Genomic DNA, 57,671 nt, shown 5'->3' on the forward strand with positions numbered 1-57,671 from the left:
CTTCATGGATGAGGACATCGGCTTTTTCGGCAAGCTTCTTCACATTCTCGCATGGCCTCGTATCTCCGGAAAAAGCGACAATCCGCCCTTTTTTCGGCGGTCCGATAAAGTCTGCACCGCGAATCTTCCGGCCGTCTTCCAATGTGACCGTCTCCCCGTTTTTCAGCTTTTGATAAACAGGGCCAGGCGAGACTCCGGTCTCTTTCAGCGCTTCGGCGTCAAGTGCGCCTGGAACATCTTTTTCCTGCACGCGGTATCCAAAAGCGGGGATGCCGTGAGATACGCTTCTCGCCGTCACGATAAACTGGTCATCTTCAAAGACTGTCCCTTCTTCAATCTCCTTAATCACAAGCGGGTATGTGACATGCGTCCCCGATACGTCAAGCGCCGTTTCAAGAAACGTTTTGATTCCTTGCGGTCCGTATACGGTCAGCGGACCTTCCCCTCCCTGGAAAGAGCGGCTGCTGACAAGACCCGGAAGCCCGTATACATGATCGCCGTGAAGATGGGTAATAAAAATCTTTTCAATTTTTCTGGGCTTGATCGATGTATGTAAAATTTGATGCTGTGTGGCCTCCCCGCAGTCAAACAGCCAAACAGACCGCCTTTCTTCTAAAAGCTTCAATGCGACGGATGTGACATTCCTCGTTTTTGCGGGGATGCCTGCTCCCGTTCCTAAAAATAATAACTCCAATATCCTTTCCTCCTGCTAAAAACTTCATCTATCACAAGCATACAGGAAGTCTGAGAAAAAAGAAACGCCGGCTTCACGCCAGGCTATGCAACTAAATACCCTGCCCGTTTTCAGTAAACTTTTCATACGATTCGATCTCAAATGTTTGCTTTAAGGGATTATTAGCTTTAAAATGAAGAAAATAAACTTAGCTTCGAATAAAGTGAGGTACGTTTAATTGAAAAAAGATCAAATGGAACCAAAAGCAGTTATCGTAATATTTGGCGCAACAGGGGATTTGGCAAAACGAAAACTATATCCTTCTATCCACAGGCTCTACGAAAACGGACAAATCGGGAATGAATTCGCGGTTGTCGGAGTCGGCAGACGCCCTTGGACAAATGAAGACTTTCGCAGTACCGTACAGCAATCGGTTTCGAAGTTTCCGTTAAACGAAAAGGATGTGGACGAGTTTACATCTCACTTCTACTACCATCCTTTTGATGTTACAAATTCCGGCTCATACCGGGAATTGAACGAACTTTTAGAGAAGCTGGAAAGTACATATGATATTCCGAATAACCGGATGTTTTACTTGGCGATGGCTCCTGAATTCTTCGGAACGATTGCAAAGTTCCTAAAATCAGAGGGTGTCACTTCAACAAAAGGCTGGTCAAGGCTTGTTATCGAGAAGCCTTTCGGGCATGATCTGCCGAGCGCAAAAGCCTTGAATCAGGAAATCCGTGAAGCCTTTACAGAAGATCAAATCTATCGGATTGACCATTATCTAGGAAAGCAAATGGTGCAGAACATCGAAGTCATCCGCTTTGCCAACGCGATTTTTGAGCCGCTTTGGACAAACAGATACATCTCGAACATTCAAATCACGTCAAGTGAAGATTTGGGTGTGGAAGACAGAGCGAGATATTATGAAAAATCTGGTGCGCTTCGAGACATGGTTCAAAACCACATTCTTCAAATGGTGGCGCTGCTTGCGATGGAACCGCCGATCAAGCTGAACACGGAAGAGATCCGCAGCGAAAAAGTGAAGGTGCTCAGAGCCCTTCGTCCGATTCGAAAAGACGAAGTCGATCAATTTTTTGTGCGCGGCCAGTATGACGCGGGCGTCGTTGACGAAAAACAGGTTCCGGCTTATCGCGATGAGCAAAATGTAGCAAAAGAGTCGAATACGGAAACGTTCGTTGCCGGCAAACTGCTGATTGACAACTTCAGATGGGCCGGTGTGCCGTTCTACATCCGGACAGGCAAACGGATGCAGAAAAAATCAACGCAGATTGTCGTCCAATTTAAAGACATTCCGATGAACCTTTATTACGGAAACGGCAACACGATGCATCCTAACCTGCTGGTGATCCATATTCAGCCGGATGAAGGCATCACCCTTCATTTAAACGCAAGGAAGCTTGGAGGCGGCACTTTTGCCCAGCCGATCAAGCTCGACTACTGCCATAACTGCGGGGACGGCATCAACACGCCTGAAGCTTATGAAAAGCTGATTTTGGACTGTTTGCACGGAGACGCGACAAACTTTGCTCACTGGGATGAAGTTGCGCTTTCCTGGAGTTTTGTTGATGCGATATCTCAAAACTGGGAGGAAAACAAAACCCTTTCCCCTAACTATGAAGCGGGCTCTATGGGGCCGAAAGCTGCTGATGACCTGCTCGCAAAAGACGGCTTTCATTGGTGGCCGCTTTAATAAAAAACAGCCTTCACATTGAAGGCTGTTTTTTATTTATGCTTTTAAGGCCTGTATTTCTTTCGGATGGCTTTTGTCCCGCTTCCACATCAGCTGAAGGACGAACAACAGAAGGAATATGCCGAGACCGATTATGTCGGAATAGCCCTCCGGATAAATCAGCAGGAGACCGCTCGCAGCCGCCAGTATTCTTTCAAACCAGAACACTTTTCTCATCCAGAATCCGACCATGCCCGCACCGATGGCGATCATTCCGGACAATGCGGTAAAGATCACCCAGAGAATTTCATACCAATGCGCGTCAATCATGAGAAGCTCCGGAGACAGGACGAATACATACGGGATGATAAAAGCGGCAATCGCAAGCTTTGCTGAATTGATCCCCGTTCTGATCGGCTCTCCTCCCGCAACACCAGCGGCGGCAAAGGCTGCCAAAGCAACGGGCGGTGTAATGTCAGCTACGATGCCGAAATAAAACACGAACAAGTGGGCCGACAGATCAGGAACATTCAGCAAAATCAAGGCTGGCGCGGCAATCGTCGACGTAATCACATAGTTTGCCGTCGTCGGCGACCCCATTCCGAGAACAAGAGCGGCGATCATTGTCAAAAAGAGTGAAGGCAGCAATGCGCCTCCTGCCAAATCGAGCAGACCGTTTGCAAGTTTAAGGCCGAGGCCCGTCTTTGTGACGACTCCGACGATGATGCCGGCGGCAGCTGTTGCCGCCGCAACGGAAAGCGCCATTCTCGCTCCTTCCGCGAGAGCCAGCACAATCCCTTTAAGGCCCATTCGCGTTTCCCTGTTGAACAAACCGACCAGGATCGCCAGAACGATCGAATACAATGCGGCATGCATGACCGTAATGCCCGACATTAACAAAAAGACGACCGAAACGATCGGAAGCAGCAAATAAATCTTTTTGAATACTTCCTTGCGGTTCGGCATTTCTTCTTTCGTCAATCCGCGCAGGCCGAGGCGCTTCGCTTCAAAGTGCGTCATAATCCAGATGCCTGTAAAGTACAAAACAGCCGGGATCATCGCGGCTTTCGCGATATCCCAGTACGTAATCCCTCCGCCGATGAACTCAACCATTAAAAAGGCGGCGGCTCCCATAATCGGAGGCATCAGCTGTCCGCCGGTAGATGCGGAAGCTTCGACTGCACCGGCAAATTCTTTTTTATAGCCCAGTTTTTTCATCATCGGAATCGTAAACGATCCGGAAGTGACGACATTGGCGACAGAGCTTCCGCTGATCGTTCCCTGAAGCGCGCTTGAAAAAATCGCGACTTTTGCCGGTCCGCCCGTGCTTCGCCCGGCGATCGCCACAGCAAGGTCATTAAAATACTGCCCCACACCGGTCCTGACAAGAAATGAACCGAACAAGATGAACAGGAAGATGAATGTCGAGGACACAGCGAGCGGCGTGCCCAAAATTCCTTCCGTCGTAAAATACATCGTCTGAACGAGCCTTTCCAGCGTCAGGCCGTTGTGAGACAAAAAGCCCGGCAGATACGAGCCGTAAAGGCCGTACAAAAGAAACAGGGCGGCGATGATCGTAATCGGCAGTCCGACAGCACGTCTCGTCGCTTCCAATACGAGCAGGACGGCCAACAGCCCGACATAAAAGTCAGTTTCCGTGATCAATCCGATCCCGCCTACAATCGTTTCATAATTGGCAACCCAATAAGCGCCGACGCCCGCTCCTAATACGGCTAAGATTGCGTCATACCAGGCGACTTTGAATTTGCCGGTCTTCCGTAAACCTTTTGTCGCCGGAAACAATAAAAAAATCAGACCGAGCGCAAACCCTAAATGAACCGACCTTTGAATTTGAGCCGGAAAAACGCCAAAAATGGCTGTGTATAATTGAAACAAAGAAAAAGCGAGAAGGCCGGCAAATGCAATGACCCCCGTCAACCCTTTGAGCTTTCTCGTTCCCGCTTCAGGATCGTATTTCTCCAGCAGTTCCTGCTGATCTTTTTCCGAAAGCTGCTCAGTCATTGATCTTCACTCCCCTCAGTTGTTGCAAGACATTTAGTTTTCGGACACTCATCCTTGTCCATGTGCCGGGGCGGATGTACCGCTTTAACTCATGTTCAGCGCCTGAATACTTGATCCTGTGATTCGCCCTCACCCTTCCGATCCGCATATCAATGAACGGAAAGGTCCTCTTCATGTCCGAAATGGTGTAGACACCGTTATTGATGACGAGCCTTTCACCTTGCTCCGCGTTTGCGGGCATTCCGACGGCCGGATCATGATAGGTCAGAGCGGTCTGCCGAATCATTCCTTTTTCCCACACATACGATTCGATCACTTCTGTCCGATGGATGGAATGCGTATAGATCACATCAAAGCTTTTCTTCTTTTGGAGGGGAAGAAAAGCGATGATCTCGCCGCTGTCCTCTTTCTCGAACACGACAGCGGTCTGATAAGGAATCAGGCATGCCGCTGCAAAAGCGGCAATGATCAGCGCCGGCACAAGCCGTTTTACAATTTTGAATTTCCTCATTTTCCCAAATCCCCTGCCGAATAGAAAAACGATAGACCGATGTTTCATTGCAACGGTCTATCGAGTGTCCTGACTTGTTCATCGTTTATCTGCCTGCGGCTTTACGATTTTTCTATCCCTTTTTCTTTGAAATATTTAGCCGCTCCCGGATGAATTTCAATATCGCCCAATCCTTCAAGCGCGGTTTCAGGCTTGATAAATTCGCCTTTGGCATGATTGATTTTATCGGCTTCAAACAGCGCTTTCGTCATTTTATAGACGGTGTCCTCATCCATCTTGTCGGATGCGACGAGCATCGCTTTGACAGCGACCGTGTTCACATCGCTCCCGATGCCGTACGTGCCTTTTTTAATCGTATCCTCAGCATAGAACGGATACTTTTCCATCAGCTTTTCCTGCTTATCCTTTTCAATATTTAAAATTTTGATTTTATTTTGTGCAGAAAGCCCTTCGACAGCGCCGGTAGGCGTTCCAGCCGTGATGAAGGCGGCATCGATCGCGCCTGACTGAATGCCGTCGGTCGACTCTTCAAAAGACAAGTTTTGCGGTTTGATGTTGTCAAAAGACATCCCGTGAACCTCCAAAATCTGCTTGGCATTAATATTGACCCCTGCACCAGCAGCACCCACGGAAACCGTTTTGCCGTTTAAATCTTCAATCGAATTGATTCCGCTTTTTTCTGTTGTCACAATCTGTACAGTTTCAGGATACAGGGCGGCAATCGCCTTGATTCCGTCAATTTTTTCTTTAAACATTTCTTTGCCTTCTATGGCATAAGTGGCAATGTCCGTCTGAGAAAAAGCGACCTCAGCTTCCCCTTTTTGCAGAGTTGCCATGTTTTCAGCAGAAGCCCCTGTAGTCTGCGTCGTAAATTTGTCTCCTGTTGCATCCTCCCAAAGGTTTGCAAATTGACCGCCGAGCGGATAATATGTACCGCCGGTTCCCCCTGTCAGCAGACTGTAGCTTTCTGAGCCTTTTGACGCAGATCCGCCGTCCTTATTTCCTGATGCATTGCCGCTTCCGCACGCTGCCAATCCCATGACAAGCGTCAGCAGCAATACAATCCATGATAAGCTTTTCCACTTTTTCATTCATTCTCCCCCTTTGCTTGTTGGACAAATAACAATCCTATCGTACCACGAAAAATGTATTAGTTGTCAATATATTGTTTTATTTCTAATTATTTAGTTAATTTTATGAGCAGCTGGTTCTAAATATGCGTACGGCCCCGGAAATTCCCGTCCGCTAAAGCGATGGTAGCCCACGATCCCCTCGGAGGACAAGCGTGCTGGAAGATTGCATGACAAAACAAAAAACCCGCGGTTATGCAGGTTTTTCATTTCCGAACATGGACGCTGGAAAACACAAACTTGTCGTAGCGATGCCTTGCAAAAGAATATTCAAACGGTTCACCTGTATTTAAAAAAGCGACCTGTTCAACTTCAAGAACCGGATCGTCAGGGGCGCATTCCAAGTGCTCTCGGTCGAGCGCATTCGACTTATCCGCCCTGATCTTCCGGTGCGAGCCGGCGATTGTCAGTTTCAGCGTCTCGGTGATGTGCCGGTAAACGGAGCCGTGAAGGACGTCTTCATTTAATTCAGAGATGACATTCGAAGGCATATACGTTTCTTCAATGACATACGGTTCACCTTCAACCTTTCTGAGCCTGATGATATGATACACCGGAACGGTCTTTTCGATTGACAATTGCTTAGCCACTTCATCTGAAGGGAATTCGACATCAAATTGAATGATGCGGCTTTCGATTTGTTTATTGGCGAGAAGCTTGGTCAGCCCGAGGTTTTCGCGGTCTGTCACACTGACGGGAAGCTGCTGAATCGATGATTTCACAATGAAGGTGCCGTGTCCGCGCTTGCGGTACAGCATGCCTTCTGACACGAGAATATCGAGGGCTCTTTTCATCGTCATTCTGCTGCAGGAAAATTCTTTGGCAAGAGAAAGCTCATCAGGTATGGGCTGATCAATCGGATAGTATTCTTCCTGAATCCGCCTCCTCATTTCGTTTGAAATATATTCGTATTTTCTCATGTTTTAACCACCATTACTAAGGATTCTGTATGCTTGTAACACCTTCCTTATCATTATATCGGTTTTGAAGCGGAAATAAAAAGATGGCCCAACAGACCATCTTTTAGCCCGAGTCCTTTTTAAAAACCGTTGTTCTCGGCAAGTTTCTTAAACCAGTATCCGCTTTTTTTAATCGTTCGTTCTCCGTTTTTGTCAAGGTTGACAGATACAAATCCGTAGCGGTTTTTATAGGCGTTTGTCCATGACCAGTTGTCCATGAATGTCCAAAGGTGATAGCCTTTGACATTCGCTCCTTCCCGAATCGCTCTGTGCAACCATTTTAAGTGTTCTTCGATAAACGCAATTCGGTAGTCATCGCGGATTATGCCGTCTTCGCCGCGGAAACGCTCTTCTCCTTCAACACCCATTCCGTTCTCAGAAATAAAGCATTCAATATTTCCATAGTTTTCTTTGACATTCATTAAAATATCATAGATTCCTTTTTCGTATATTTCCCAGCCGCGGTGGCGGTTCATTTTTCGTCCGGGCATTTCATAATGGTCAAAAAAACGCTCCGGCATAAAAGGCGCGTCCGGATGAGGCAGGTGCTCCTTCGCTTTCACCCGTCTCGGCTGATAATAATTGATGCCGAGCAGATCGACAGTGTGATTTTTGATCAGCTCCAAGTCTCCTTCTTCCATGACAGGCAAATAGCCTTTTTCTTTTAAAATAGCTGTTAAAAGCTGCGGAAACTCACCCTTAACGGCAGGATCAAGAAACGACTGGTTAAAGAAAGCGTCAGCTATTTCAGAAGCTCTTACATCTGCCGGGTGCTGGCTTCTCGGATAGGATGGCGTTAAATTTAAAATGATGCCGATTTTGCCGTCGCCTCCGTGTCTGCGGTAGGCTTCGACCGCTTTGGCGTTTGAAAGAATTTCATGGTATGCGACCTGGACGGCCTTTTGAAAGTCGACGATGTTCGGATAGTGAAAATCGTATAAATAGCCGCCTTCAGCAGGAACGATCGGCTCATTGTGGGTAAACCATTTTTTCACACGATCCCCGTACAGCCGAAAGCACGTTTCCGCGTATGAAACAAAGTGATCGACGACTTGCCTGTTTTCCCACCCGCCGATATGCTGGAGCGCAAGCGGCATATCAAAATGATAAAGGTTGACAAAAGGCTCGATCCCAGCTGCCAGCAGTTCATCGATGACTTGGTTATAAAAGGAAGCTCCTTCCTCGTTCAGCCTGCCTTTTCCTTCAGGAAACAGACGGGCCCACGAAATGGAGAAACGAAAAGAGTTGTGGCCGAGCTCCTTCATCAGCTGAATATCTTCTCTGTAAGTCTCGTAAAAACGCGAAGTCTTCTCAGGGCCTACTCCGTCAAAAAATCGGTTTGGCTCTTTTTCGTACCAGTGATCCCAAATGTTCTTTCCTTTGCCTCCTTCAGCCGCCGCTCCTTCAGTCTGGGTCGCGGACGCCGCCGACCCCCACCAGAAACCTTTTGGAAAACGGTATTGAATTTGTTCTAGCTGCAGTTCTGTTTTTGACATGTCATCAATCTCCTTTTAAAGTCCTAGCGTTGTCTGATCTTGTTCCGCTGCATTGATTTCCTGCTCTTTTTTCATATTCATCCGGTCGATGAATTTCAAAAACGGGAACCAGATCATAAAGACAACGGCTAAATTCACAATCTGAAGAATGCCGCCGGCAAGCGAATTGGTCGCCATCATTCCGCTGATAAAAATCGGCACAGTCCAAGGAATCGTGACCCCGGTCGGCGGCGGCACAAGCCCGGACGCCATCGCGAAATACGTAATTAAAGTGACGATCATCGGCGAGATGACCCACGGAATAAAAATGAGCGGGTTCATGACGATCGGCAGGCCGAAAATGATCGGTTCATTTACGTTGAAAATCCCCGGCGCCGCTCCGAGTTTTGCGACCTGCTTCATCTGCTTACTCTTCATAAACAGCAGGATGGCAATAATCACGGCCAGTGTCATGCCGGTTCCGCCCATTCCGACGGTGTACACTTCCATAAACTGCTTATTGATAATATGCGGAACTTCCCCTGTTGCGGTATAGCTATTCAAATTTTCGATCGAAAGCGTATTCCAGATCGGATCCATTACAGAGTTGATGATAATTTGCCCGTGGAGTCCGAAGAACCAGAGAAGCTGAGTAAAAAATATAGCAATCAAGGTCGGAATGATACCGCTTCCAAGACCGACAAGCGGAGCCTGTACCAGATTGTAAATTAAATCGTGCATATTCGTATTGAACGCTTGGGTCACAAGGATATTGATGACCAAGTAGACGGACAAGGTCATCACCGCCGGAATCAGCGCGGCAAAAGATTTTGCTACAGCAGGCGGAACGCCGGCGGGCATTTTGATCGTATAGTTTTTCTGGACAAAAAATCTGAAAATCTCCGCGGATGTAAAGGCGGTAATCATTCCGAGGAACATCCCTTTCGCACCGAGCCTGTCAATCGGGATGACGTTCGGAATCACTTCCCCTCCTTCGCCGTTTAATACAAACGGCGTCAGCAGAAGGAACGATGCCAAAGCGACGACTCCTCCAAAAACCGCTTCGACTTCATAAGTTTTGGATAAATAATACCCGATCCCGAACACGACGAAAACGGACATAATACTGATCGTTGCGCTCGGCGCTATGCTTAAAGCCGACTGGAACGTTTCAAGCGCCGATTTGCTCATCATTTTATTGAGAAACGGCAAATTGGTTAAAACGACAATGATCGATCCGAAAATGGTGAGCGGAAAAGCCAGCATAAACGCATCCCTCAGCACGCCTAAATACCGGTTGTTATTCAGCTTCCCGGCAATCGGCACCAAGAGGTTGCTCAATTTTTCAAACATGGTCTCTTATCCCCCTTCGATTTTGCCATGCAGTGCGAATCATAGATTTTTCTCTTTGAATAATTCCAATAATTCGGACACAAGTTCCTTCATCGTGAGCGTCGACATCAAATGGTCCTCCGCGTGCAAGAGCAGCAAAGAGAACTCACTTTTTTTCCCGCCCGCTTCTTTTTGGATCATTTGAAAATGAATATCATGGGACTGCTGCAAATCGTCTTCAGCCTGGTGCAGCATCTCCTCTGCTTTCTGAACGCTGCCGGCACGGTATGCCCTGATGGACTGAATGACTTTGCTGCGGGCGTTTCCGCTGTGAAGAATGAGCTGAAAGCAAATTTGTTCGCCTGTTAATTCATCGAGTTTTAATTTTTCCATCATCATCAATCTCCGATCAAGCTGAGCGCCTGTTCATAAGCTTTCTTTCCGTCTGCCATTCCGTAAGCCATCATATCAATCACATCAACCTTAGTACCGTACTGTTCTGCTTCCTTCTGCAGCTCGCCTTTTAAAAAGCTCATTTGCGGGCCGATGAGAACGACGTTTGCCTCTGCCATCTCTTTTTTCGCCTGGTCCTGTCCGACCGCCCAAATTTTTGCCTCGTCACCGATTGAATGCGCGTATTCCTCCATCTTGGTGACAAGGAGACTTGTCGACATACCCGAACTGCATGCAAGTAAAATCTTCTTCATCGTCATCTCCTCCTTTATTAAAACGCTTTCACACAACTATTATTATATCTTTTTATTTTTAAATGTCTAGACAATTAAAAATAAATGTATGTATTTATTTTGAATAATAATAAACCCCTCTTCTTTCAAGAGGGGTTTTTCAACAAATTATCGGGCGTATTTTTTGAACAGCTGAACTGCTTCTTTAGGCACGTAGAAGGATCCATTGCTTTCAACAATCACGCTGTCTAATTCATATTCCTTTCCGTTGATTCTGATGAGGTTTTTGTTCACCGGCATTTCGGCTTTCGCTTTTTTGCGCGATGCGACAAGAACTGGATTAGCCGGATCTTTCTGGTCAATCGTTACGCTGGCTCCGGCTTTTTTAAATGCCTGTTTTGCTTCGATAAATAATTCGTTTGTTAATTTGTCTAAGTTGAAGCCCATTGCTTTTGCCATCGTTTTGGCGATGCCGGTGTTATCGACGAGCCCCTGCGGCTTTTCGGGACCGTACGAATACAGGAAGACGTCTTCACCCGTATGACCGCCTGTTGTGAATCCGATGTTGGCTCGGTTGCTGAGCAGCTTGGTGAATAATGAAGCCGCTTCTTTTTTGTTTTTCACGCTTTTCAGCTGTTCCTTCTCTGCCGGCGTTAAATTAGAAAGTCCGTAAAGCTTTGCCGCTTCTTCGATATTCGATAAGTCGTCTTTTAATTTGCCGGTAGCGCCTTCTACCGTCATTTTAGCCTTTTTCAGCGGATCGATATAAGCTGATACCGGTGTTGTGTCATAGCCTTTCGTCGTGTTGCTGTTGCCGATGGAGATCCCGCTGTTGCCGTGGTCTGAGACGGCAATAACCATTGTATGTTTGTCTTTTTTAGCGAATTCAAGCGCTTCTTTCACCGCGTTATCAAACGCCAATACATCGCTGATCATGCCGATCGGATCGTTTTGGTGCGCTGCCCAGTCAGGCTTGCTTCCTTCCACGAATAAAAAGAAACCGTCCTTGTCTTTCGAAAGCGTCTGAATCGATTTTTTCGTCATCTCTGCAATCGTCGGCTGCTCTGGATGCGTTGTGCGGCGATCCATGTCATACGCGAGATCGCGCTGTGAGAATGCGCCCCAAATTTTTTTCGATTTTGACTTGAGGAGCTGATCTTTCGTTTCAACGAAATCGTACTTTTTATCTTTGAGCACTTTGACAAGATCTTCACCGTCTTTGCGGCTTTTATCCTCTGTACCCGGTTGAAGCGATTCTTTTCCTCCGCCAAGGACAACGTCCATGTTTTGATAAACCTGCTGTTCACCGAGCACTTCAAAATTATTGCGGTCCTTATGATGGCCGGAATAGCCGGCAGGCGTGGCATGCTGAATTTCAGAGGTTGCAATGATGCCAGTTGCTTTTCCCTTCTGTTTGGCGCCTTCCAGCACGTTTGCCACAGGCCGGTATTGATCTTTTTTACCGACCTTCTCGACACCTGGTGTATTCACCTTTGAAGGCAGCACTCCGATATAGGCAGAATTTGATTTTCGTCCCGTTGCCATTGCAGTTGCTGCAGGTGCAGAATCAGTGATCGCCGATTCTGCCGAATGCGTCCGGACACCGCCGCTGACAATCTGGTCCATTGCGAGCGGTTCGCCTTTATACCAGCGTGCCAACGTTGTTGCAGAAGAGCTTGTTCCATCCATGACCATCATGATGACGTTTTTGACCTTCGGTTCTTCCTTTTTTTTCGCTGTTTCCATTGCCGCACTGCCTGTTCCCGCCGATCCTAAAGCGACTGCGCCTGCCAGTGTAATGCCGACGATTCTGTTGCGTAAGAAACCCATTCTTATGTACTCCCTCCATAACCGCTTTTTGTTGACAAACCTACACTATCATTGCTATGTAAACAGCACTTTTGCTTTCTATTAATCTTATGTAAATTTTTTGGGACTTATGATGAAAAGAAGGCATCCCGCCTTCTTTTCATCCTTTTCCCGCTTGGAATCCCGGGTATTTCGTCATCCCGCCGTCCACATACAGCGTCAGGCCCGTCACATAGCTCGCTTCTTCGGATGCAAGCCAGGCCGCGCAAGCTGCAACTTCCTCCGGCTTTCCGATATACCCGATCGGAATCAATTCAACAACGCCTTTTTTTAATTCGGGATCAGCGAATTTTTCGGCATTAATCGGCGTATCGATCGCACCGGGTCCGATCGCGTTTACCCGAATTCCTTTTGGGGCATATTCAAGGGCAAGGGTTTCTGTCAGCAGTTTTGCCCCGCCTTTGCTTGCCGCATAATGGACAAAATGCGGCCACGGGATTTGCTGATGGACGCTCGACATATTGATGACCGAGCCTTTAATATTATGGTCGAGCATATAGGCGATCGCTTCCCGGCATCCTAAAAACATTCCCGTCAAATTGGTTGATATGACACGGTTCCAGTCTTCCAGAGACAAATCCTCGGAAGGTACTTCATTTTCCACCCCGGCGTTGTTCACCATCACATCAACGGAACCGAATGAATCAACAGCCTGACTGATCAGCGCTTTTACATTGTCTTCTTTTGAGACATCTCCTTGAACGGCAATCGCGCGCGCTCCACTGTTTTCTATTTTCTTCACCGTCTCTTCAGGATTTTCTTCTTCCTTGAAGTAATTGATCACTACATTGGCTTTTTCAGAACCGAAGCGAAGTGCCATCGCTTTTCCAAGACCTGTACCCGCCCCTGTAATAACCACCGTTTTTCCCTCTAAACTCGGATACATGGGTTAATTCCTCCTTATTGAAACTCTCTTTTGAGTAGGTTTCCACAGAAGCGCTTAAACATGCATCCTTCCGAAATCAAAAAACCGCAAGCTTTTCAGCTTGCGGTTTTACATCTTATTTCATCCACTCAGTGTGGAAAATGCCTTCTTTATCTGTACGCTCATACGTATGTGCGCCAAAGTAGTCGCGCTGCGCCTGAATCAGGTTGGCCGGCAATGTCGCAGTGCGATAGCTGTCAAAATAAGCGAGAGCGCTTGAGAAGCAAGGTACAGGAATTCCTTGTTCAACCGCAAGAGAAATCGTTTTGCGGAGAGCGCCCTGATAGCCTTCAACGATATTTTTGAAGTAAGGATCAAGAAGCAGGTTGTCAAGCCCCGGATCGCGGTCATACGCTTCTTTGATTTTTTGCAGGAACGCCGCGCGGATGATGCATCCTCCGCGGAAGATCATCGCGATATCGCCGTATTTCAAATCCCAGCCGTATTCTTCTGATGCGGCTTTCATTTGAGCGAAGCCCTGTGCGTAAGAACAGATTTTGCTCATGAAGAGTGCTTTTCTGACCGCTTCGATCAGCTCTTCTTTGTTCTCGGCGGCCGGTTTCGCTTCAGGACCTGTCAGAAGCTTGCTTGCTTTGACGCGCTCTTCTTTCATGGAAGAAATGAAGCGGGCGAAAACGGATTCCGTAATGATCGGAAGCGGCACGCCCAGGTCAAGAGCGCTTTGGCTCGTCCATTTTCCTGTGCCTTTTTGACCTGCTTTATCGAGGATGACGTCAACGAGCGGCTTGCCAGTTTCCTCGTCTTTTTTCGTGAAAATATCAGCCGTGATTTCAATCAGATAGCTGTCAAGCTCTCCTTTATTCCACTCGGAGAAGACTTCGTGAAGCTCATCTGAAGACAGACCGACAATGTGTTTCAAAATAAAGTATGATTCTGAGATCAGCTGCATGTCGCCGTATTCGATGCCGTTATGAACCATTTTTACATAATGGCCGGCGCCGTCTGGACCGATGTATGTCGTACACGGTTCGCCGTCTACTTTTGCAGAAATGGCTTCAAGAATCGGCTTGACAAGCTCATGGGCTTCTTTTTGTCCGCCTGGCATGATAGAAGGACCTTTCAGAGCGCCTTCCTCACCGCCGGAAACACCGGTGCCGATGAAGTGAATGCCGCTTTCGGCCAGCTCTCTGTTTCTTCTCTGCGTATCTTTATAATATGTATTTCCGCCGTCAATCAAAATGTCGCCTTTTTCAAGATGAGGCAGGAGCGATTGAATCGTTGCGTCTGTCGGTGTTCCAGCTTTGACCATCAACAGAATTTTGCGCGGTTTTTCAAGAGATTGAACGAACTCTTCAATGCTGTATGTACCGACAACGTTTTTGCCTTCGGCTTCTTTCAGAAACTCTTCTGTTTTCTCGCTTGATCTGTTGTAAACAGAAACCGTAAACCCGCGGCTTTCAATGTTTAAAGCCAAGTTTTTTCCCATTACTGCTAAACCAACTACACCTATTTGTTGTTTTGCCATGTCTAACGTCCCTTCTAAAGCGTTTAGCATTTTAGTTTAATTTTTATTTAAATTGAAATTACCACACTTTGACCTACATTTTCAAGCTATTGATCTTGTCTCTCGTCCTGGAAAAAATCTTTGTTAAAGCTTGTTCCGCTCGTCTTGCTTTCTTTTTTCACGATCCTGATCCCTTTTTTGATGAGGTCTGTTCCATATTTTTCATTCAATTCGGCCATCACTTTTTGGATCGGCTCATCTTTGGCATCCTCATGAAACGAAAATAAATCAAGCTGTTTGACGGCTTCCTTCCGATTGACGAGGTCTGTTCCCGTGACGCCTAAAAGTCTGACAGGGCTTCCGTGCCAATGCTGCCTGAAAAGGGCTTTCGCTTCCTTCGCAATGTCTTCTCTTGAATCGGTCGGATTCAGGAGGGTCTTGCTTCTTGTTATGTTCGTCCAATCCGCAAAGCGGATCATGATGAAAACTTTTGCTGCCATGACCTCTTTTCGCTTCAGCCTGTCGCTTACTGAGACGGAAAGCTTGTCAATCAGGCCGCACAATTCCTTCTCATCTGTGCTGTCATACGGGAGAGTCGAGGAATTGCCGACGCTTTTGAATTCGTATATCCTGTCGGGATTCACCTCTCCGGTGTCGATGCCGTTTGCCCTCCTTTTTAAACGGGGGCCGTTGATACCTAGGAGGCGCTTTAAAGCATACTCATCTGCGGCAGCCAAATCGCCGATCTTGCCGATATCAAGCGTCTTGAGCTTTTCAGCGGTTTTCCGGCCGACTCCGTACATCTCGCTGATGTCCATGGGCCAAAGAATCCGGGGCACTTCGCGCTTTCTCAATATCGTAATGCCGAGCGGTTTTTTCATATCCGAAGCCATTTTGGCCAGGAATTTATTCGGAGCGATCCCGATGCTTGACGGAAGAAGCAGTTCTTCTTGAAGGCGCTCTTGAATTTCCTTCGCCGTTTCATATGCCCGATTTCTGTATGGCGTGTCCGTTAAATCCATGTACCCTTCATCAATGGAAACAGGCTCGACAAGGTCCGTATACTCCCTGAGCACTTGAAACATTTCTCTTGAAGAGCTTCTGTAGCGGTCGAAATTCGGCGGCTTGACGATCAGCTCGGGGCAGAGCCGCTTCGCTTCCCAAAGCGGCATAGGCGGTTTTACGCCGCGTGCTCTCGCCTCGTAGCTGCACGTGACGACGATGCCTTTCCGCTCCTTTGCATTTCCCGCGATGGCGAGCGGCCTGCCTTTCAGCGAAGGGTCATACGCCATTTCAACAGACGCGTAAAAGCTGTTCATATCGATATGAAAGATGACTCTTCCCTTTTGTTTATCAGCAGACAAAACGGCTCCCTCCTGGTACTCAAATTAGACATCCCGGCATTCATATAGTAAGATGTTAAATGAAACGGAAGTGATAATAGATGATTCTTGAATCTTTCAACGATGCTTTTTTACTGTTTGAGTTTTTCACAATCGTCCTTCCCGCACTGACGGCGATCGGTATCGCCCTCATCCTAAAGGACTGCAGTACGGGCGACAGCTGGAAAACGAAACGGTTTGAAGAATATCATGCAATACAGTTTGTTTCTGCAATCGATTTTCTTATCATCCTATATCATCGCATTACGGTATGGATAAGTAAAGTCATTCGCATGAAAGCTTCATCGAACGACGATGAAGACCACCGTTCCCTTCTTCTTTCAATTTAAACGGGAAAAGGTGTCCGGCAGACGGGCCCTTTTATTCAGAAGGAGGAGAACGTGTTGAACACGAAATTAAAACAATTGTTTGCGACTGCAATGTTTTTGATCATGACCATGTTTATAGGTGAACAAGCTTCGGCAGCCACCGGCAGTACCGGAGGAAGCGACAACTTCTTCCAACACTATGTCGTGGGGCCTTTTTCAGAGCTGATTAAAGGAATCGCCGGATTTTTCCACGGAAACTACGGACTGTCGATTATTTTTGTGACCATCATCGTCCGGGTTCTCGTCTTTCCGCTGTTTGCCAACCAGTATAAAAAACAGCGGGCCATGCAGGAAAAAATGGCGCTTGTCAAACCTGAGCTGGATGCGATTCAAAGCAAGCTAAAAAAGACGAAAGATCCTGTGAAGCAGAGGGAAATTCAGCAGGAGATGATGCAGCTTTACCAAAAGCATAACATCAATCCGCTGGCGATGGGCTGCCTGCCGATGCTGATTCAGTTTCCGATCCTGATCGGTTTTTATTATGCGATCCGCTCGACGCCCGAAATTGCTTCACACTCTTTTCTCTGGTTTAACCTCGGGCATTCGGATATTATCGTATCTTTATGCGCCGGGTTCATGTATTTTATCCAGTTCTATGTGTCTCAAAAGCTGAACGCACAGAACGCCCAAACAAATCCGGCGGCTCAGCAGTCCGCCAAAATCATGGGCTTCTTTTTCCCTGTGATGATGACGATCTTTTCGATCAACGTCCCTGCAGCCCTGCCGCTGTACTGGCTGACAAGCGGACTGCTTCTGACGATTCAATCCGTCGTTCTTCATCAAGTTTACCAAAAAAACAAAAAAGCCATTCAGCCTGCTGAATCGGCTACAAAATAAAAAAGCTTGCGCCTTTAAAGGCGCAAGCTTTTTTGCGTTTCCCTTCCATCTTCTCGATCGCGACTTCAGGTAGTGTGACCGTTTCCGCTGAAACCATCGGCTCGAGCTGAAACGGTCCCTGTAAAAACCCGCCTTTATGACGGGTTTGCTACTTCCTCAATAATGGAAACAACCATTTCTGCAGTTTTGACAAGTTCCTCAATCGGCATTTTTTCGTTTTTCGTATGGATTTGTTCATATCCGACTGCAAGGTTGACAGTCGGAATGCCGTGTCCTGCGATGACGTTCGCATCGCTTCCTCCGCCGCTCGTCAATAGCTCGTACGGACGGCCGATTTTCCCGGCGGCTTTTTTGGCGATTTCAACGACGAGATCCCCGTCTTTGTATTTAAAGCCCGGGTACATGACTTCGATTTCCACCTCGGCTCTGCCACCCATTTCAGCGGCGGCTGCTTCAAACGCCTGCTTCATTTTTTCGGTCTGCTTTTCCATTTTTTCCGGAACAAGCGAACGGGCTTCAGCGAGAATGTCGACCTGATCGCAGACGATATTGGTTTGCGTTCCGCCCTCAAAGCGGCCGATATTAGCCGTCGTCTCCTCGTCGATGCGGCCAAGCGGCATTTTGGCAATCGCTTTTGAAGCGATCGTGATGGCGGAGACTCCTTTTTCCGGCTCTACTCCGGCATGAGCCGTTTTTCCGTAGACAGTTGCTCTAATTTTCGCCTGTGTCGGCGCTGCTACGATAATATTGCCGACCTTCCCGTCGGAATCAAGCGCATATCCGTAATCGGCTTTGATCAGCGATCGGTCTAAAGCTTTCGCTCCGACAAGCCCCGATTCTTCGCCGACCGTAATGATAAACTGGATCGTTCCGTGCGGAATGTTTTTTTCTTTCAGCACTTTTACGGCTTCGAGCATCGCTGCAAGGCCTGTTTTGTCGTCAGCTCCCAAAATCGTTGTGCCGTCTGTTTTGACATATCCGTCTTCAATGACCGGCTTCACGCCTTTTCCGGGCACGACGGTATCCATGTGGGATGTAAAGTAAATCGTGTCCGCCTCTTTCGTTCCAGGAAGCGTGCACACGAGGTTTCCCGCTCCGTGCCCCGTTTTTGGCGCGGTGTCATCCTCCACGACATCCATTCCAAGAGCAGCAAATTTTTCTTTCAGCACCTTGCAAATATCAGCTTCGTGTTTTGTCTCGGAATCAATTTGCACAAGTTCTAAAAACTCTTCTAACAGGCGTTTTTCATTCATGCTAGTTTCCCCTCCATTTTTAAAGCGGTATATTTCCATGCTTTTTGTCCGGCCGGATTTCTCTTTTGCTCTTCAGCATGTCAAACGTTTGGATCAGCTTCTTCCGCGTCTCTTTCGGATCGATGATATCGTCTACCATGCCGTATCTTGCAGCGGCAAAAGGGCTTGAAGCGTGCATGCATTTCCGGATTTTTTCCTCGCGGGCGGCCCGCGGGTCTTCCGACCGTTCGATTTCCTTCGCGAACAGCACATCCGCAGCTTCCGAGGCGCCCATCACTGCAATTTCTGCATTCGGCCAAGCAAACACGGCATCCGCTCCAAGCGCCTTGCTGTTTAAAGCGACATATGCTCCGCCGTATGCTTTTCTTAAAATGACCGTCACCTTGCAGACGGCGGCTTCCGCATACGCGTAAAGGATTTTAGCGCCGTGTCTGATCACCCCGCCGTGCTCTTCGCGTATTCCCGGAAGAAAGCCGGGGCAATCCACCAAAGTCAAAATCGGGATCTGAAAGGAATCGCAAAAACGGATAAACCGGGCGATTTTGTCAGCCGCATCCATGCTGAGGCTTCCGGCTAAATACTTCGGCTGGTTGGCCACGATCGCCGCCGTTTCCCCCGCTATCCTTGCAAAACCGATCACCGCGTTTTTGGCAAAGTGGCGCTGCACTTCAAAAAATGTTCCGCTGTCTGCGATTTCCGCGATGATCTGTTTGATGTCATACGGCCGCTGACCGTCTTCAGGCAGAATCGTCATTAAATCAGGCCTTATCTCATCGTCTTTCGCCTTTCTCGCCTTAGCCGGGGGCTTTTCTTCGTGATTCTGGGGGATGTAGGACAAGAGCTTGCGCACCTCACTGAGGACGGCCTCATCGGAATCCCCGGAAAAATGGGCATTCCCGCTGATTGAATTATGTATATAGGCGCCCCCCAATTCTCCGGAGCTGACAGCTTCGCCTGTCGCCGTTTTGATGACTTTCGGACCGGTAATGAACATCTGTCCGGTTTTTTCGTTCATGAAAACGAAGTCGGTCAAAGCTGGAGAATAAACCGCGCCGCCCGCACAAGGGCCGAGAATGACAGAGATTTGCGGAATGATGCCTGAGCAAAGGACATTTCGGTAAAAAATATGACCGTATCCATCTAATGATAGCACACCCTCTTGAATTCTCGCACCACCTGAGTCGTTCAGACCGATGAAAGGGGCCTTATTTTTGAGGGCAAGATCCATGACGGCCGCTATTTTTTTGGCGTGCATTTCTCCGAGCGCTCCGCCGGTGACGGTAAAATCCTGGGAAAACAGATAAACGGGCCGCCCGTCGATTTTTCCGAATCCCGTGACAACCCCGTCGCCTAACGGGCCGCCGGACTGCCGGCTTCTGGCAAAAGCATTCAGCTCAGTGAACGTTCCCTCATCAAGCAGAAGATCGATTCTCTCTCTGGCGGTGAGCTTGCCTTTTTGCTTCTGCCTGTCGATCCGTTCCTGCCCGCCCCCAAGCAAAGCTTGTTGACGGCTGTTGTTTAAATCGTCGACTCTTTCAAACATATTCATCGTGTTCTGCCCCTTCTCTATTTGATTCTTACACGAAACTTGTCCGATGAAAAAAAGCAGTATAAAATAATGGGAGATTAAAAAACAGAGGTGAAAAGCTTGTCTCGAAAATTCATCAAGTTCATGGTTATTTTAATGATTGGCGTCATGGTGCTGACGACTCTGCTTACCGGACTCAGCATGATTTTTTAATACAAATCATGAAAGCAGGCGGCTCTTTTTGCGGAGAAACGCCTGCTTTTTTTCAAGCCCGGACTTCCGCAGGAATAGAAAAAACCGCACGGGTTTCCCCCTGTTTCATTAGATTGACCAATGAAGGAGAAACTCATGCGGTTATGCAGGAGATTTAATTCCTTTAAAGTAGCTCTTAATCACAAGATACTGTTCCATTTCGCCGAGAAAATTGAAAAGAGCAGCGCGCGCTTCAAATTCTTCGCGTGTCGTCGGCAGCTCCATCTCATCAATTTCCTCTCTCATTTTCACGAGCCGCTTCAAAAACTTATGAGCCGTATTGCCGGGATGGATGGCTCCTCTTAAATCATGAAGAAACGCTGCGATCATATGCCCCTGTTCAACCGTCATCGAAATCGACGTGATTTTCGGCAGGACCCTTTCGATAATTTCAAACTGCTTTTCTCTCATTTTAAAGTAGTGATAATAGAGATTTTCGTGCCTGAGAAAGTGATTTTCCACATCACGGTATGCCAGGGTCTTCGCTTCATTGATCAAACGGTGCGTCTCAGGAATCTCTTTTCCCGTCCAGTCCTGTTCCCCGGTCAGCAAATAGCGTTCGATTTCTTCAAAAATCTTGGCAAAGTTATCTTCGATTTTCTGCTGATACTGTTTGAGCTCTTTATCGAGGCTCGGCATGTACAAATTCATCAGCAGGGCAACGCCGATTCCCGTAATGATGATGAGGCATTCATTCCAAATGAGAGAAAGGGTGATCCCTTCTGACATATAAAGATGAAGAATGATGACCGAACTTGTGACGATTCCTTCTTTTATTTTCAGAAGAACGGTTGTCGGAATAAAGAACAGCAGCATCAGACCGATGACAGCCGGATGATAGCCGATCAGCTCAAAAAACGCGTATGAAAAAACGATCGCAAGAATGCATGCCGCAAACCGGGCCCATGATGCCTGAAGGGACCGCTTTTTCGTCACTTGAATACAGAGGATCGTGATGATCCCTGTCGACACAAAATTATGAAGGCCGAGCAGCTGTGCGATATAGATGGCCAATGCTGTGCCAAGCGCTGTTTTTAATGTGCGATAACCTATTTTAAACATCGTTAACCCCAATCTTTTCTGCTAGTCTTAGTGAATAAAAAAGAAGAAGATCAGCATCTTCTTCAGCTTATTTTATAGTATTTTCTCTAAAAAGTCTTGAGCTCTTTTCGATTTTGGAGAAGAAAAAAACGCTTTAGGATCATCGTCTTCGACAATGGTTCCTTCATCCATGAAAAGCACCCTGTCGGCGACTTCTTTGGCAAAGCCCATTTCGTGCGTCACGATCACCATCGTCATCCCGGTTTTCGCCAAATCCTGCATCACCTGAAGCACTTCTTTGACCATCTCAGGATCAAGGGCCGATGTCGGCTCGTCAAACAGCATGATGTCCGGATTCATCGCCAGCGCCCTCGCAATCGCAACGCGCTGCTTTTGCCCCCCTGATAAACGGTTCGGATAATCATCTTTTTTATCGATAAGCCCCACTTTCTCAAGCAGTTCTTCCGCTTTTTTCGCTGCCGCCTGTTTGCTTTCTTTTTTGACATGGACAGGTGCATACGTAATATTTTCAAGAACCGTTTTATGCGGAAACAAATGAAAATGCTGAAAGACCATGCCGATGTTCTCTCTGATTTTCAGCACATTTGTTTTCGGTCTTGTAATCTCTTGATCCTGAATGAAAATGCTGCCCTCCGTCGGCTTTTCGAGCATGTTTAAGCAACGCAGAAACGTGGACTTGCCTGAGCCTGACGGACCGATGACAGCGGCTACTTCGCCTTTTTCAAAGGAAACGGAAATATGTTTAAGCACCTCGTGCTTTCCGAAAGATTTTGAGAGATTGCGAACATTAATCATTGACATTCAGCTTCCTTTCAATCGCTTTGCCGACAAACGTCAGGATCAAAACGAGCACATAGTAGATGAGACCCGCAAACAGCATCGGCTCAAGCGGGCTGTAGATCGCCGCTCCCGCCTGATAGCTTCGTCTCATAATATCGCCGAGTCCGATGACGGTGACAACAGCCGATTCCTTTGTCAGTGTAATCGATTCGTTGATCAGCGCTGGCATGATATTTTTAAAGGCCTGCGGCAGCAAGAGATCCTTCATCATCTTTGCATACGGGACGCCCAGCGCCATCGCCGCTTCTTTTTGCCCTTTGTCGATCGCATTGATTCCGGCTCTGATGATTTCTGACACATAAGCGGCGGAATTTAAGCCGAATGCGATGACGGCCGCCCAGTAAGCATCAATATCGAAGCCCAGCACCTGAGGCAGCCCGTAATAGACGATCATCAGCTGCAGAACAAGCGGTGTCCCCCGGAATATGGAAGTGTAAAAATCGGCAATCCATGCGAGGGGCTTGATCGAACTGATTTTTAAAAGCGTAATCAAAACCCCCAGCAAAAATCCAAGCACGGCCGCAGCCGCGACCACTTTTAAGGTGACGCCCAAGCCTTCCAAAATGAAAGGCATCTCGGGTATTGTACTAGAAAAATCAAGAAAATTCATGTGACTCTCCCTCTCCCGCCTCATCATCAAAGAGGCGCACATCGCTTTAGAAAAAAAAGTTCAACAAAAAGTTGAACTTTTCACGCTTACTTTTTCGTTTCTCCGCCGAACCATTTTTCTTTCAGCTTTTCAAGTTCTCCGCTTTTCTCCATTTCTTCAAGCGCTTTGTTGAACTTCTCGGTCAAATCGCTTCCCTTTTTGAAGGCGATCGCGGAGCCGGCTTTTTCATCCGGTTCTTTCGGCAGATTGTAGCCAACCAGTTCTTCATTTTTATTAATATATTTTTCGGCAACGATATCCTCTATGATTGCTGCGTCAAAGCGGCCCGCTTTGATTTCTTCGGTTAAATCCGAAATGCGGTTGCGGTTTTCAACTTTTAAATTATAATCCGGCGTAAGCTCCTTCGCTTTTTCTTCCTGAATGGAGCCAAGCTGCACGCCGACCGTTTTTCCTTTCAAATCGTCAAGCGATTTGATGCCGCTTGATTTTTTTGTAACGATCATGTTGTGAGCCGTATAATAGACGTTTGAAAAATCGACCTGCTTTTTGCGTTTAGGCGTCGGCGTCATTCCTGAAAGCACGATGTCGACTTTGTTTGTTTTAAGAGCGGTCACCAGTCCGTTGAAGTCCATGTCTTTCACTTCGATTTCATGGCCCGTTTTTTTAGCCAGTGCATTGGCCAGATCAACATCAAAACCGACAATTTTATCTCCGTCTTTCGATTCAAAAGGCGGGTAATCGGCTGAAGTTCCCATCACCAATGTTTTTTTATCAGCAGAACCGCTGCTCGTCCCGCAAGCAGTCAATGCAAATGTGAGACATGCTGTCACTACCAGTAACATCCATTTTTTCATGTTGTGTATCCCCCTGAACCTTTTTGAATATTTATTCGTTGATATGTATTTTAAACATTTTCTGGGCCAGATGCAATACCATTTTGAAAAATAACTAAAAAACCTTCAAACAAGCCTTTAAATACCAATTGAAAGCCTTCATTTTTATCTTTCTGATTGCATATAAAAAGAATTTTTATACATAAAAAAAGCCTGCCAATGTTTTGGCAGGCGCAGATTGTTGAAAAAATCCCAAAACGGCTCTTAGTTTTGGTATTTTTTCATCCTTCTTTCAGCGTGATTGAAAACCCTTGCAGTCTAGGAAGGCCGAGCATCGGAGCGCAGCGAATGTTAGAATTCGTGAGCACCGACGCGCAGGCCTGACAACGAATGCGAGGGTTTGTCGACACGCTGAACCTGCCATATGTTTTGGCAGGCGGTATTTCCTTTCCCTTATACTTCTTCACAGTATTCTTCAAACAATCCTTGAAGCTTAGTGATGACAGCCATCGGCTCATAGCCTTCAATTTCATGGCGTTCGACCATTTTTAAAATCTTCCCGTCTTTTAAAAGGGCGAATGACGGAGAAGAGGGCGGATATCCTTCAAAATATTCCCTTGCTCGAGCCGTCGCTTCTTTGTCTTGTCCGGCAAAAACGGTGACGAGATGATCCGGGCGCTTATCGTAATGAACCGCATGATGTGCGGCTGGCCTTGCAATTCCCCCTGCACAGCCGCAGACGGAGTTGACCATCACAAGCGTAGTCCCTTTTTTCGTGAGCGCTTCATCTACCTCTTCAGGCGTTTTCAATTCGGTGTAGCCGGCAGCCGTTATTTCCTGTCTGGCTTGGCGCACGACATCATTCATAAACAGATTAAAATCCATGTTCACTTTAAGATCTCTCCTTTTTAGCCGCCTTTAGCATGATGCTAAAGGCGCTGTTTGCTCATCTGTTCTAATGATACTTTGAAACCGTCCGAACCGCAAATCAGGCGATTCGTGTTCCTTCAGGTTTATGGCACGGGCAGCCCGGGGAAAAATAAGTAAAGACTCTATCAAATAAAGGAGCACCTTTATGAACCGAAAGAAAGCAATGCTGATTTACAACGGAAATGCAGGACAAAAAAATGTTGAAAAAACACTGGGTGCTGCCGTACCTGTTCTTTCACAGGCTATAGACGAACTCATCGTAAAACCGACGAGAAAGAAACGTGATGCATTCGAATTTTGCCGAAAGATCGGGGAGGATATCGGGCAATTGTTTATATTAGGCGGTGACGGAACGGTGCACGAATGCATTAACGGCATCAGCCAGCTTCAAACGAAGCCAGATATCGGCATTCTCCCGGGCGGCACATGTAACGACTTTTCGAGGGCGCTCCGCATTCCCCAGAACATTGAAAAAGCGGCGGAAGCGCTCGTCAATGGAAAACCTGTCCCGGTCGATGTGTTAAAAGCAAATGATCATTATTGTCTCAACTTCTGGGGCATCGGATTGATTACGGAAGCTTCCACCCATATCAATCAAACGGAAAAAGCGCTGCTCGGGAGAATCAGTTATTTTACAAGCGCACTGCGGACCATCTCCAATCTTGAGCCTTTCTCTTTCCGCCTGTCGATCGACGGAGAAGAGTTTACTGACGAAGCGGTCATGGTGGTCGTGCTGAACGGACCATTTATCGGAACAAACAAGATCCCCCTTCCGCAGCTGAGCATTAACGACGGAAAAGCGGACATCCTCGTCTGCCGGAATACGAATCTGGCTGCATTGAAAGAACTTTTTGCAATGGATGATCCCGAATGGGATTCCTTTGCAGGCGAGCTCTCCTATTATCAGGGGCAAACCGTTGAAGTTGAAACCGCCCTCCCAATGGAAGCCGATACAGACGGCGAAATCTGCACAAAAACGCCGGCTTCAATCGAGGTGCTAAACGGACATCTCCGCATGCTCGCCCCCTTAGAAAAAGAAAAGAGCTGACCCTTAACGGGCCAGCTCTTCTTTTTTAATAAATGGAAGTATGATCATCGATTTGTTCCAAAATCTCTTTCACACGGGCAAGGAATCTGCCGCAAACGAGGCCGTCAAGCACTCTGTGGTCGAGGGATAAGCACAGGTTCACCATATCTCTGACCGCGATCATGCCATGCTCCATGACGACGGGACGCTTGACGATCGATTCAACCTGCAGGATGGCCGCCTGTGGATGGTTGATGATCCCCATTGACTGAACCGACCCGAACGAACCGGTATTGTTGACCGTGAACGTACCTCCGCTCATATCCCCGCTCGTCAGCTTGCCGCTTCTGACCTTATGAGCCAGTTCGGAGATTTCTCTCGCGATGCCTTTAATTGTTTTTTCATCGGCATGCTTGATGACAGGAACGTACAGCGCATCGTCAGTCGCTACTGCAATTGAGATGTTGATGTCTTTTTTCTGAATGATTTTATCTCCGGCCCACATGCTGTTCATTTGCGGGAATTCCTTCAGCGCCTGTGCGACCGCTTTGACAAAGAACGCGAAAAAGGTCAGGCTGAAGCCCTCTTTCTTCTTAAATTCGTCCTTTATTTTGTTGCGGTAGCTCACAAGACTTGTGACATCCACTTCCATCATCGTCCAGGCATGAGGGATTTCATGCTTGCTTCTGACCATATTGGTCGCAATCGCATGACGGATTCCGGTCACAGGAATCTCGACGTCTCCAGCCGCACTCTGAGGCGGTGCAGCTTGAGGGGCGGCTTGCGCCGGCTTTTGGACGGGCTCACTCGCTCCCGCGGCATTTGTATCCGGCTGTTTTTCCGGCGCCGCATCAGCTTGAGGAGCAGCTCCGGAAGCAATGATGCGCTGGATGTCTTTTCTGGTGATCCGTCCGCCGGCACCGGTACCTTCCACCTGCTCCAAATCAATGTTGTGCTCACCGGCAAGTCTCAGCACCGCCGGGGAATAACGTTTTTTCTGAGATGTATCTTTTTCCTCCGGTTTGGCCGGCTCCGCTTCCGCTTGATCCAGATTGGAAGCAGCCTCAGCCTCCGGTTTCGCTTCTTCGTTTGTTTCGACTTTGCAGATGACGTCTCCGACTTGCAGAGTTTCGCCTTCTTTCCCGACAAGCTCGGTAATCGTTCCCGTGAACGATGAAGGGACTTCAGCATTGACCTTATCCGTCATCACTTCAGCAATCGGATCGTATTTGTTGACGTGATCTCCGACGCTGACAAGCCATTTGCTGATGGTTCCCTCCGTCACGCTCTCCCCGAGCTGCGGCATTGTCATTTGTTCCACTGCCATACGATATGTCCTCCTTCGCTATATTAAAACTCGGCCAATTCTCTCATTGCTGCTTCTGCTTTATCCGGATTGACCATAAAGAATTTTTCCATTGTAGGAGCATACGGCATTGCCGGGACGTCAGGGCCCGCCAACCGCTTAATCGGCGCATCCAAATCGAACAGGCAATGCTCTGAAATGATCGCGGCTACTTCACTCATAATGCTGCCTTCCTTCGTATCCTCGGTCATCAGAAGCACTTTGCCCGTTTTGGAAGCCGCTTCAATAATCGCTTCCTGATCGAGCGGATATACTGTTCTTAAATCAAGGATATGTGCGGAAATCCCGTCTTTGGCAAGCCGCTCGGCAGCCTGAAGGGCGAAATGGACGCACAATCCGTATGTGATGACGGTAATGTCTTCGCCTTCCCGCTTCACATCCGCCTTTCCGATCGGCAGCACATAGTCGTCACTCGGCACTTCGCCCTTGATCAGCCGGTACGCACGTTTATGCTCGAAGAACAGGACAGGGTCGTCATCGCGGATGGCCGCTTTCAAAAGCCCTTTGACATCATAAGGTGTCGAAGGCATGACGATTTTCAACCCGGGCTGGTTGGCAAATACGGATTCAACTGACTGAGAATGGTACAGCGCGCCGTGCACGCCTCCGCCGTAAGGTGCGCGGATGACGATCGGACAATTCCAGTCATTGTTGGAGCGGTAGCGGATTTTTGCCGCTTCTGAAATAATCTGGTTGACAGCCGGCATGATAAAATCTGCAAACTGCATTTCGGCGACCGGTCTCATCCCGTACATGGCAGCCCCGATTCCGACGCCGGCAATTGCGGATTCCGCCAAAGGCGTGTCCATCACCCGCTCTTCGCCGAACTGGTCGTAAAGACCGGCTGTTGCCTTGAACACACCGCCTTTTTTGCCGACATCCTCCCCTAAAACAAAGACGCGGGAATCCTTTTCCATTTCTTCTTTCAAAGCCAAAGTGACAGCATCTATATATGACATAACTGGCATTGTTCTTCCCCCTTACTCCGCATAAACATGCCGCAGCGCATCTTCCGGATCTGCATAAGGTGCATGTTCAGCATAATCTGTTGCTTCATTGACGATGGTTGTGATCTCATCCGACATTTGCTTCTCAGACTGGTCGTCCAGAAGGCCTGTTTCTTTTAAGTAATGCGCGAATTTGTTAAGCGGATCATTTTTCTTCGCCTCCGCCACCTCTTCGCGCTCTCTGTAGCTTCGATCATCATCATCGCTGGAGTGCGGGGTCAGCCGGTATGATATCGTTTCGATTAATGTCGGACCTTCGCCTCTTCCGGCACGTTCCCTTGCTTCTTTAACCGCTTTGTAGACTTCAAGCGGATCATTTCCGTCAACAGTCACGCCGGGCATGCCGTAACCGACGGCGCGGTCGGAAATGTTTTCACAAGCCACCTGCTTTTCGTAAGGAACCGAAATGGCGTATTTATTGTTTTCACACATGAAAATGACGGGAAGCTTATGAACGGCGGCAAAGTTCGCCCCTTCATGGAAGTCCCCCTGGTTTGAAGAGCCTTCACCGAACGTCACAAAAGTCGCGATGTCTTTCTTTTCAAGTCTTCCGGCAAGCGCTACACCCACCGCGTGCGGAACTTGCGTTGTCACTGGCGAAGAGCCCGTGACGATCCGGTTTTTCTTTTGACCGAAGTGGCTCGGCATCTGCTTTCCTCCCGAATTCGGATCCTCGGCTTTTGCAAACGCCGACAGCATTAAATCTTTTGCCGTCATGCCAAAAGCAAGGACAACGCCCATATCTCTGTAATATGGAAGCACATAATCGTTCTCACGGTCTAATGCAAATGCCGCTCCGACCTGGGCGGCTTCCTGTCCTTGACAAGAGATGACAAAAGGAATTTTGCCTGAACGGTTTAAGAGCCACATCCGCTCATCAAGTTTTCTGGCTAAAAGCATGGTTTTGTACATGTCGATTGCTTGTTCATCTGTTAATCCAACTGCTTCATGACGGTTATTGCCCATTTTTTTCACTCCTTCATGCTTTCTAAAAATGAATCGCCTTTCCATCTACGGCAAGGGCGGCTTCTCCGATCGCCTCCGACAGCGTCGGATGCGGATGGATCGTTTGTCCGACTTCCCACGGGGTGGCGTCAAGCACCTTTGCCAGACCGGCTTCAGATATCATGTCTGTCACATGCGGGCCGATCATGTGAACGCCCAAAATATCATCTGATTCGCGATCGGCGACGATTTTGACAAAGCCGTCCGTCTCACCGTACACGAGCGCTTTGCCAATCGCCTGAAACGGAAATTTGCCTACTTTGACGCTTTTGCCCTGTGCCTTCGCCTCATCCTCTGTCAAGCCGACCGATGCGGCTTCAGGACTTGAATAGATGCATTTTGAGACAAGCGAATAGTCGATGTCGTGCGGATTCTCGCCAGCAATGTGCTCAACAGCCGTAATCCCTTCATGGGAAGCAGCATGTGCAAGCTGAAGGCCGCCGATCACATCTCCGATCGCATAGATGTGGGATTCTTTTGTCTGGTACATGCTGTTTGTCGCGATAAAGCCGTTTTCCACTTGGATATCTGTGTTTTCCAGACCGATCCCTTCAACATTTGCCTGCCTTCCGACAGATACGAGCATTTTCTCAGCGGAATAGGTCTGTTTTTCTCCGTCTTTTTCCGCTTGAATGCTGACCGTATCGCCTTTCGCCAATGTGTCGGGCAGCACTTTCGCTCCCGTGATGATGGTGATGCCTTTTTTCGCCAGCTGCGTCTGCATTTCTTTAGAAATATCGGCATCTTCAGTCGGCAAAATCCGGTCTGCATACTCAATGACGGTCACGTCAACACCGAAATCGCACAGCATGGAAGCCCACTCGATTCCGATGACACCTCCTCCGACAATCAGCATGGAAGCCGGAAGCTGCTCAAGTTCAAGCGCTTCGTCGGATGACAGCACGTTTTCCCCGTCAAGCTCAAGCCCCGGCAGCGACCTGGGCCTTGAGCCTGTGGCGATGATGACGTTTTTCGGTATGAGCATCTCATTCTCATCCCCGTTTGCCATCTCAACGGAAACCGTCCCCGGCATCGGGGAAAAAATCGACGGCCCGAGAATCCGTCCGATTCCTTCGTAAACATCAATCTTTCCTTTTTTCATCAAGTGTTTGACACCGTTGTGCAGCTGGTCAATTATTTTTTGTTTTCTGCTTTGAACTTGAGAAAACCGCAGGCCGACTTCAGAAATGACCACTCCGAATTCGTCCGCCTTTTTTGCTGTCCTGTAAACTTCCGCGCTTCTTAGGAGCGCTTTCGACGGGATGCAGCCTTTATGAAGGCACGTGCCGCCGAGTTTCCGCTTTTCAACGACGGCTGTTTTCAGCCCCAGCTGCGAAGCTCTGATGGCAGCCACATAGCCGCCTGTGCCCCCTCCAAGAATCACGAGATCGTATTCAGTTGCCATGACTTTCCCTCCTCTGGTTCGGATACTGTTTCGCCTCTTCTTCGCCGTTCAATACGCGAAATGCACCTTCAGCCAATGCTTGAAGCTCATTTTCTCCCGGAAAGACGACGACATCCGAAATCCAGTCTATGTATTGTCTGATCGAGGTAACAAACGATTTTCCGTACGCCAGTCCGCCTGTCAAAATAATGACATCGACTTCGCCTTTTAAGACGGCGCTGGCCGCCCCGATTTCTTTGGCGATTTGATAAGCCATCGCTTCATAGATGAGCGCAGCCTTTTGATCGCCTTCCTTGATCATTTTCTCAACTTTAACTGCATCCGTCGTGCCGAGATAGCCGGCGAGGCCTCCGCCGCCGACTAGCATTTTCATCAGCTCGCCTTTCGTATACTTGCCGGAGAAGGCCATTTCGATCAGATCACCCGCAGGAATGGTTCCGGCCCGCTCCGGACTGAGCGGACCTTCTCCGTGGAGGCCGTTGTTGACATCGATCACCCGACCGTGGCAATGAACGCCGGTCGTAATGCCGCCTCCCATGTGGGTGATGATCATTTTCATATCTTCATACCGCTTTCCAAACTGCCAGGCCGCTTTCCTCGCGACAGCTTTTTGGTTGAGCGCGTGAAAAATACTGCGCCTTTCAATGGCCGGCGTGCCGGAAATTTTTGCGATAGGGGCCATTTCATCCACAACAACGGGGTCGACGATAAAAGCGGGAATATTTAATCCGTCGGCAATCTCCCTGGCGATGATACCCCCGAGATTTGATGCATGCTGCCCCGCATATCCGTTCTTCAAATCGGTGATCATCGCATCGTTGACTTCGTAAGTGCCGCCTTCAATCGGTCTGAGCAGCCCTCCCCGGGCGCAAACGGCATCCAATTTAGAAATATTGATTCCCTGTTCATGCAGGGTTTCGAGTATCGCCTGTTTTCTGAACGAATATTGATCAATAATGGTTTGGTATTGCTGTAACTCAGCCTCGTCATGACGGATTGATTTTTCGAAAATCGAACGGTCATCATGAAAAACGCCGATCTTTGTAGATGTTGATCCCGGATTGATGACGAGAATACGTTTTTCCTGTACCTGCATTGATATAAAACCTCCAATAGCGAATAGGGGTTATGATCTTAACGCCTGCTTAAAATGTGATGGCCGTTTTGCAAAAATTGACTTCTCGATTGGCGCATGCGCTCAATACGCTCTTCCGCCAGGCGGTCTGCGGCCAAGTATGTCGGAATGCGGTCGCGTTTTGAAATTTCAAGGACGCGTTCAATATTACCGTAGATGCCTTCGACTTTTTTCAGCGCGCGCTCTGAATTATAGCCGTAAAGCTCGTCAGCGACATTGATGACGCCGCCGGCATTGATGACATAGTCAGGGGCATAAACGATACCCATGTCGTGGATTTGATCCCCGTGGCGCGTTTCTTTCAGCTGATTGTTGGCTGCCCCGGCAATCACTTTGGCTTTCAGCTGCGGAATCGTATCATCGTTGATTGTCGCTCCCAGAGCACACGGTGCATATATATCGCACTCCTGTGAATAAATATCATCCGGATCGACGGCACGGGCGCCGAATTCGGCGACTGCGCGTTCGACCGCTTCTTTATTGATGTCGGTCACGATCAGTTTCGCGCCTTCTTCGTGGAGATGACGGCACAGATTGTATGCCACGTTTCCGACCCCTTGGACAGCAACGGTTTTTCCTTCAAGCGAATCTGTCCCGAAGGCCTCTTTTGCCGCAGCCTTCATCCCTTTATATACCCCGTAAGCCGTTACCGGGGAAGGATTGCCAGATGAACCGAAAGCAGGCGAAATGCCTGTAACAAAATCAGTTTCGTCATGAATGATGTCCATATCTTCAACGGTTGTACCGACGTCTTCCGCGGTGATGTATCTGCCGTTCAGCCCTTGAATGTAACGGCCGAAAGCGCGGAACATTTCTTCGTTTTTATCTTTGCGCGGATCGCCGATAATAACGGTTTTGCCTCCTCCGAGGTTCAGTCCGGCCGCCGCGTTTTTATAGGTCATTCCCCGCGCAAGGCGCAGCGCATCTTCAATTGCGGCTTCTTCACTTTCATATGTCCACATTCTCGTGCCGCCGAGAGCCGGCCCGAGCGTCGTATCATGAATCGCGATGATCGCTTTTAATCCGGACTGTTTATCTTGGCAAAATACCAATTGCTCATAGTCATACTGTTCCATATATCGAAATAGTTCCATTTTTTATTCCTCCTCTTGTCGTGCTTCAGACGTACACAGCGCCAAAGCAATCGAATACAGCTTGTTTTCTGCGGAATCGGCCCTGCTTGTCAAGGCGATGGGCGCTTTTGCCCCTGCCAAAATGGCTCCCACTTTCGCACCCGCAAAATGAATCAATGATTTGTAAAGGACATTGCCTGTTTCAATTGAAGGAACAAGCAGGATGTCAGCCTCGCCCGCAACGATTCCGGAAATGTTTTTATGCCGGGCGGCAAGCGGTGAGATCGCGTTATCCAACGCAAGAGGCCCGTCAACGATGCAATTTTTGATTTGGCCCCGATGATTCATCTGCGTCAAGGCAGCTGCATTTAATGTCGCTTCCATTGCGGGATTCACCGTTTCCACCGCGGCGAGGCAAGCGGCTTTCGGCATTTGCACGCCGACCGCTCTTGCCACGCCGACTGCGTTTTCTAAAATTTGTTTCAGCTCATCAAGCTTGGGGCTGATATTCATTGCCGCATCTGTTACATAAATCAGCCTCTCAAACCCGCTGACTTCAAAAGCTGCTACATGTGACAGCACATGCGAGGAGCGGAGCCCGTACTCTTTATTCAAAACGGCTTTTAATAGCACGGCTGTCGGGACATTCCCTTTCATGAGAACATCAGCATTTCCGCTTTTGACAGCTTGAACGGCAATTCTCGCCGAATCCGCCGGCGATTCCGAATGAATGATATCCACGTGCCGTTTTGAAATGTTCTGTTCTGTCATCATATGCCTGATCTTTTCTCTGTGCCCAATCAGCAAGAACCGGGCAAATTGTTTGTCGACCGCAAGTTTGACTGCTTGCAGCACTTCGTCATCTTCTGCATGTGCGACGGCGACCGTTTTATTGTCAAGCTCCGCCGCTTTTTGCAATAATTGTTTCAGCTTCATAGTACCCACCTTTCTTAGCAAACATCCGCCCACTATATCATGCAAGTTTCGTGCCAGTATAAAAAAGCGGTTCGGTACTGTGATCCTGTTTTACAGTTTGCATGATTTTGCACTCGTTTTGCAATTTATTGCATGCTATCTTTTGCAAGATTGTATTTATCCATTTTGTAATAGAGATTGCGGATACTGATTCCAAGCGCTTTCGCCGTTTTCGTTCTGTTGTATTGATGCTTTTCAAGCGTTTCTTTTATGACATGAGCTTCAAACCGTTCAACCGCATCAGACAGCTTTTCCTCTTCAATCTCAGGGAAAGCTGCTCCGGCTTCCACCTTTTTTTTCGGACGGTCTGCTTCAGGCAGGTGTTCGAGATCAATCCATTCCATTTGCGGTTTTAAAAAGATCATCGCCCGCTCAAGGACATTTTCAAGCTCTCTGACATTCCCCGGCCACTTCCGTGCTTTTAACGATTTGAGTGCGTTTTTCGTGAGCCCCTTTACATTGCGTCCGTATTCTTGATTGATCTTCCCAATCAAATGCCTGCTCAAGGCTTCGATATCCTCTTTCCGCTGCCTGAGCGGCGGAATTGATATCGGATAGCGATTGATCCGGTAGTACAAGTCTTCGCGAAACCTGCCCTCAGCGAGCGCTTTTTCAATATTGACGTTTGTCGCTGCGATGACCCGGACGTTCACAGAAATCGGTTTGGTCCCGCCGACTCTGACAATTTCTTTTTCCTGAAGAACGCGGAGGAGCTTCGCTTGTGTGTTTTGCGTGAGCTCTCCGATTTCATCCAAGAAAATGCTGCCGTTGTTCGCCTCTTCAAAAAATCCTTTTTTGCCGCCGCGGCGCGCGCCTGAAAAAGCGCCTTCTTCATAGCCGAACAGCTCTGATTCAAGCAGTGATTCCGAAATGGCCGCACAATTGACGCGAACAAACTTATTATACTTTCGGTCACTTTCGTTATGTATGGCATGGGCAAAAAGCTCTTTCCCCGTTCCCGATTCGCCTCTCAGCAAAATCGTCGCAGGCGTCTTCGCCCCCAATTTCGCCTGTTCCAGCGCGACGAGCATCTGCTCGCTTGAACCGATGATATCGGCAAATGTATATTTCGCCTCGAGTGTACGGATAATCTGGCGCGCTCTGTTCAGCTCGTTTGTGAGCGATTGAATTTCAGATACATCGTGAATAACACCGACGCTCCCTTTTAAAATACCGTCAACGATAATCGGCGCGACATTGACGATCACTTCTTTTTTATTGGGGCCGACTTTCATTCTGACCCCTCTGACAGGGCGCCTCGTTTCAAGCACTTTCAAATGCATGCTTTCACCTTCGGATATGTCGGTATTGGCCGGCTTCCCGATCACCTGGTCTTTTGTCAGGCCCGTCATCTTTGTATACGCCCTGTTGATCATCATCCCGTTTCCGTTTTCATCAACGACCGATATCGCTTCATCCGAAGATTGAATGATCGCTTCAAGCATCGTTCTGACTTCCTTCAGGTTGGTCACCTCTTCAGCCAGCTCGACCGCATCGGTAATGTCCTTAAATATGCTAAGCGCCCCGAGCAGCGTCCCTCCGTCATCGATAATCGGAATTCTGGTCGTAACGATCTGCCTGTTCGGATGGAGAAATTGTTTTTGATGATACTCAGGCTCTCTCGTATTGAGAATGCGCGGCAGCTTCGTCGTCGGGATCACGCTTTGAATATGCTGGCCGATCGCTTCAGTGCGCTTTGTCCCGGTCATCACTTCCGCCATTTTGTTAAACAAAATGATCTCTTCGTTAATGTCGATAAAAATCATGCCGTCATTCATAGAGTTGAAAATACGGTCGTGTTTATACGTCTGCTCTTTTAACATTTGGATGAGCTGCTGCTTTTCGTTCATCAGCTGAGAGATGATATAAGCGAGCGATCCCGGCACCACGATCGTACTGTCGTGCTTTTTTCGCATCAGTTGCTTTAATACGCCGGCGTCTCCGGTCGTTTCAATGATGATATCGATCTGTTCTGTGATGTACGGCGCCCAATCGAGCGCCGTTTCGATATCGTTTTTTTGCGCGATGAAAAGCCCGGGAGCTTCCGGATTTTTATCGATGACCGCCTCGATATGCATCGTCTTTGTTTTCAGCAGCACATCCAAGAGAGCGGTCCCCCCTTTTCCAGCACCAACGATCAGTACTTTTTGCATCATCCCTTTACCCCTTTGTATGAAAAATTTTGCACACTATCACGTTCACTTGCAACAATTTGCACAACATCTATGTTATCATGTTTTCCTTTCTTGACAAACTTTTTTTTCAAATAGACAATAAAGGTAAATCTTTGGTAAGGGGATTCGTGTATGGGGAGAATGATCGCACTGCTCGTTTTGCTGATACCGGGAGGCCTGGCTGCTCTCGGAATTAAATTGATGCGCGACACTGTTTTCGGCGTTTTGATCAGCCCGTTTCAGATCCTTTGGCTTCAGGGGCTGGCGGGGTTCATATGCTTCGCAGGCGGCCTTTATTTATTAGGCGGATTTATTCTATACAGAGACAGAAAACGCAACCAAGTAAGCCCCCGCTTCAGAAAAAAGCAGAGCGGCCGCGAGGTGTGATCTCTGCGAACGGAAAGCAAAAAGCCGCAGATATTGTCTGCGGCTTTCAGATTGTTGACAAAATCCCAAAACGACTTTTAGTTTTGGGATTTTGTCATTCTTTCAGCGTGTCACATCTCGGCTTTTATTTTTAACGCTTTTTCGGGAAAATCGGTGAAGAAACCGTCAATTCCTTCAGCAATCAACTTTTTCATCTCCTCTTCACGGTTGATGGTGAACGGCCTGACCGCTTTTTGTTTCAAATGGGCGTTTTTGATCATATCAGCCGACATTGAACGGCGATACGGATGAAATCCTGTAGCCGGAATCATTTCAATGTACTCCTCCGGCTTGTAGATGACATCCATGTAAAGCGCGGCCAACTCGATACTTGGATTCAATCTGCTGCATAACGCAAGGCTTTCATGATTAAATGATGAAAGAATGATCCGGTCTTGAAGGCCGTACGCTTCAATCATCGACATCACCTTTTCTTCCATCCCTTCATAACGGATAATGCTGTTTTTCAATTCCACATTGAGAAGAAATTCAGCATCTGCCGCCCACTCAAACACTTCTTCAAGGGTCGGTACCGGGACAGAGCCGATTTTTTCTGAAAAACGGTGGCTTGCGTCTCCGCGCTTGATCTCCTTATATGTAAGATCCTTCACATATCCTTTCAGCGAAGTCGTCCTGTCAAGCTTTTCATCATGTATTACAACAAGACGTCCGTCTTTTGCCATTTGTACATCCAATTCGATGCCGTCTGCACCGATGGCCGCCGCCTGCTTAAACGCCGCCATTGTATTTTCGGGGAAAGTGCCTGAAGCTCCTCGGTGTGCAAATATTTTCGTCATTTCTGGTTCACCTCTACAAGAATTGCAAGTTTATATCCCATTATGAAGGTCTTACTGTTTTCTTTCCACACATAAGGCCTTTTTTAACATAAACATAACACAAGACCCCGGTCTTATACCGGGGCCCCTATTGTTATTCGTAATAAGCTGTGACAGCGTCAGCAATCGCGTCTGCCGCTTTTTCCTGATATTCCGGACTTTCGAGTTTAGCTGCATCAGTTTTGTTCGTGATAAAGCCGAGTTCGACTAAAACACTCGGCATTTGAGAATTTTTGATGACATAAAACCCTGATTCTTTTACACCTCTGTCCCGAGTGCCAAGCGCATCCGGAAGGCGTTCTTGAATGTTAGACGCCAGGCGTTCGCTGTCAGCGGCTTGATAGGCAGAATCGAAGTATGTTTCTGTACCTGACGCTTCAGGGACGGCCGAGTTTGCATGAATGCTGATCAGCAAGTCCGAAGCGTGCTTGCTCGCTTTGGCCACCCGGTCTTCCAGCGTCAAAAACGTATCATCCGTTCTTGAGGCGACTGTGGCAGCTCCCTCTTCTTTCAGTTTTTCATCAACCAGCTTTGCCACTTCAAGATTGACATCTTTCTCAAGCAGCCCGTTTCCGACCGCACCGCTGTCTTCGCCCCCGTGACCTGCGTCAACATATACCGTCTTACCGGAAAGCGGCTCAGCTGCAAAAGCAGCTGGAAAAACCGCAATAAACGAAAACAGCAGCAAAACTAAACTCCTCATTAACAGTTTCACGATTAGTTCCTCCTACAATCCCTTTTTGCAAACGATCATTCTTTCTCTTTCATATCTTCAAGCTGTAATGTTCCGTCCTCTGTTTTCGTATACTTCACTTCCACCTTTGTATCATCCTTGATCCCCTTATATTTATCCCGTTTTTCGGGAGGGACCTGAAACGTCGTTTCTTTACCGTCAATATTGACGGCGACGGTATGCTGATCCGCCAAACCGACAAAGGTGCCTTCTTTCACAAACGTTTCCCCGCCTGTTCCTTTTCGGATCTCATTATGTTGCGTTGTCCCGCAGCCTGCCAATAGCAGCATAGCGAACAAAACAAGGATGACTCCTTTTTTCATGTCGACCACCTCGTCCGCTGAATTTTTTACACCCCGTACCTTATCTTTAATACCCGGCGGCTGTAAAGCAGGCCACTCCAGCAGATATTCGTCCGATTTACCCGTCCAACGCCCCAGGGATTTCCGAATTGTTAGAAGCCATCCGCTCAAAAACGTCTGTGAAAAACGGTCTACCCAAGGCGAAAAATGGTTGTCATCTGGAAGAAATCAGATCTATTTCATCATTTTTATTTTTTTGTATAAAAAAACGTCTTTTTTCATAAGAAAAAAGACGTTTCATGCGGCTTTCGCTTTATATGATTCAGTCTATGACGCCAATGCACCGGGCGTGAGACAAACTTTGAAAAATAGACGGATACACTGAAAGCTGGCTGCGTGCTATGTGGCTTTTATCAGAACTTGCAGGAATGCATTTTTTAAAGCCCGGCTGCTTCATGACAACATTTAGTCCTTCATAGCGGATGATTTAGCAGCGCTGCTCCTTCCGCAGTTCTCATGCCTATATTTGCTGCTGCAGAGCCTGCTTCCGGTCCATTGTTGACGGCGCCTCTTTAATTTTTTTGGCAGGCACACCGGCTATTGTAATGTTTTCCTCAGTGAAAGATTTGTTGACTACGGCGTTTGCGCCAATCGAAATGCCGTCGGCAATGTGAATGCTGCCAAAGAGCTTTGCTCCAGGCCCGATCCAGACATTGTCTCCGATTGTTGGAACATCGTGGTGAGCGTGATTTTGACCGATGTTAACTCCTTGATGAATGTCACAGTTTGCACCTATTTTTGCATTGCTGTTTACGATGAGCAATCCGTAATGGTTGATCCTCAACCCCGGACCGAAAACATTCACCGGGATGTCAAATCCGAGCTTCAATCCTCTCTTTTTATGCAGATACCGGTAAACATGCTTGAACACCTTGGAGTTGGCATTTGAGTAATATTCATGTTTGCGCAAGGCTATCTGATACTTCCAAATATCATCGCCAAACCATTTAGGCCTTTTTCGACTTGAGATTCCTAACGCTTTCTTGTCTTGTTCGAGATAATAGCGAAGATCTGTTTTCGTAAAGATCATCATACCACCTGCTTATTTCATACTTTTAACTCGAGATTGGCTTTTTCGAAAGGTTTTACATTCTCCGCCATCTATTTCCGTGAAATTACTAAAAGGAAAACAAAAAAAGGGGGAGCCCCCCTTTTTTGTTCATCCTTCGTAAAAACCAACCCAAGTGTTAAAAACATTACTGTAAAATTTCCCTTTGAAATACCATGTTCCATCGCTATCAGAAAATTTGTTACTGAAAACTCCTGAAGAAGATTTTACACATTTTGATGATTTGCTGCTTTTGAATGAGCTTGGCAAGTCACTTGGACAATTGATGTATTGAGCAGTCGGATGTGCAATCACCTCAGATGAATGCGGTGCAGCAAATACCGGCGCTGTAGAAATAAGTAAACCAACAGCCAGAGTCGTACCAGTTAATAATTTATTGACTTTCATTTTAAAACAACTCCTTTTCCATTTATTTCATTTCGATTTCATCATATAACAAACAGGCATGTCTAAAAAGTGCACAAATTACAATATTTTGGTATTTTTTGATGAGCTGTTAGGCTGACTTTACACAATACACACCGTGCTGAAACACAAACAGTACATTTAAGAGCAAAAAAACAGCCTCGTTTATAAAAACGAGACCTTCAAATACTGTATGAAACCCTTCGGATCGCAATTCATCGCAATAAGGGCGAAAAATTCATCGGAATTACGATAAACTATTCGTTAGAAAAAGGTCGGCAATTCAACGGTAAATCTTCGTCAAAACCGCGCCATGTCAACGTTTAAGAAGCCTTATGCTCCAGTCTCAGCTTGTCTGCGACCATCGCGATGAATTCTGAATTCGTCGGCTTGGCTTTTGACATGCTGACTGTGTAGCCGAAAAGTGACGAAATCGAGTCGATGTTGCCTCTGCTCCATGCGACTTCGATGGCGTGGCGAATCGCCCGTTCGACTCGGCTTGCAGTCGTGTTGAATTTTTTGGCGATATCCGGATAAAGCACTTTTGTAATGCTTCCGAGCAGTTCGATGTCGTTATACACCATGGAGATGGCTTCCCTTAAGTATAAATAGCCTTTTATATGAGCGGGCACGCCGATTTCGTGGATGATGGTCGTGATGCTGGCGTCCAGGTTTTTCTTCGGCGATTCCGGCTGCGGCCGAAGCACACTGCTTTGAGAAGACGGGGCACGGTGTGTCAATTGAGATCCGTTTCCGCTGACCTGGCGGATATGGCCGACTAAGTTCTCCATGTCAAAAGGCTTCAAAATAAAATACGACGCGCCCAAATCTACAGCTTTTTTCGTCACGTCTTCCTGACCGAACGCCGTCAGCATGATGACATTCGGCTGCTTTTTAAGCTGCGATTCCCTCAGCCTTTCAAGAACGGCCAATCCATCGAGGTGAGGCATGATAATATCCAGCACAAGCACATCGGGCTCCTTGTCTTTAAACAACGAAAGGCATTCCTGTCCGTTGTACGCGACACCAAGTACTTCCATGTCGCTTTGTCCCTCGATATATTCGCTTAATAGGCCGACAAGCTCCCTGTTATCATCAGCAACACATACTTTAATTTTCTCCACGTTTCTTCCTCCCCAATGTGTATGTTGATAAATTTCATCATTCTTTTTCTAATATGTTTAATTCGACAGCACCACTTTATTCCCTTTTTTTAAAAAGGATTTTTCCAATAATAGTGGTATCTCTCGCTTTTTCTCTGTTTTTTTCTGATTTTCTCGATTTTTCGACTCGAAATGCGACTTGACAAACCGGGGAACGTGAATTTGTCGAAAAATCTTTTCTTCTTTCATTTTAACGCACAACGCTCAAGAAAAAAAGACGAAATCAAAAACTGCCGGAGGCATCCGGCAGTCAGCTTGCTTTTTCTTTTTTATAAATATCGATCCCTGCTTCAGACAGCATCCATTCAATATGCACGCCGTATCCGCTCGTCGGATCATTGACGAAAACGTGAGTTACGGCGCCAATGATCTTTCCGTTTTGGATGATCGGGCTTCCGCTCATCCCTTGAACGATGCCTCCTGTTTTGCTCAACAGCCTCGGGTCGGTAATTTTCAGCACCATCCCTTTTGTAGCCGGAAACTTCTGAGGTGTCGTACTGACGACCTGAATATCGAATTTCTCGACTTTGTCGTTTTCGATAACCGTTAAAATTTGGGCCGGGCCTTCTTTTACTTCATCTGAAAATGCAATCGGAATGGCTTTGTCAGCGATGCGGTTTTTGATTGACTCGTGAAGCGTCCCGAAGATCCCGAATGGACTGTTTCTGTTGATATCACCAATCACTTTTCGTTCTGATGCGAAACGGGCCAGTTTCTCTCCGGGATTTCCGCCTGTTCCTTTTTCAATCGAAGTGACGGTCGATTTCACGATTTGCCCTTTTTCAACAACGATCGGTTTTTTCGTATCCATGTCTGAAATGACGTGACCAAGCGCTCCGTATTTTTTCGATTTCGGCTCGAAAAAAGTCATTGTGCCGATTCCTGCGGCAGAGTCCCTGATATATAAGCCGATTCTGTATTTATCTTCAGCCTGGTCTTTTTTCGGAATGAGCTTCGTTTTGATTTCTTGTTTATCTCTTTTAATCGACAGATGTAAGGTTTCTCCTGTTTTCCCGGCCTTTTGAATAAAAGGGGTAATGTCATTCATTTTTTCGATTTTCGTGCCGTTGATTTCGGTGATAATGTCGCCTACCGCGATTCCGGCTGCTTCACCGGGCGATTTTTTGCCTTCAGAGGTATTGATTTGATGAAAACCTACGACCAATACGCCAACGGAGTGAAGCTTTACACCAATAGACTGCCCGCCGGGGACCACTTTCAAATCAGGCAGGACATTTACTTTCGTTTTTTTAACTGGGAATCCGGCAAAATCATAGACGAGTTCTGCCTTTCCATTCTTTTCACCTTTTATTTCCACTTCACTTTGATTTTCTTTCAGTGTGAATGCTTCCGATGATCCATCTTTCGAAGCACTGACGGATAAGCTCGTTTCAACCGCACGGGTACCCGTCTCAAAAATGTTCAAGTTTTTTGGGATTACAATGTATTCTTTCACCGGTTTGTAAAACCCTACACTTATTAAAGAAACAAGGAGAATCATACCCACAACTTTTCTGATTTTTTCAACATCCACCTTTTCACTCTCCTCGCACCTAACCCACACCATATAAAATTTCTTTCGCTACATTCATTACTTTTGCCTTTCGGACAGCGATTTATAACTGCGGACGGAAGAAAATCATTGGATAAAATGATAAGAATGAGTTTGTATAAGAAAATGCCGACAAAAAATAAGCTGTTCAGGATGAACAGCTTATCCGGTAGTTTTAACAAGCTTAGCTTGGTTCAAAAGTTCTTTCGCATGGCGCTTCGTCAGATCCGTTACTTCGACTCCGGCGATCATCCGGCCGATTTCCGCTATTTTTTCCTGTTTTGTCAACGGTGTGACGCTTGTCGTCGTTCTCCCGTCTTTCGACTGTTTCGTAATCAAAAGATGGGTGTCAGCCATCGCGGCCACCTGCGGCAAGTGGGTAATGCATAAAACTTGAGAGCCGATCGAGACGCGGTGTATTTTTTCGGCGATCGCCTGCGCGACTCTGCCGCTTACACCCGTATCCACTTCATCGAAAATGATCGATGTAACATCCTGCTGAGCAGAGAAAATGCTTTTCATGGCCAGCATGATTCTTGACAGCTCTCCTCCAGATGCAACCTTTGACAAAGATTTGAGCGGTTCTCCCGTGTTTGTTGAGATTAGGAAATGGACGGTATCAATGCCGTGCTTTGTGAGCTGAACCGGCATACCGTTGACGACGGGTGCATCATCATCCCGTTCCGCTTTTTTCACCTGGAATTCCGTATCGAATGTCGATTTTTCCATATACAGATCTTTCAGTTCCTGCTGAATCTGTTTGGCCAGTTTTTTCGCCCATTTTTTTCTGATTTCGGACACATTGGCGGCTTCAATCGCCACATCCTTGCCGATTGATTCGAGGCGGGATTTTAATGCCTGCAAGTGGCTGTCCCGGTTTTCGATCCGGTCGATCTCTTCCTCTATCTTAGCCGAATAAGCTTGGATATCTTCGACAGTAGCGCCGTATTTGCGTTTCAGCTGTTTGATTTCGTTTAATCGCGATTCGATATAATCGAGGCGCTCGGGGTCGTATTCGAGTTCATCCAGCATATTTCTGATCTGAAAAGTTGAATCTTCGAGAATGTAGTATGCGTTGGCTACGGATTCAGATACTTTATTGAGCCCTTCATTGATGCCTGAGACGTTTTCAAGCTCGCTTGAAGCCATGCCGACCCAGTCAAGCCCAGCCTGCTCGTTGCGTAGCGCATTATAGGCATTTTGCAGAGCTTCGTATATTTTTTCAAAATTAGCGATTTGACGGCGCTCTTCCTGAAGAAGTTCGTCCTCTTTCGGCTCAAGGTTTGCAGATTCGATTTCATCAAGCTGAAACTGTATTAAATCGAGTCTGTGAGCCATTTCCTGCTCGCTTTCAGAAAGCTCTTTCACCTTTCTCATGACGTCCATGTAGCGGCTGTAAACTTCCTGATACGCTTTTAGAGCATGCTCGATTTCTTCTCCTGCAAACCTGTCAAGAAGCTGAAGATGGTGCTCATCCTCCATCAGCAGCTGATTGTCTTGCTGCCCGTGTATGTCAAGCAGCAGTCTGCCGACTTCCCGCAAAGCGGCAATGGTGACAAGTTTTCCATTGACGCGGCAGATGCTCTTGCCGTTTGCGTTAATATCTCTCCTCATGACGATCATGTCATCCGAGGCTTCAATCCCGAGTTCTGTGCACAAATCAAAAACCGGATGGCCGCTGTCAAGGAGGAAAAGCCCTTCCAATTCGGCTCTTTTTTCGCCATACCTGACATATTCGGACGAGCCGCGGCCTCCGACAAGCAAAGAGACGGCGTCGATGATGATCGATTTTCCGGCCCCGGTTTCACCGGTCAGAACCGTCAGCCCTTTTTCAAAAGAAACGGTTAATTCTTCGATAATGGCAAAGTTTTTGATCGATAATTCAGCTAACAAGCTTTCATGACACCTCTTTTCAGGCCTTCGTTTATAAAAGCTCCAATATTTTCTTCTGTACGATTTTGGTATCATCATGCGTCCGGCAGATGATCAAAATGGTATCATCTCCGCAGATCGTTCCCATGATTTCTTCCCAATCCAAATTGTCCATCAGCGCCCCGATCGCCTGCGCGTTGCCCGGCATTGTTTTTAAAACGATCAGATGGCTGGCTGAGTCGATTTTGACAAATGCGTCCATCAATGATCTTTTTAATTTGGAAAGGGGATTAAAGCGCTGATCAGCAGGCAGGCTGTATTTGTAGGAACCGTTGTTTGTCGGCACCTTGACCAAATGAAGCTCTTTAATGTCCCGCGAGACGGTGGCCTGCGTCACATTATAGCCGTCTTTCTTTAAAATATCGACAAGCTCATCCTGCGTTTCAATTTCATTAGCGGTGATAATCTCCCTGATTTTAATATGCCTTTGACCTTTGTTCATTTCACACCTCGTTTTATACACAAATTGTGTATGTTTATACATTTATGTTAAATGATTTTGTCGGAAAAGTACATGTTTGCAGTAAAAAAGGAATAATAGCCCACTATTATTCCTTTTTGCGTGCCGGCCACCCTCGCATTCGCCGTACGACTCTCAAGGGTTTTTAATCACGCGGATCCGTTTTTTTCGCTTTTAATGTCTTGTGAGCTTCTTCGACAATTTGATTGATCGTTTCTTCTGCTATCGGCGTGCCAGGTTGCTCTTCTCCGTCCCAATGCAAATGGAGAAGGAATTCGATGTTGCCGTCGCCGCCGGTAATCGGCGAAAACGAGACGTTTCTGCAGTCATATCCTTCCCGAGCCGCAAACCGGCTGATGTCATCAAGCACAGCTTGATGGACGAGGGGATCGCGGACGATCCCTTTTTTCCCAACGGATTCCCGCCCTGCTTCAAACTGCGGTTTGACGAGAGCGATGCAGTCGCTTCCCGGAACTAAAATGCTCTTAAGCACAGGCAGGATGATTTTCAGTGAGATAAAAGAGACATCGATCGTCGCGAACTCCGGCAGTCCTTCCGTAAAATCGGCAGGTGTGCAATACCGGAAATTCGTGCGTTCCATCACTACAACCCGCTCATCCTGTCTCAGCTTCCAGGCGAGCTGATTATACCCGACATCAACGGCATATGAGCGGAGAGCGCCGTTTTGCAGCGCGCAGTCTGTGAAGCCGCCGGTGGAAGAGCCGATGTCAATCATCAGCTTGCCTTGAACGGAAAGCTGAAACTCTTTTAATGCTTTTTCAAGTTTTAATCCGCCTCTTGAGACGTATTTTAACGGGTTTCCTTTAACGGTCAGCGGAATCGTGCGGTCGACCTTTTCGCCCGGCTTGTCCAGTCTGTTTTCATTCGTATAGACGATGCCGGCCATGATGGCTCTTTTCGCTTTTTCCCGCGTTTCCATTAACCCTCTTTCTACTAATAAAACGTCGAGCCGTTCTTTTTTTCCTGTCATGATCCAATTCCTTTATGAGTCTTTACGGGCGTCAATAGTCTTATTCGTCTGATGACGTCTTCTTTTGTCATTCCGATCTCTTCCAGAAGCTTGGCGACACTGCCGTGTTCAATAAATTGATCAGGTATCCCCATTCTATCAATGATCGGGCTGTATGACTGATGTTCATGGGCATACTCAAGGATCGAGCTGCCGAATCCGCCTTGGAGCACAGCCTCTTCGATCGTTAAAATCGGAAGCCCTTCGTTCAGGATTTCCATCAGCATGTTTTCGTCAAGCGGCTTGATAAAACGGGCGTTAACCACTCTGACCGAACGTCCTTCTTTCTGCAGCTCCTCCGCGGCAGCAAGCGCCATCGGAATGGTGGTGCCGAATGTTAAAATGACCGCGTCTGTCCCGGGTCTCAGCACTTCCCACGTTCCGATCGGGATCGTTTTCAATTCTTTATCCATTTTGACGCCGAGTCCGTTTCCGCGCGGAAAGCGCATGGCAATCGGGCCGTCATCGTATTTGACAGCCGTGTTGACCATGTGCTGGCCTTCGTTTTCGTCTTTCGGCATCATGAGAACCAAATTCGGAATATGCCGTAAAAAAGCAATGTCAAACACGCCCTGGTGTGTTTCCCCATCAGCGCCGACTAGGCCCGCTCTGTCAATGCCGATAAATACATTTAGGTTTTGCCGGCAAATATCATGGACAACCTGGTCATAAGCGCGCTGAAGAAATGTCGAATAGATCGCCAGAAACGGCTTCATATTCTGAGTCGCGAGACCAGCCGCCATCGTTGCCGCATGCTGTTCCGCAATGCCGACATCAAACATGCGCTCCGGAAACTCGCTCGCAAACCCTTCAAGTTTTGAACCGACAGGCATGGCCGGAGTAATGGCTACAATCCTTTCATCCTCGCGGGCAAGCTTCCTGACCGTTTCGCTTACGAGCGCGCTCCATGATGGCGCAGCGGCTTTCGGCTTAACAAAATCACCGGTATCGATTTTATATGGGCCGGTTCCGTGCCATGTGCCGGTTTTATCGGTTTCCGCAGGCTTATAGCCTTTTCCTTTTTTCGTAATAACGTGGAGGAGTACCGGGCCTTTCGTCTTTTTCGCATACTGCATGTTTTCAAACAGTTCATCATAGGAATGACCGTCTACAGGCCCTAAATACGTAAATCCGAGCTCTTCAAAGAACATCCCGGATACCAGCAGGTATTTCAGGCTGTCTTTGATCCGCTCGGCTGTAGCGGCAAGCTTCCCGCCAACAGCAGGAATCCGCTTGAACAAATACTCAAGCTCATCTTTGACCCATTGATATTTTCCGGCTGTGCGCAGCCTTCCGAGCATGGAATGAATCGCTCCGACGTTTGGAGCGATGCTCATTTCGTTGTCATTCAAAATGACAATCATATCTTTTTGCTCATGGCCGATATGGTTAAGCGCTTCAAGAGCCATGCCGCCGGTCAGTGCACCGTCTCCGATGATCGGGATGATATATTCGTTTGTCCCTTTCAAGTCTCTCGCAGCTGCCATCCCCATCGCACCGGAGAGAGAAGTCGAACTGTGGCCCGTTTCCCAGACATCATGTTCGCTTTCATTCCGCTTTGGAAAACCGCACAGTCCTTTATGCTGACGCAGGGTGGCGAAGTCCTTTCCGCGGCCGGTCAGCAGTTTATGGACATACGATTGATGCCCCACATCCCACAAAAACTTATCTTTCGGGCTGTTAAATTCTTTATGCAATGCAATGGTAAGCTCGACAACGCCGAGATTCGGACCAATGTGCCCTCCGGATTCAGAAAGCGTTTCAATTAAAAAACGGCGAATTTCAGCGCTCAAGCTTTCCAGTTCTTGATTTGAAAGGTTCTTCAAAAATGCAGGGTCCTTTATCGATAACAGATCCAATCGGATCAACTCACTTTCAGCATGATTTCTGCAAGTATGCGCCTTGCTTCATTTTAAGTTTCAGCTTGAATTATTATATGACGAATTCATCCCCATGCGCAAACTTGCATATGCGGACGCTTCGTTTGAAAAAACAGCCGCTAACACAACGTGATAACGGCGCGGCGTTTTAGAGTTCAACTCTTTATATTTTAGCATAATAAGCCTTTGATGCTCAAATGGAAGCCCTGTATCAATGATCCCTTGCGGCAATCATATCGCAAAACTCGTACATAAGCTCTTTTTCAAGCGGAAGCTCTGAAATCAGCCGTTTTGCTTTTTCAATATGTTCATCAAGCTTTTGGCTGGCGCCCTCAAGCGAAAGGAGCGACGGATAGGTCGATTTTCCGTTTGTCTCGTCAGATCCGATCCGTTTGCCGATTTTATCCTCTGATCCTTCAAGGTCGAGAATGTCATCTCTGATCTGGAAGCCGATGCCGATATGATGGCTGAATTCGCGGAGCTTTTCGATCTCTTTTTCAGATGCATCTGCTAGAATCGCCCCCGCGATGACGCTGAAGCTGAGGAGTTTAGCCGTTTTTCCTTCGTGAATCCGCTGCAGTTCATCAAGAGAGACAGACTTTGATTCCGCTTCCATATCTAAAATTTGACCGCCGACCATGCCTTCAGCCCCCGCTGCCGATATCAACTCATTCACCAGTCTGATGCGTTTTTCAGCAGATACATCAGAAGGCATATTGGAAGTGATCATTTTGAAGCTTTCAGTTAATAAGGCGTCTCCGGCGAGAATGGCCGTCGCTTCCCCGTATATTTTATGGTTTGTCGGCTTTCCCCTTCTGAGGTCATCGTCATCCATACAAGGGAGATCGTCATGGATTAATGAATACGTATGGATCATTTCAACCGCGCACCCTACCGGAATTCCGGCTTCTTCGTCTTTTCCGTACGCATGAAGAAGCGCAAGTACCAAAATCGGTCTCAGCCGTTTCCCTCCGGCTTCCAATGAGTACAGCATGGATTCCTTAAGGATGGACGGCGCTCGCAGGTCTTTAATATACATCGGAAGGCGTTCTTCAATTACTGTTTTTCTCGATTTTAAAAATCCGTCAAGTTTACCGGTCACCTTTTTCCTCCTCCCGAACACTGAAAGGAGCTAATTCCCCATTTTCCCGCAAAATGTAGTCCATCTGCTTTTCGACATTTTGCAGTTTTTCGTGGCACATTTTCGAAAGAGCCATCCCTTCCTGGAAGTAGTCGATCGCCTTTTCCAAAGGCACATCCCCTTCTTCAAGCTTTGATACGATCTGTTCCAGACCTTTCATCGCCTCTTCAAATGTCAGGTCTTCCCGGTTTGTTTTGTTTTCTTCAGCCATTTGTTTCGCCTCTCTTTTGCAGTACCTCACAGGTCAGCGTCCCATCGTTTAATGTGACGCGGATCTCGTCTTTTTCATGAACCTGTTCAATACTTTTAATCAATTCGTTTTCTTTATATGTCAAACTGTACCCTCTTTCCATCACTTGGAGAGGGCTTAATGCATTCAGTTTACCAAGAACCGTTTGAAACTGCGAGTGAATCTGCTTAAGCTGCACATCCATATTCCGCTTCAGCCGGACTGTCTGCTCTTCATGCCTCTTTCTCGCTTGTTTAAGCTGCTCCTCGGGATGAAGCATCTCCAGCTTGTATGTCTGTTCGTTCAGTTTTTGTTTTTTGCGTTCAACGGTCATCGCCAGCTGTTTTTGGAAACGGTCGAATATCAGGTCGAATTCCTGTTCCTTTTGGGCATACAGCCGTTTCGGGTAGCGGAAGGCATAAGAGGACTGGAGGGTTTTCACGCGCTCCTGCCGCTTTCTTAAATCCTGCTTCATCGATTTTGCAATTCTCGCTTCGAGCGTTTTCAGACGCTCCAGCAAATCAAGCATATTAGGTACGGCCTGTTCGGCCGCTCCCGTCGGGGTCGCCGCGCGCAAATCCGCAACAAAATCGCTGATTGTAAAATCCGTTTCATGCCCGACGGCGGAAATGATCGGAATGTCGGAAGAAAAAATGGCCCTGGCGACAGCCTCTTCATTAAATGCCCACAGCTCTTCGATCGATCCCCCTCCGCGTCCGACGATTAATACATCGCATAACTCTCTGCGGTTAGCCTCTTTGATGCTGCTGACGATGGACTCGCCCGCGTTTACTCCTTGAACGAGCGTTGGAAAGACGATCACTTTTACAAGGGGGTATCTTCTTTTAATGGTGGTGATCACATCGCGTACAGCCGCTCCGGTTGGAGATGTGACAACACCGACGACGGATGGGAACGCGGGGATGGGTTTCTTATGTTTTTCATCAAACAAGCCTTCTTGCGACAGCTTTTTCTTAAGTTCTTCATACGCGAGATGAAGCGCACCTATGCCGTCAGGTTGTATTTCTTTCGCATAGAGCTGATAGTTGCCGCTCGGTTCATATACCGAAATGCCGCCTCTCACCAATACCTTCATCCCGTTTTCAGGGGTAAAGGCGAGATTTCTGTTTTGTCTGGCGAACATGACGGATTGAATGCGGGCGTTATCATCTTTCAGTGTAAAATAAATATGGCCTCTGCTATGTATTTTAACATTTGACAGCTCGCCCTTGATCCAAATGTCTTCAAGATGGGGGTCCACGTCAAATTTGCGCTTAATATATTTTGTCAAAGCCGTGACCGTGACAAATGAAATTTCACTCATGGCACAGTCTCCTTTCTAAGAAGGCACAAGCACGTTCATCCGCCGGCGCGAGACCAGGCGGATGAACGGCTGTACATTAAAGTTAAATTGTACGCTTCGCTGATTTAACCGTGTTATGGGCCAGCATTGTAATCGTCATCGGACCGACACCGCCCGGTACGGGTGTAATATAGGAAGCCTTTTCCTTCGCTTCTTCAAAATCGACATCACCGACGAGCTTTCCGTTGTCAAGGCGGTTAACGCCGACATCAATGACAACGGCTCCCTCTTTCATTTGATCCGCTTTGATGAAATTCGCCTTTCCGACAGCGACAATCAGAATGTCGGCTTTTTTTGTGTGAGCCGTAATGTCGGCCGTTCTTGAATGGCAGTACGTAACGGTTGCGTTTTCGTTCAAGAGCAGCTGCCCTACCGGCTTTCCGACGATATTGCTTCGCCCGACGACAACAACCTCTTTTCCCGACAGATCAATCTCGGTTTTTTTTAAAAGCTCCACGATGCCCGCAGGCGTGCAAGGCAGAAATGTATCTTCGCCAAGCAGCATCTTTCCTACGTTTAATGGATGAAAACCGTCAACATCTTTGTCAGGGGATATTCTTTCAATCACCGCTTGTTCGGAAATATGATCCGGAAGAGGCAGCTGGACAAGAATTCCGTGAAAGTCGTTATTTTGGTTGTACTGGTCAATTACTTCAAGAAGTTCCTGTTCAGAGAAACTTGCATCGAAATGATCCAGCTGAAAACGAATCCCCATGGCTTCAGCTGCTTTTTTCTTTCCCCGTACATATGAAAGAGACGCCGGATCATCACCAATTAAAATAACGGCCAGTCCCGGGGTCACTCCTTGTTTTTTCAGCTCTTCAACTTCCTTGGCCAGCTGCCCGCGCTTTTCCTTTGCTGTTTCTTTCCCGTCGATGATGGTTGCTGTCATTTGCTCTCCTCCTAGATTATTCAAGATCGGATTTAATGTTAGAAAGAACACCGTTTACAAACTTCGCCGACTTGTCATCTCCAAATTGCTTGGCCAGTTCAATCGCTTCATTCATAGAGACGTTGACAGGTATGTCTTCTAAAAAAATCATTTCATAGGCGGACAAACGCAAAATCGCGCGGTCGACATTCGCCAGCCTGTCAAGCTTCCAATTGACGAGATGCCGTTTGATCATCTCATCGATTTTCTCTTTGTTCTCTAAGACCCCGTAAACAAGCTGCTCGAAAAAAGCGTCGCTTTCCTGCCCGTCCAAGGCGTGCTGCATCGCTTCATTCGGTTCTGTATCACTGACATCAATCTGGAATAGTGACTGCAAAGCCTTTTCTCTTGCTGTTCTTCTTTTCATTCTTTCTTTTTCTCCTTTAACCCTCTTTGCCGCTTGCCGTTTAAGCCACAAAGAGATCATATCATATTTTTAGTCTTTCCGCATGCAAAAATCGCGGTTTTATCGTCAATAACCGAATAATAAGAAACAAACATTTGTTATCATTCGTTTTTCGAACTTCTTTGCAAACTTTCCGGTTCCTCTTATTTTTGGTCGATAACAGCGGAAAGATGCTTTTAAACGTCATTTTTTAAAACGGAACATGAAAAAACCAAAGGGCCGTCATTCCCCTTGGTTCTTCCACTTCACCGCACTACATCTCTTGATCGACTTCCACCTCGTGCGTTTTTGAATCGAATTGAATGCCAACGATGTGAATATTGATTTCATTAATCGAAAGAGCTGTCATATTGAGAAGCGTCTGGCGGATATTATCCTGAACGGCATTTGCAACTTTAGGAATCGAAACGCCAAACATCATCACGCAATAAACATCAATGATAATTCCGTCATCTGACAAATCAACTTTGACGCCTTTGCCGTGATTCTTTTTTCCAAACCGTTCCACGACACCTGTCGCAAAATTGCCGCGCATTTCAGCTACGCCTTCAACTTCGGAAGCTGCGATTCCGGCAATGACTTCGATGACTTCCGGAGCGATTTCCACTTTTCCTAAATGATTGTCTTCATGGCTCATTTCCAATAAGCTGTTGTCGTCTTTCAATATGTTCACCTCCGTTAAAATTACGACCCCATTACATCATATATTTCTAAAAACTTCGTATTGAATTCTCCGCTTACGAATGTTTCGTGCTCGAGCAGTTTCAGATGGAACGGTATCGTCGTATGAACGCCTTCGATGACGAATTCGCTCAACGCTCTTTTCATTCTTGATACAGCTTCTTCCCTCGTCTTCCCGTATGTGATGACTTTTGCAATCATGCTGTCGTAATAAGGAGGAATCGAGTATCCCGGATAAGCCGCAGAATCCACTCTGACGCCGAGCCCGCCCGGAGGCAGATACATCTCGATTTTTCCCGGAGAAGGCATGAAGTTTTTCTCAGGGTTTTCCGCATTAATCCGGCATTCGATGGCCCAGCCGTTAAAAGTGACTTCATCTTGGGTGAGGGCTAATTTTTCACCTGACGCCACTCTGATCTGCTCTTTAATCAAATCAACGCCCGTCACCATCTCTGTTACCGGATGCTCAACCTGAATGCGCGTGTTCATTTCCATAAAGTAGAACTTCTGCTCGCGGTAATCGTAGATAAATTCAACTGTTCCCGCGCCCGTGTACTTAACGGCTTCAGCCGCTTTGACAGCCGCCTGCCCCATTTGCTCCCTGATTCCTTCATCAAGCGCAGGTGAAGGAGTTTCTTCAAGCAGCTTTTGGAGCCTTCTTTGGATTGAACAGTCGCGTTCACCCAAGTGAATCGTATTTCCGTGTGTGTCCGCAAGCACTTGGATCTCGACGTGTCTGAAGTCTTCAATGTACTTTTCAATGTACACACCCGGGTTGCCGAAAGCGGTGGCCGCTTCCTGCTGAGTGATTTTAATGCCGTTGATCAGTTCTTCTTCCGTACGGGCGACCCTGATTCCTTTTCCGCCGCCCCCGGCAGTTGCCTTTATAATGACAGGATACCCTATATCGCGCGCTAATGAAACCGCATCTTCAATATCTTCAATAATTCCTTTGGAACCCGGTACGATCGGAACGCCAGCCTGCTGCATCGTTTCCCTGGCAACATCCTTTGTCCCCATCTTAGAGATCGCGTCTGCTGTCGGACCGACGAAGGTTACGTTTACCTCTTCGCAAAGCTCGGCAAAATCGGCGTTTTCCGCCAGGAAACCGTAGCCCGGGTGAATCGCATCAGCGCCGGTCATTTTGGCGACGCTGACGATATTCGTTATATTCAAGTAGCTGTCTTTTGATAGCTTAGGTCCGATGCAAAATGCTTCATCAGCCATCTGAACATGGAGCGCCTCTCTGTCGGCCTCGGAAAAGACGGCTACTGTATCGATCCCCAGTTCTTTACAAGCTCTGATAATTCTGACAGCAATTTCTCCCCTGTTCGCAATTAATAGCTTTTTGATCATCTTATTGCTCCTTACTCTGCTTTTACTAAAAATAAAGGTTGTCCGTATTCAACCAGCTGGCCGTTTTCAACCAATACTTCAACGATCTCGCCTTTCACTTCGGCTTCGATCTCATTAAAGAGCTTCATTGCTTCCACAATGCAGACGACAGAGGATTCTGCTACCTTCGAACCGATTGTTACGTAAGGGTCGGCTTCAGGCGAAGAAGACGCATAAAACGTTCCGACCATCGGAGAGGTGATTTTGTGGAGGTTTCCGCCGTCTTTTGCGGCTTCTTCTGCTGCAGGCGCATCCTGAACTTGCGCTTGCATCGCGGGAGCTTCCGGAGCCGGTGTTTGAACAGGCGCCGCAGCCACTTGCTGGATGGTTTGCACGGTTCCGCTTTGTTTTTTCAGTTCAACCTTCGATCCTTCGTTTTCGTATGTAAATTCATTTATCGAAGATTCATCAATTAATTTTATCAACTGTCTGATTTCATCAATGTTTAACATGCTATCGCACTCCTAATGAAAAAGATTTTACGCATTTATCAGTTAGTACTAAAAGTACATACTATATTCATCTTACAGGAGAGGAATGCCGAATTCAACTACAATCATGAGCGCCCTGCATCAACAGGGGCCTCAAGCATAAAAAAATCCCGCTTTTTGCAAGCGGGACATGTTTACTCTGCTGGCTCGAACGTCACAGCCACATCGTTTAAGTTTTTCACTTCTTTTGCGACGATGTCGATGATATCGGTGGCAGCGGCCTTCGAGTGCTCCTTCGCCTTCACCGTAATATTGACTTTATCGCCGTCGGCATTGACCAAGGCGTCTTTATAGCCTTTTGTTTTGATCAGCGTTTCAAGCGTCTTTTCCGTTCCTTCAGCTTCACTGAGCTCTGTCATCTTGTCGTAAGCTTCGCTTTTTTCTTTTGCCGTCGCTTTATCGCTTCTGACGATTTCGGTTAATTCCTCCCTCTCCCTGCTGCGCTGATCGTCCATTTCCATGCGGTATGTTGTGAATAAATCTTCATCACCGGATGATTCTTTTGTTACAACTTCTCCGTTCTGCTCACTCGCAGACGTTTCTTTATCTTTTGTGTCTTTCCCTTCAGTTTTGTCTTTAGCAGGCGCGGTGTCTTCTTTGGCATCTTTGGCAGGCTCTTCTTTCATCGGTTTTTCTTTTTCAGCAGCGACTTGTTCTTTGTCATCCACCGTGACGACATTTTCTCCTTCAGGCGACATAATGTAGTAGACACTCAGCACAACGACGAGACTTAACATGGTTAAAAGCCAAACCGTTTGTTTTTTCAGCATCATTTATGAATCCTCCTTCATTTTTTTAGGGGCAACAGCGACGCGGTGGCTCGGAACATCAAGAACCCTTGTCACTGCTTCAATGATGGTCTTTTTTATTTGAACGTTGTCGACTCCTTGAGCGACAACGAGAACACCCCTGATATCGGGCTTTTTCGTCTGAACGACGACAGGCGTCTCTTTATCTCCGTTTTTGATGATGACAATTTCTTCGTCAGAAGACATTTCAGACACCGTTCGCTTGCCTCCCTGTTTATCTGTCTCATTCGTTGAAGTCTCCTGGGTTTTTCTATTTTTCTCGAATATTTTCAATGAGGTTGCATCAACATTGACGACGATTGATACGTCTTCCACGCCGATAATCGTTTCCAATATGTCTTTGAGCTGATTCTCATATTCCTGTTCGTAATCTTGGATCGAGTCCTTCGGTTTGTCATCTGAGGCGGGTTTGAACACTTCTTTTTCACCTTCACCGCTCTGTCCGGCGCTTTCAGACGAAGCTTTTTGTGAAGCCGACGGCTGATCTGCCGCTCGATCTTGAGAAGGTTCGGAAGAGAAGATTTGACTGACGAGCATGAAGGAAACGCCGAGAACAAAAAGCAGCAGAAAATAGTGATATTTCGTCAGCTTTTTTCCGTTTTTCTCGTCTTTGGGTAGCAGGTGGCCGATCAGCTTTTCGATCCAGGTTCTTTTATTCATTGCCGCTTCGTTCTCCCCCTTCAATATGAACTGTAATCTTGTCGGGGCTTATTTCCCATATGCCTGCAAGCTGTTCTCTGACTTCCCCCGTCTCTTTCTTTTCTCTTTCTCGCATTGGCTGGTAGCCTCGATCCGTATTGATTTCGACAGGAGCGACGGCTTGGACCGTTTTTTCGGATGCCGGTTCTATGAATACCGAGACTTCCGCATGCTTACTGAGATCTTTCTCTGTTTTCAGCTGGCCGTCAGAAGAGACCGCGACTCGGTCAATCTTGTATTTGTCGCTGGTAAACCTTCCCTCTGCGCTCTTTTTCAATTGAACAGCCATCTGTTCTAAGATATATGCTTGTTGTGAGGCTTGTATTTCTTTTTTTTCTGAATTCAACTGATTTTTTATTTCGTTTGACTGAACTTGTCCGTTTTTTGTAAGCCTCTCAAAGATTACATCCGGATCGGTCCTGAATAAAGAGAAGATCGGATTCAGTATCACAACGATCAAGAGCAGGCTGATCACCATTTTCGCGTATTTTTGCATGCTCGAATTCGGCAGAAGCATATCGATGACGATCGCCATCAGAATAAATAGAATAATGTTCGTGAGCCACTCTGTCAGAAATTCCATCTCATCCCTCCCTACTTCATCATCATCGTCAAATTCCCCGCTGTAATGATCACGGTTAAGCTTAAAAAAAACATCAGCGAAACGATGGCCATGGCCGCGAAAATGTAGATGACGCTTTTGCTGATGACATCCAGGCAGCTGATCACCGGACCGCCTCCGAGAGGCTGGAGAACGGCTGCGGCAATTTTGTATATGAGCGCGAGGGAGAGGATTTTGATTGCGGGAAAGGCTGCGATGCAAATCAAGATCGCCACCCCGAGTATCCCGACGGTGTTTTTCAACAGGAGAGACGCGCTGATCACCGTGTCCGTCGCTTCGGTAAACATGCGGCCCAATACGGGGATGAAGTTTCCGGTGATGAATTTGGCCGTCCGCAAAGTAATGCCGTCCGTCACTGCGGCTGAGGCGCCCTGAACCGAGATGACACCGAGGAACACGGTTAAAAATGCAGCCAGCGTGCCGATCGCCGCGTTTCTGAGGAGCTGAGCCAGCTGTGTGACTTTATACTGGTCCGTCATCGTGCTGACAATGCTTAAAATCGCTGATAAAAACAAAAGCGGCAGCACGATATATTGGATAAACAAGCCGCTCGTGTTCATGAGAAAGAGAATGACCGGATGAAAAAATGCGGCTGAGGCGGCTCCTCCCGAAGTCGCCATCAGCGCTAGAAGCAAAGGTACGAGCGACAGAATAAAGCTTGTCATCGTCTGGATCGCTTCATTCGCATATGTGACGGCAACCCGAAAGCTGTTGAGCGCAAGAATGATCAGCACCATGTAGACAATTGCATACGCCACTTTGCTGACGGTGCTTTGCTGAAACGCGTTTTGCAAAAGCTGAAGCAGCACGCAGAAGATGGTCAACAGGATCAGCGTCCCGAGCAGTTTCCCGTTAGCCAGCACTTCATGAAACAAGTAAGAAAACAGCGCTTTGCTCCATTCCTCAGGCGAAAAGTGCTTTTCACCTTTGACAAATTCAAGCAGGCTTCCTTTTTGACTTTCGGGAAGGTGTCCTCCATACTCAGTCAAAATGTTGTTCCAGAACTCCCCGACCCGGTCAAGCTCCAAACCTTCAGCCTGCTCTCTGGCCATCGCTTCAGCCGATTCTTCCGCGGCGGGTTCCCCAACCGGCTCCGCTTCTTTTGGCGAAGCTTGTACATCATGCGCTCCAAAGCATACGATTCCTATGACCAAGAGCCAGAACAGAAAACGCTTCACTCAGGAAATCCTCCTTTCTGACTAAGACATGGAAGGGATGAGTCCGATGATC

General features: G+C 47.3%; 58 protein-coding genes (2 of these 58 cut by a window edge). 6 read left to right on the forward strand and 52 right to left on the reverse strand.

All coding sequences use genetic code 11. The features are described 5' to 3' along the window. Positions 1-694: the 5' portion of a ribonuclease Z gene (gene rnz, locus KI350_RS10340; RefSeq protein WP_020452090.1), read on the reverse strand. Its footprint begins 230 nt before the window's first position; only the first 694 of its 924 coding nucleotides appear in the window; it begins with the start codon at positions 692-694; its stop codon lies off the left edge, out of view. A gap of 232 nt (positions 695-926) precedes the next feature. On the opposite strand from rnz, the gene zwf reads away from it, so the two are divergent. Further along, positions 927-2,390 (forward strand): glucose-6-phosphate dehydrogenase, encoded by a 1,464-nt coding sequence (gene zwf, locus KI350_RS10345; RefSeq protein WP_041817458.1) that lies wholly within the window; start codon positions 927-929, stop codon positions 2,388-2,390. A 36-nt stretch (positions 2,391-2,426) separates the two neighbouring features. On the opposite strand, the gene KI350_RS10350 is transcribed toward zwf, so the two are convergent. The 12 genes from KI350_RS10350 to KI350_RS10405 all read right to left on the reverse strand — a co-directional run bounded on the left by KI350_RS10350 (position 2,427) and on the right by KI350_RS10405 (position 16,107). Further along, positions 2,427-4,391 carry a TRAP transporter permease gene (locus tag KI350_RS10350; RefSeq protein WP_059231908.1) on the reverse strand — a complete coding sequence of 655 codons (1,965 nt, stop codon included), beginning with the start codon at positions 4,389-4,391 and terminating at the stop codon, positions 2,427-2,429. Then, positions 4,384-4,902, reverse strand: a complete 519-nt coding sequence (locus tag KI350_RS10355) for a DUF1850 domain-containing protein (RefSeq protein WP_059231906.1) — start codon at positions 4,900-4,902, stop codon at positions 4,384-4,386. The genes KI350_RS10350 and KI350_RS10355 overlap by 8 nt, the downstream gene beginning before the upstream one ends. Positions 4,903-5,003: 101 nt before the next feature. Beyond that, entirely contained in the window at positions 5,004-5,993 is a 990-nt protein-coding gene (locus KI350_RS10360; protein WP_145654049.1) for a TAXI family TRAP transporter solute-binding subunit, read from the reverse strand. Positions 5,994-6,238: 245 nt separating this feature from the next. Continuing rightward, complete coding sequence (locus KI350_RS10365; protein WP_065643271.1) at positions 6,239-6,952, reverse strand: GntR family transcriptional regulator; 714 nt, start codon at positions 6,950-6,952, stop codon at positions 6,239-6,241. Between the two features lie 119 nt (positions 6,953-7,071). After that, positions 7,072-8,487 carry a glycoside hydrolase family 1 protein gene (locus KI350_RS10370; RefSeq protein ID WP_145654048.1) on the reverse strand — a complete coding sequence of 472 codons (1,416 nt, stop codon included), beginning with the start codon at positions 8,485-8,487 and terminating at the stop codon, positions 7,072-7,074. A 15-nt stretch (positions 8,488-8,502) separates the two neighbouring features. Next, positions 8,503-9,819 (reverse strand): PTS cellobiose transporter subunit IIC, encoded by a 1,317-nt coding sequence (celB, locus tag KI350_RS10375; RefSeq protein WP_035338357.1) that lies wholly within the window; start codon positions 9,817-9,819, stop codon positions 8,503-8,505. 39 nt (positions 9,820-9,858) lie between these two features. Then, positions 9,859-10,191: a PTS lactose/cellobiose transporter subunit IIA gene (locus tag KI350_RS10380; protein ID WP_145654047.1), complete on the reverse strand. Its 333-nt coding sequence runs from the start codon at positions 10,189-10,191 to the stop codon at positions 9,859-9,861. A gap of 5 nt (positions 10,192-10,196) precedes the next feature. Further along, a complete protein-coding gene (locus KI350_RS10385) occupies positions 10,197-10,505 on the reverse strand; it encodes a PTS sugar transporter subunit IIB (protein WP_020452099.1) in 309 nt (102 codons plus the stop codon). 147 nt (positions 10,506-10,652) lie between these two features. Then, positions 10,653-12,314, reverse strand: a complete 1,662-nt coding sequence (locus KI350_RS10390) for an alkaline phosphatase (RefSeq protein WP_145654046.1) — start codon at positions 12,312-12,314, stop codon at positions 10,653-10,655. A 139-nt stretch (positions 12,315-12,453) separates the two neighbouring features. After that, complete coding sequence (locus KI350_RS10395; protein WP_212930477.1) at positions 12,454-13,239, reverse strand: glucose 1-dehydrogenase; 786 nt, start codon at positions 13,237-13,239, stop codon at positions 12,454-12,456. Between the two features lie 115 nt (positions 13,240-13,354). Beyond that, positions 13,355-14,764: an NADP-dependent phosphogluconate dehydrogenase gene (gndA, locus tag KI350_RS10400; RefSeq protein WP_020452102.1), complete on the reverse strand. Its 1,410-nt coding sequence runs from the start codon at positions 14,762-14,764 to the stop codon at positions 13,355-13,357. 86 nt (positions 14,765-14,850) lie between these two features. Continuing rightward, entirely contained in the window at positions 14,851-16,107 is a 1,257-nt protein-coding gene (locus KI350_RS10405) for a DNA polymerase IV (protein ID WP_020452103.1), read from the reverse strand. Positions 16,108-16,187: 80 nt separating this feature from the next. On the opposite strand from KI350_RS10405, the gene KI350_RS10410 reads away from it, so the two are divergent. Both KI350_RS10410 and KI350_RS10415 read left to right on the forward strand, forming a co-directional pair. Further along, positions 16,188-16,475: a hypothetical protein gene (locus KI350_RS10410; RefSeq protein WP_020452104.1), complete on the forward strand. Its 288-nt coding sequence runs from the start codon at positions 16,188-16,190 to the stop codon at positions 16,473-16,475. A 90-nt stretch (positions 16,476-16,565) separates the two neighbouring features. Further along, complete coding sequence (locus KI350_RS10415) at positions 16,566-17,351, forward strand: membrane protein insertase YidC (protein ID WP_229078641.1); 786 nt, start codon at positions 16,566-16,568, stop codon at positions 17,349-17,351. 134 nt (positions 17,352-17,485) lie between these two features. Here KI350_RS10415 and KI350_RS10420 read toward each other — a convergent pair whose 3' ends face one another. After that, on the reverse strand, positions 17,486-18,604 hold the full coding sequence (locus KI350_RS10420; RefSeq protein ID WP_020452106.1) for a tripeptidase T: 1,119 nt from the start codon (positions 18,602-18,604) through the stop codon (positions 17,486-17,488). A 19-nt stretch (positions 18,605-18,623) separates the two neighbouring features. Beyond that, a complete protein-coding gene (locus tag KI350_RS10425) occupies positions 18,624-20,153 on the reverse strand; it encodes an acyl-CoA carboxylase subunit beta (protein WP_020452107.1) in 1,530 nt (509 codons plus the stop codon). A 90-nt stretch (positions 20,154-20,243) separates the two neighbouring features. Here KI350_RS10425 and prli42 point away from each other — a divergent pair, with 90 nt between their 5' ends. Continuing rightward, positions 20,244-20,345, forward strand: coding sequence for a stressosome-associated protein Prli42 (gene prli42, locus KI350_RS10430; RefSeq protein WP_230368212.1), 102 nt, complete (start codon positions 20,244-20,246; stop codon positions 20,343-20,345). Positions 20,346-20,486: 141 nt separating this feature from the next. Here the strand turns inward: prli42 and KI350_RS10435 are convergent, their stop codons facing one another. From KI350_RS10435 to KI350_RS10455, 5 genes are all read right to left on the reverse strand, one after another. Further along, positions 20,487-21,446 (reverse strand): aromatic acid exporter family protein, encoded by a 960-nt coding sequence (locus KI350_RS10435; RefSeq protein ID WP_020452108.1) that lies wholly within the window; start codon positions 21,444-21,446, stop codon positions 20,487-20,489. 72 nt (positions 21,447-21,518) lie between these two features. After that, positions 21,519-22,241 carry an arginine ABC transporter ATP-binding protein ArtM gene (gene artM / locus KI350_RS10440; protein ID WP_041817247.1) on the reverse strand — a complete coding sequence of 241 codons (723 nt, stop codon included), beginning with the start codon at positions 22,239-22,241 and terminating at the stop codon, positions 21,519-21,521. Next, positions 22,234-22,896 (reverse strand): arginine ABC transporter permease ArtQ, encoded by a 663-nt coding sequence (gene artQ / locus KI350_RS10445; protein ID WP_020452110.1) that lies wholly within the window; start codon positions 22,894-22,896, stop codon positions 22,234-22,236. The genes artM and artQ overlap by 8 nt, the downstream gene beginning before the upstream one ends. 86 nt (positions 22,897-22,982) lie before the next feature. Next, positions 22,983-23,750, reverse strand: a complete 768-nt coding sequence (gene artP / locus KI350_RS10450; RefSeq protein ID WP_020452111.1) for an arginine ABC transporter substrate-binding protein ArtP — start codon at positions 23,748-23,750, stop codon at positions 22,983-22,985. A gap of 432 nt (positions 23,751-24,182) precedes the next feature. Then, complete coding sequence (locus tag KI350_RS10455) at positions 24,183-24,620, reverse strand: BrxA/BrxB family bacilliredoxin (protein WP_003183325.1); 438 nt, start codon at positions 24,618-24,620, stop codon at positions 24,183-24,185. Between the two features lie 184 nt (positions 24,621-24,804). Here KI350_RS10455 and KI350_RS10460 point away from each other — a divergent pair, with 184 nt between their 5' ends. Next, on the forward strand, positions 24,805-25,707 hold the full coding sequence (locus tag KI350_RS10460) for a YegS/Rv2252/BmrU family lipid kinase (RefSeq protein ID WP_020452112.1): 903 nt from the start codon (positions 24,805-24,807) through the stop codon (positions 25,705-25,707). A 25-nt stretch (positions 25,708-25,732) separates the two neighbouring features. Here KI350_RS10460 and KI350_RS10465 read toward each other — a convergent pair whose 3' ends face one another. From KI350_RS10465 to KI350_RS10500, 8 genes are all read right to left on the reverse strand, one after another. After that, positions 25,733-27,013: a dihydrolipoamide acetyltransferase family protein gene (locus KI350_RS10465; protein ID WP_020452113.1), complete on the reverse strand. Its 1,281-nt coding sequence runs from the start codon at positions 27,011-27,013 to the stop codon at positions 25,733-25,735. Between the two features lie 23 nt (positions 27,014-27,036). Next, positions 27,037-28,020, reverse strand: a complete 984-nt coding sequence (locus tag KI350_RS10470; RefSeq protein WP_020452114.1) for an alpha-ketoacid dehydrogenase subunit beta — start codon at positions 28,018-28,020, stop codon at positions 27,037-27,039. A gap of 12 nt (positions 28,021-28,032) precedes the next feature. Beyond that, entirely contained in the window at positions 28,033-29,025 is a 993-nt protein-coding gene (locus KI350_RS10475; protein ID WP_020452115.1) for a thiamine pyrophosphate-dependent dehydrogenase E1 component subunit alpha, read from the reverse strand. A 22-nt stretch (positions 29,026-29,047) separates the two neighbouring features. Then, entirely contained in the window at positions 29,048-30,469 is a 1,422-nt protein-coding gene (gene lpdA / locus KI350_RS10480) for a dihydrolipoyl dehydrogenase (RefSeq protein ID WP_020452116.1), read from the reverse strand. Next, the gene (gene buk / locus KI350_RS10485) at positions 30,459-31,565 is read right to left on the reverse strand and encodes a butyrate kinase (protein ID WP_023855156.1); all 1,107 of its coding nucleotides are present in this window, start codon (positions 31,563-31,565) and stop codon (positions 30,459-30,461) included. The genes lpdA and buk overlap by 11 nt, the downstream gene beginning before the upstream one ends. A 38-nt stretch (positions 31,566-31,603) precedes the next feature. Further along, positions 31,604-32,698 carry a branched-chain amino acid dehydrogenase gene (gene bcd / locus KI350_RS10490; RefSeq protein ID WP_020452118.1) on the reverse strand — a complete coding sequence of 365 codons (1,095 nt, stop codon included), beginning with the start codon at positions 32,696-32,698 and terminating at the stop codon, positions 31,604-31,606. A 3-nt stretch (positions 32,699-32,701) separates the two neighbouring features. Continuing rightward, complete coding sequence (gene yqiS / locus KI350_RS10495; RefSeq protein ID WP_023855157.1) at positions 32,702-33,613, reverse strand: phosphate butyryltransferase; 912 nt, start codon at positions 33,611-33,613, stop codon at positions 32,702-32,704. A gap of 125 nt (positions 33,614-33,738) precedes the next feature. Next, positions 33,739-35,805 (reverse strand): sigma-54 interaction domain-containing protein, encoded by a 2,067-nt coding sequence (locus tag KI350_RS10500; RefSeq protein ID WP_023855158.1) that lies wholly within the window; start codon positions 35,803-35,805, stop codon positions 33,739-33,741. Positions 35,806-35,958: 153 nt separating this feature from the next. On the opposite strand from KI350_RS10500, the gene KI350_RS10505 reads away from it, so the two are divergent. Further along, entirely contained in the window at positions 35,959-36,213 is a 255-nt protein-coding gene (locus KI350_RS10505) for a DUF2627 domain-containing protein (RefSeq protein WP_020452121.1), read from the forward strand. A 110-nt stretch (positions 36,214-36,323) separates the two neighbouring features. Here KI350_RS10505 and KI350_RS10510 read toward each other — a convergent pair whose 3' ends face one another. The 24 genes from KI350_RS10510 to spoIIIAD all read right to left on the reverse strand — a co-directional run. Continuing rightward, positions 36,324-37,049: a glycerophosphodiester phosphodiesterase gene (locus tag KI350_RS10510; RefSeq protein WP_020452122.1), complete on the reverse strand. Its 726-nt coding sequence runs from the start codon at positions 37,047-37,049 to the stop codon at positions 36,324-36,326. A 133-nt stretch (positions 37,050-37,182) separates the two neighbouring features. Then, on the reverse strand, positions 37,183-37,803 hold the full coding sequence (locus KI350_RS10515) for an N-acetylmuramoyl-L-alanine amidase family protein (RefSeq protein ID WP_020452123.1): 621 nt from the start codon (positions 37,801-37,803) through the stop codon (positions 37,183-37,185). Positions 37,804-37,838: 35 nt separating this feature from the next. Then, the gene (locus tag KI350_RS10520) at positions 37,839-38,144 is read right to left on the reverse strand and encodes a membrane lipoprotein lipid attachment site-containing protein (protein WP_025811172.1); all 306 of its coding nucleotides are present in this window, start codon (positions 38,142-38,144) and stop codon (positions 37,839-37,841) included. A gap of 499 nt (positions 38,145-38,643) precedes the next feature. Next, complete coding sequence (locus KI350_RS10525) at positions 38,644-39,213, reverse strand: serine O-acetyltransferase (protein ID WP_020452125.1); 570 nt, start codon at positions 39,211-39,213, stop codon at positions 38,644-38,646. 129 nt (positions 39,214-39,342) lie between these two features. Next, positions 39,343-39,639 carry an antimicrobial peptide LCI gene (locus tag KI350_RS10530; protein ID WP_020452126.1) on the reverse strand — a complete coding sequence of 99 codons (297 nt, stop codon included), beginning with the start codon at positions 39,637-39,639 and terminating at the stop codon, positions 39,343-39,345. A 341-nt stretch (positions 39,640-39,980) separates the two neighbouring features. Continuing rightward, the gene (gene spo0A / locus KI350_RS10535; protein WP_003183361.1) at positions 39,981-40,781 is read right to left on the reverse strand and encodes a sporulation transcription factor Spo0A; all 801 of its coding nucleotides are present in this window, start codon (positions 40,779-40,781) and stop codon (positions 39,981-39,983) included. Positions 40,782-41,070: 289 nt separating this feature from the next. Next, entirely contained in the window at positions 41,071-42,321 is a 1,251-nt protein-coding gene (gene spoIVB / locus KI350_RS10540; RefSeq protein ID WP_031304732.1) for a SpoIVB peptidase, read from the reverse strand. Positions 42,322-42,534: 213 nt separating this feature from the next. Further along, on the reverse strand, positions 42,535-44,265 hold the full coding sequence (gene recN / locus KI350_RS10545) for a DNA repair protein RecN (RefSeq protein ID WP_079289196.1): 1,731 nt from the start codon (positions 44,263-44,265) through the stop codon (positions 42,535-42,537). Positions 44,266-44,296: 31 nt separating this feature from the next. Continuing rightward, on the reverse strand, positions 44,297-44,746 hold the full coding sequence (ahrC, locus tag KI350_RS10550) for a transcriptional regulator AhrC/ArgR (RefSeq protein WP_020452129.1): 450 nt from the start codon (positions 44,744-44,746) through the stop codon (positions 44,297-44,299). Positions 44,747-44,909: 163 nt separating this feature from the next. Next, the gene (locus KI350_RS10555; protein WP_020452130.1) at positions 44,910-45,755 is read right to left on the reverse strand and encodes a TlyA family RNA methyltransferase; all 846 of its coding nucleotides are present in this window, start codon (positions 45,753-45,755) and stop codon (positions 44,910-44,912) included. Next, positions 45,752-47,653, reverse strand: a complete 1,902-nt coding sequence (dxs, locus tag KI350_RS10560) for a 1-deoxy-D-xylulose-5-phosphate synthase (protein WP_023855166.1) — start codon at positions 47,651-47,653, stop codon at positions 45,752-45,754. Before dxs ends, KI350_RS10555 begins: the two co-directional genes overlap by 4 nt. Before the next feature lie 232 nt (positions 47,654-47,885). Beyond that, positions 47,886-48,776, reverse strand: a complete 891-nt coding sequence (locus KI350_RS10565) for a polyprenyl synthetase family protein (RefSeq protein WP_020452132.1) — start codon at positions 48,774-48,776, stop codon at positions 47,886-47,888. After that, positions 48,766-49,026 carry an exodeoxyribonuclease VII small subunit gene (locus tag KI350_RS10570; protein WP_020452133.1) on the reverse strand — a complete coding sequence of 87 codons (261 nt, stop codon included), beginning with the start codon at positions 49,024-49,026 and terminating at the stop codon, positions 48,766-48,768. The genes KI350_RS10565 and KI350_RS10570 overlap by 11 nt, the downstream gene beginning before the upstream one ends. Next, positions 49,019-50,368, reverse strand: coding sequence for an exodeoxyribonuclease VII large subunit (xseA, locus tag KI350_RS10575; RefSeq protein WP_020452134.1), 1,350 nt, complete (start codon positions 50,366-50,368; stop codon positions 49,019-49,021). The genes KI350_RS10570 and xseA overlap by 8 nt, the downstream gene beginning before the upstream one ends. An 82-nt stretch (positions 50,369-50,450) precedes the next feature. Further along, positions 50,451-51,299: a bifunctional methylenetetrahydrofolate dehydrogenase/methenyltetrahydrofolate cyclohydrolase FolD gene (gene folD, locus KI350_RS10580; RefSeq protein WP_020452135.1), complete on the reverse strand. Its 849-nt coding sequence runs from the start codon at positions 51,297-51,299 to the stop codon at positions 50,451-50,453. 16 nt (positions 51,300-51,315) lie between these two features. Beyond that, complete coding sequence (nusB, locus tag KI350_RS10585; RefSeq protein WP_020452136.1) at positions 51,316-51,705, reverse strand: transcription antitermination factor NusB; 390 nt, start codon at positions 51,703-51,705, stop codon at positions 51,316-51,318. A gap of 292 nt (positions 51,706-51,997) precedes the next feature. Continuing rightward, a complete protein-coding gene (locus KI350_RS10590; protein WP_031304734.1) occupies positions 51,998-52,381 on the reverse strand; it encodes an Asp23/Gls24 family envelope stress response protein in 384 nt (127 codons plus the stop codon). A gap of 47 nt (positions 52,382-52,428) precedes the next feature. Further along, on the reverse strand, positions 52,429-53,781 hold the full coding sequence (accC, locus tag KI350_RS10595) for an acetyl-CoA carboxylase biotin carboxylase subunit (RefSeq protein ID WP_020452138.1): 1,353 nt from the start codon (positions 53,779-53,781) through the stop codon (positions 52,429-52,431). 11 nt (positions 53,782-53,792) lie between these two features. Further along, the gene (gene accB / locus KI350_RS10600; protein WP_025811170.1) at positions 53,793-54,272 is read right to left on the reverse strand and encodes an acetyl-CoA carboxylase biotin carboxyl carrier protein; all 480 of its coding nucleotides are present in this window, start codon (positions 54,270-54,272) and stop codon (positions 53,793-53,795) included. 173 nt (positions 54,273-54,445) lie between these two features. Beyond that, positions 54,446-55,081 (reverse strand): SpoIIIAH-like family protein, encoded by a 636-nt coding sequence (locus KI350_RS10605; protein WP_025811169.1) that lies wholly within the window; start codon positions 55,079-55,081, stop codon positions 54,446-54,448. A 3-nt stretch (positions 55,082-55,084) separates the two neighbouring features. Further along, entirely contained in the window at positions 55,085-55,780 is a 696-nt protein-coding gene (gene spoIIIAG, locus KI350_RS10610) for a stage III sporulation protein AG (RefSeq protein WP_020452141.1), read from the reverse strand. Further along, entirely contained in the window at positions 55,773-56,402 is a 630-nt protein-coding gene (spoIIIAF, locus tag KI350_RS10615; RefSeq protein WP_020452142.1) for a stage III sporulation protein AF, read from the reverse strand. The genes spoIIIAG and spoIIIAF overlap by 8 nt, the downstream gene beginning before the upstream one ends. Before the next feature lie 11 nt (positions 56,403-56,413). Next, a complete protein-coding gene (spoIIIAE, locus tag KI350_RS10620) occupies positions 56,414-57,619 on the reverse strand; it encodes a stage III sporulation protein AE (RefSeq protein ID WP_020452143.1) in 1,206 nt (401 codons plus the stop codon). A 21-nt stretch (positions 57,620-57,640) separates the two neighbouring features. Beyond that, positions 57,641-57,671, reverse strand: partial view of a stage III sporulation protein AD gene (gene spoIIIAD, locus KI350_RS10625; RefSeq protein ID WP_256164082.1) — the 3' end only. 365 nt of this gene lie beyond the right edge of the window; the window shows 31 of its 396 coding nt (coding positions 366-396); the start codon falls outside the window, past its right edge — the gene reads right to left on this strand; it ends in the stop codon at positions 57,641-57,643.

Origin of the sequence: Bacillus sp. J41TS8 (assembly GCF_018333035.1) — a bacterium.
GTDB classification, from domain to species: Bacteria; Bacillota; Bacilli; order Bacillales; family Bacillaceae; genus Bacillus; species Bacillus paralicheniformis.

Excerpts from the sequence above, each read along its gene's own strand:
- zwf (WP_041817458.1), top strand. The coding sequence starts at position 927 with ATGGAACCAAAAGCAGTTATCGTAATATTTGGCGCAACAGGGGATTTG.
- KI350_RS10350 (WP_059231908.1), bottom strand. The coding sequence starts at position 4,391 with ATGACTGAGCAGCTTTCGGAAAAAGATCAGCAGGAACTGCTGGAGAAA.
- KI350_RS10355 (WP_059231906.1), bottom strand. The coding sequence starts at position 4,902 with ATGAGGAAATTCAAAATTGTAAAACGGCTTGTGCCGGCGCTGATCATT.
- KI350_RS10360 (WP_145654049.1), bottom strand. The coding sequence starts at position 5,993 with ATGAAAAAGTGGAAAAGCTTATCATGGATTGTATTGCTGCTGACGCTT.
- KI350_RS10365 (WP_065643271.1), bottom strand. The coding sequence starts at position 6,952 with ATGAGAAAATACGAATATATTTCAAACGAAATGAGGAGGCGGATTCAG.
- KI350_RS10370 (WP_145654048.1), bottom strand. The coding sequence starts at position 8,487 with ATGTCAAAAACAGAACTGCAGCTAGAACAAATTCAATACCGTTTTCCA.
- celB (WP_035338357.1), bottom strand. The coding sequence starts at position 9,819 with ATGTTTGAAAAATTGAGCAACCTCTTGGTGCCGATTGCCGGGAAGCTG.
- KI350_RS10380 (WP_145654047.1), bottom strand. The coding sequence starts at position 10,191 with ATGGAAAAATTAAAACTCGATGAATTAACAGGCGAACAAATTTGCTTT.
- KI350_RS10385 (WP_020452099.1), bottom strand. The coding sequence starts at position 10,505 with ATGAAGAAGATTTTACTTGCATGCAGTTCGGGTATGTCGACAAGTCTC.
- KI350_RS10390 (WP_145654046.1), bottom strand. The coding sequence starts at position 12,314 with ATGGGTTTCTTACGCAACAGAATCGTCGGCATTACACTGGCAGGCGCA.
- KI350_RS10395 (WP_212930477.1), bottom strand. The coding sequence starts at position 13,239 with ATGTATCCGAGTTTAGAGGGAAAAACGGTGGTTATTACAGGGGCGGGT.
- gndA (WP_020452102.1), bottom strand. The coding sequence starts at position 14,764 with ATGGCAAAACAACAAATAGGTGTAGTTGGTTTAGCAGTAATGGGAAAA.
- KI350_RS10410 (WP_020452104.1), top strand. The coding sequence starts at position 16,188 with ATGATTCTTGAATCTTTCAACGATGCTTTTTTACTGTTTGAGTTTTTC.
- KI350_RS10415 (WP_229078641.1), top strand. The coding sequence starts at position 16,566 with ATGTTTTTGATCATGACCATGTTTATAGGTGAACAAGCTTCGGCAGCC.
- KI350_RS10420 (WP_020452106.1), bottom strand. The coding sequence starts at position 18,604 with ATGAATGAAAAACGCCTGTTAGAAGAGTTTTTAGAACTTGTGCAAATT.
- KI350_RS10425 (WP_020452107.1), bottom strand. The coding sequence starts at position 20,153 with ATGAATATGTTTGAAAGAGTCGACGATTTAAACAACAGCCGTCAACAA.
- KI350_RS10435 (WP_020452108.1), bottom strand. The coding sequence starts at position 21,446 with ATGTTTAAAATAGGTTATCGCACATTAAAAACAGCGCTTGGCACAGCA.
- artM (WP_041817247.1), bottom strand. The coding sequence starts at position 22,241 with ATGATTAATGTTCGCAATCTCTCAAAATCTTTCGGAAAGCACGAGGTG.
- artQ (WP_020452110.1), bottom strand. The coding sequence starts at position 22,896 with ATGAATTTTCTTGATTTTTCTAGTACAATACCCGAGATGCCTTTCATT.
- artP (WP_020452111.1), bottom strand. The coding sequence starts at position 23,750 with ATGAAAAAATGGATGTTACTGGTAGTGACAGCATGTCTCACATTTGCA.
- KI350_RS10460 (WP_020452112.1), top strand. The coding sequence starts at position 24,805 with ATGAACCGAAAGAAAGCAATGCTGATTTACAACGGAAATGCAGGACAA.
- KI350_RS10465 (WP_020452113.1), bottom strand. The coding sequence starts at position 27,013 with ATGGCAGTGGAACAAATGACAATGCCGCAGCTCGGGGAGAGCGTGACG.
- KI350_RS10470 (WP_020452114.1), bottom strand. The coding sequence starts at position 28,020 with ATGCCAGTTATGTCATATATAGATGCTGTCACTTTGGCTTTGAAAGAA.
- KI350_RS10475 (WP_020452115.1), bottom strand. The coding sequence starts at position 29,025 with ATGGGCAATAACCGTCATGAAGCAGTTGGATTAACAGATGAACAAGCA.
- lpdA (WP_020452116.1), bottom strand. The coding sequence starts at position 30,469 with ATGGCAACTGAATACGATCTCGTGATTCTTGGAGGGGGCACAGGCGGC.
- buk (WP_023855156.1), bottom strand. The coding sequence starts at position 31,565 with ATGCAGGTACAGGAAAAACGTATTCTCGTCATCAATCCGGGATCAACA.
- bcd (WP_020452118.1), bottom strand. The coding sequence starts at position 32,698 with ATGGAACTATTTCGATATATGGAACAGTATGACTATGAGCAATTGGTA.
- yqiS (WP_023855157.1), bottom strand. The coding sequence starts at position 33,613 with ATGAAGCTGAAACAATTATTGCAAAAAGCGGCGGAGCTTGACAATAAA.
- KI350_RS10500 (WP_023855158.1), bottom strand. The coding sequence starts at position 35,805 with ATGCAAAAAGTACTGATCGTTGGTGCTGGAAAAGGGGGGACCGCTCTC.
- KI350_RS10505 (WP_020452121.1), top strand. The coding sequence starts at position 35,959 with ATGGGGAGAATGATCGCACTGCTCGTTTTGCTGATACCGGGAGGCCTG.
- KI350_RS10510 (WP_020452122.1), bottom strand. The coding sequence starts at position 37,049 with ATGACGAAAATATTTGCACACCGAGGAGCTTCAGGCACTTTCCCCGAA.
- KI350_RS10520 (WP_025811172.1), bottom strand. The coding sequence starts at position 38,144 with ATGAAAAAAGGAGTCATCCTTGTTTTGTTCGCTATGCTGCTATTGGCA.
- KI350_RS10525 (WP_020452125.1), bottom strand. The coding sequence starts at position 39,213 with ATGATCTTTACGAAAACAGATCTTCGCTATTATCTCGAACAAGACAAG.
- KI350_RS10530 (WP_020452126.1), bottom strand. The coding sequence starts at position 39,639 with ATGAAAGTCAATAAATTATTAACTGGTACGACTCTGGCTGTTGGTTTA.
- spoIVB (WP_031304732.1), bottom strand. The coding sequence starts at position 42,321 with ATGATTCTCCTTGTTTCTTTAATAAGTGTAGGGTTTTACAAACCGGTG.
- ahrC (WP_020452129.1), bottom strand. The coding sequence starts at position 44,746 with ATGAACAAAGGTCAAAGGCATATTAAAATCAGGGAGATTATCACCGCT.
- KI350_RS10555 (WP_020452130.1), bottom strand. The coding sequence starts at position 45,755 with ATGACAGGAAAAAAAGAACGGCTCGACGTTTTATTAGTAGAAAGAGGG.
- KI350_RS10570 (WP_020452133.1), bottom strand. The coding sequence starts at position 49,026 with ATGGCTGAAGAAAACAAAACAAACCGGGAAGACCTGACATTTGAAGAG.
- xseA (WP_020452134.1), bottom strand. The coding sequence starts at position 50,368 with ATGAGTGAAATTTCATTTGTCACGGTCACGGCTTTGACAAAATATATT.
- folD (WP_020452135.1), bottom strand. The coding sequence starts at position 51,299 with ATGACAGCAACCATCATCGACGGGAAAGAAACAGCAAAGGAAAAGCGC.
- nusB (WP_020452136.1), bottom strand. The coding sequence starts at position 51,705 with ATGAAAAGAAGAACAGCAAGAGAAAAGGCTTTGCAGTCACTATTCCAG.
- KI350_RS10590 (WP_031304734.1), bottom strand. The coding sequence starts at position 52,381 with ATGAGCCATGAAGACAATCATTTAGGAAAAGTGGAAATCGCTCCGGAA.
- accC (WP_020452138.1), bottom strand. The coding sequence starts at position 53,781 with ATGATCAAAAAGCTATTAATTGCGAACAGGGGAGAAATTGCTGTCAGA.
- accB (WP_025811170.1), bottom strand. The coding sequence starts at position 54,272 with ATGTTAAACATTGATGAAATCAGACAGTTGATAAAATTAATTGATGAA.
- KI350_RS10605 (WP_025811169.1), bottom strand. The coding sequence starts at position 55,081 with ATGCTGAAAAAACAAACGGTTTGGCTTTTAACCATGTTAAGTCTCGTC.
- spoIIIAG (WP_020452141.1), bottom strand. The coding sequence starts at position 55,780 with ATGAATAAAAGAACCTGGATCGAAAAGCTGATCGGCCACCTGCTACCC.
- spoIIIAF (WP_020452142.1), bottom strand. The coding sequence starts at position 56,402 with ATGGAATTTCTGACAGAGTGGCTCACGAACATTATTCTATTTATTCTG.